The organism is Arthrobacter sp. StoSoilB19, assembly GCF_019977275.1.
Lineage (GTDB): Bacteria > Actinomycetota > Actinomycetes > Actinomycetales > Micrococcaceae > Arthrobacter.
Map to the genome: position 1 here is coordinate 4,048,814 of NZ_AP024650.1, position 57,671 is coordinate 4,106,484.

Below are 57,671 nucleotides of genomic sequence, written 5' to 3' on the forward strand. Positions count from 1 at the left end.
AGGGCCGATCAGCCCGCCCAGCTGGAAGGTGGTGGAGTTGACGCTGATGGCGTTCCGCAGATACTTGGGGCCGACGAGTTCATTGACGAACACCTGCCGTGCGGGCTGGTCAAGGACGGTCACCAGGCCCAGGACGCAGGCGATGACATAGACATGCCAGACCATGATGACGCCGGTGAGGGCCAGCAGGGCCAGTGATGCAGCCAGGATGGCGGCCACAGCCTGGCACAGGATGAGGATTTTCCGCTTGGCGAACCGGTCGGCGATCATGCCGCCCCACGGGCCAAGCAGCAGGGAGGGCATGAACTGCAGGGCCACCGTGAATCCGACGGCCGTCACCGATCCCGAGAGCTGCAGCACCAGCCAGTCCTGGGCGATGCGCTGCATCCAGATGGCAATGACGGCGATGAAGTGGCCCACGGCGAAGATCCGGAAGTTGGGCACTTTCAACGAGATGAAGGTGTGCTTCCAGGGGAGCTTTTCGGCGACGACGGCGAGCGGCTGGGTCTGGTTGTCCGGCGGCGGTGTGCCCGCGGCGTCGATGACTGGTTGGGAGACGGAGGCCGACGAAGGCGGTGGGGGTGCCACAGGAGTGTCCTCAAATTGCGGGCGGTCTGGGATGTCTTTAACGCTAGGCTGGCGGAGCAGATTATGGAGGCGTATGGTCCCTATAACTCGTATTGCGAAACGCAATAACCCATCCAGAGTGGAAGGCCCGGGAACCCACAATGTTTGAACCAGCCCAGCTGCGTTCCTTCCTCGCGGTGGCGGACACCCTGAGTTTCACCAAGGCCGCCGAGCGCCTGGGCCTGGCCCAGCCCACCATCAGCCAGCACATCCGAAAACTTGAAGCGGCCGCCAAACGCAGCCTGATTGCCCGGGATACCCGGGACGTCAGGCTCACGGACAACGGCGACGCCATGGCGGGTTTTGCCCGCAACATCCTGTCCGCGCACGACGCCGCCGCGCGCTACTTCTCCGGCTCGGCAATGCGCGGCCGCCTGAGGTTCGGCACCGCGGACGACCTCGCCATCACCGGGCTGCCCCGGATCCTGCGTGAATTCCGGCAGATCTACCCGCAGATCAACCTGGAACTGACCGTTGGGCAAAGCGACCAGCTGTACCGGAAGCTCAACGCCGGACAGCTGGACCTGGTGTTCGTGAAATGGGTTGCCGGCGCAAAGGACGGCACCGTGGTCCAGCACGATTCCTTCTCCTGGGTGGGGCTGGAGCAGACGGTGCTGGAGCCTGGGACGCCCGTGCCCTTGATCGCCTACCCTTCCCCGAGCCTCAGCCGAAAGCTGGCCATCGATGCGCTGGAAGCCCATGGCAGGACCTGGCGGATTACCTGCACCACCCGCCAGATCAGCGGCGTGCTTGCGGCAGTCCGGGCCGGCATCGGCGTGGCCGTGATGCCGACGTCGCTGGTGCCTGAGGACCTGAAAATCATCACGCGCCGGTTCGATCTTCCCGCCGTGGGGGATGTGGATTTCACGCTGATCCGCAACCCGTTGGCCAACGCCGAGGTGATCGACGCCCTCACCCAATCGATCGTCGGAAGGACCATTAACCGCCAAACTTAACTCCCTATCGGCACAAATTCCTGCATTTAGGGGAGTTAGGGGGCCCGTGTCCATTGATAGGGGAGGTGCCATCCCCTATGCTCAATTACCAAGGTCAAGCAGCAGGCCGGTTCACTAAAACAAGCGCGCATCCGCATGCCGGAAAGCCGCGCTTGGGACAGGCAGCCAATGACGACAGCCAGGAACATCCATCTCGGTTCAGCGCACGCGCGCCCGTACAACACCGCACGGCCGTCCACCCGCCAGAACACCCTCGGAACCGGACACGCCTCCGTGGACTCCGGCTACGTGGGAAAACCCACCTGCGACAAATGCCGTACCGACGAGTTCGTCTACCTCGAATCGTATATTCCGCCCACCTACCGGCGTGACGGAACCGTGGCCACTCTTGGCGAAGTGGCGTACACCTGCACCCGCTGCGAGGAATTCTCGGCCCACAGCGTCCCGGCCACCTGGACACCACCGGGCTGGTATCTGGGCTAGCGAGACCGGCTAAGCACACTGCTCTAAAGAGGCAAGGCCCTAAAGAGAAAAGGCCCTTATGAGAAAAGGCCGGGCAGCCACCGTTCGGTGGCTGCCCGGCCATTCCTTGCGCCTGGCTCCGGCGCGCGGGTTTTAAGGGATCAGAGCCTCAATGGCTCAGATCAGCGCGTCCGACAGGTGGTTCGGGGTGCCGAACCGGTGTGCCGTGATGCTGACGGCCTGCTCGTGCAGGAACGGAAGCAGTTCCACGCGCCCGGCCTCTGTGACGGCGTGGGCATAGATGGCCACGTCCGGCCGGCCGCCGGTCGCATCGGCGAGCGCGGAAGCGTCGCCGCCGATCAGGCGGATGCGCGCACCGGACAGTTTGCCCGCGGAGGCGAGGCCCGCCGCCGAAGCCAGCCAGCCGGCGTCGGACTCCACCACTACGTCGATATCAAGGGCGGTGAGCACGGAGCGCAGCTGGGCGGGAAGTTCGACGGCGGTGGACACGGTGACTGCCGAACCCGCCAGCACGCCGGCCGCCACAGTCCGGACGAGGTGCGCCAGCGGCGCGCCTTCGGAGAGCCGGATGGTGACCGGCAGGCTCCGGTAGCGGAAGATGTTGCGCTCGGCGCTGAGTCCGGAGACGTCCTTGGCGGTGCCGAACTCATCGGCCCACGCTTCGGCGTCGGAGGCCAGTGCGCGCTGGACGGATTCGAGCTCGGCGGGCTGCAGGGCGGGGCCGGCGGCGTTGACGATGCGCCGCACGCCGGGGTGGGTGACAGCGGCATTCGCCGAGGCCGTGCCCGGCGCCCAATCGCCGAGCCCGGCCAGGTAGTTGGGGCCGCCGGCCTTGGTTCCGGCGCCGACGGCGGACTTCTTCCAGCCGCCGAACGGCTGGCGCTGCACGATGGCGCCGGTGATGCCGCGGTTCACATAGAGGTTGCCGGCCTGGATGGTGTCCAGCCAGATGCCCAGCTCCTCGGAGTTCAGCGAGTGCAGGCCTGCGGTGAGGCCGTACTCGATCTGGTTCTGGATGGCGATGGCCTCTTCCAGCGTGTCAGCGGTCATCACACCCAGGACCGGGCCGAAGAACTCGGTCAGGTGGAAGTAGGAGCCGCGCTTGACGCCGTACCGCACGCCGGGGCTCCACAGCCGCCCGGTGTCATCCAGCTTCTGCGGTTCCACGGCCCAGTTCTCGCCGTCGCCCAGGGTTGTCAGGGCGTTGAGGAGTTTGCCGTTGGCGGGCTCGATGATGGGGCCCATCTGGCTGGTGGGGTCCTGCGGGTAGCCCACCTTCAGGGACGTCACGGCGTCAATCAGCTGGTTGTGGAAGCGCTTGGACTTGGCAACCGAGCCCACAAGGATCACCAGCGAGGCCGCGGAGCACTTCTGGCCGGCATGGCCGAACGCGGAGTAGGCCACGTCCTTGGCCGCCAGGTCCAGGTCTGCGCTGGGCGTGACGATGATGGCGTTCTTGCCGCTCGTTTCAGCAAGCAGCGGCAGGTCCTTGCGGAAGGAACGGAACAGCTCGGCGGTTTCGTAGCCGCCGGTGAGGATCACGCGGTCCACGGACGGGTGGCTGATCAGCTGCCGGCCCAGTTCCCGCTCCCCCAGCTGCACCATGGTCAGCACGCCCTTGGGCACGCCGGCTTCCCACAGGGCTTCGATCATCACGGCGCCGCTGCGTGCGGCCTGCTTGGCAGGCTTGATGACGACGGCGGAGCCGGCGGCGAGTGCCGCGAGGGTGGACCCTGCGGGGATGGCGACCGGGAAGTTCCAGGGCGGCGTGACAACGGTGAGCTTGGCTGGGACGAACGTGGCGCCGTCGACCGTGTCCAGCTTCCGCGCGGACTCGGCGTAGTAGTGGGCGAAGTCCACGGCTTCGCTGACTTCGGGGTCGCCCTGGTCGATCGTCTTGCCGGTCTCGCTGGCCATGACCTCCAGGAGGTCGGCCCGGCGGGCTTCCAGGATTTCCCCGGCGCGGTGCAGGATGTCCGCGCGCTCGTTGCCGGACAGGGCGCCCCAGTCCTTGCCCTTTTCCACGGCGTTGGCGATGGCCGTGTTGAGGGTTGCTTCGTCGTTGATGAACGCGGCCTTGACCGACGCGTTGCCCAGGGTGGAGGCCGGGACGCGTTCCAGGATGGCGCGGCCCCAGGTGCGGTTGGCCGGCAGCGCGGGATCGGTGTCCGGGGTGTTCCGGAAACCGGCGTGCGGCATGGGCTCCGGCGGGAGGTTGCGGTCCTGGCGCCGGTTGGGCAGCGGCACGCTGTTGTCCAGGGCGTCGAGCGAGGACAGAAAGCGCTGCTTTTCGCGCTCGAAGAGGCCTTCGTTCTCGCTGAGTTCGAAGACGGCGGACATGAAGTTTTCCTGGCTGGCGCCTTCTTCCAGGCGGCGGATCAGGTAGGCGATGGCGACGTCGAACTCGGAGGGGTGCACCACGGGGGTGTAGAGCAGCAGGGAGCCCACGTCCTTCTTGACCGCCTCTGCCTGGCCCTGCGCCATGCCCAGCAGCATCTCGAACTCGATGCCGGACTCCACGCCGCGCTGCTTGGCCAGGAGCCAGGCGAAGGCGATGTCGAACAGGTTGTGGCCGGCCACGCCGATCCGGATGTTCTGGATCCGGTCCGGGTGCAGCGCGTAGTTGATGACCCGCTTGTAGCTCGTGTCCGAGTCCTGCTTGGTGCCCCAGGTGGCCAGCGGCCAGTCATGCAGGGAGGCCTCCACCTGCTCCATGGGCAGGTTGGCACCCTTGACCACGCGGACCTTGATGCCCGCGCCGCCCTTGGCGCGGCGCTCGGCGGCCCAGTCCTGCAGGCGGATCATGGCGGAGAGTGCGTCCGGGAGGTAGGCCTGGAGCACGATGCCGGCTTCGAGGTCCTTGAACTCGGGCTTGTCCAGGATCCTGGTGAAGACCGCGATGGTCATGTCCAGGTCCTTGTACTCCTCCATGTCCAGGTTTATGAACTTGGCCTTCTTTCCCGGGCCGGCGAAGGAGTTTGCGCGCTGGAAGAGCGGGGTGAGCTTTTCGACGACGTGTTCCACGGCTTCATCGAACGCCCAGGCGGAGTGCGGGGCCACGGTGGAGGAGACCTTGATGGAAACGTAGTCGACGTCGGGACGGGCCAGCAGCGTGTGCGTGCCCTCGAGCCGGCGGGACGCCTCGTGCTCCCCCAGGACTGCCTCGCCGAGGAGGTTGACGTTGAGCTTGATGCCGTCCTTGCGGATCTTGGCGATGGCCGGGCCCAGCTTGGCGTCGGTGGCGTCAACGATCAGGTGGCCCACCATTTCACGGAGCACCCTGCGGGCGATGGGGATGACCACCTGCGGCATGACGGGGGCCATGGTGCCGCCGATGGCCACGGCACTGCGCATGTACCAGGGCAGGAAGGCCGGGACCTTGGGGGCGAGCTTGGCCAGGTTGCGGGCCGCCACGTTCAGGTCCTCGGGACGGACCACGCCATCCACGAAGCCCACAGTGAAGTCCAGGCCGTTGGGGTCCTTCAGCACGCCGGCCAGCTGCTCGGCGGAGGCGTCCACGGGGACCTTGGAGGCCTCGGTGAGCCAGCGGCGGACCAAGGCGACTGACTCATTGGCGAGGGCCTTTGCCTGGGGGACGTCGACGTCGACGGTCTGCGGTGCGGTACCGGCTGAAGTTGCTGGTTCCATTGCAACGTGGGTCATGATTTTTCCCGATCTTTCTTGCCGTGGGAGAAGGTCTTTCCACCAGTATGAGCTTCTGCTCACATAAGATAAAGCGATCTTTTCCAATCAATACAGGTTAGGAATACCGATGATTTGCCGCCCTGGTTCCGCCCCCGCACGCCGGCTCACCTTTGACGCCCGAAACCTCAACGCCCGCTCACTTCCGGCAACAAACAGCGAACCCCCGCTCACTGGGTGAGCGGGGGTTCGCTGCGGGACGCCCATAAGTGAGCGGGGGTTCCCGGAAAACCCGCCGGATGTGAGCGGGCGTCCCGGAGGAGGGTTAGGCGAGGGGGCGGTGCAGCTCCACGAGCTCCTCATGGCGCGGGCTGTTGGGGTTCATCAGCGAGTGCTTGCGGCCGTAGCCGAAGTAGATGGCCAGGCCGATGATCAGCCACACCACGAACCGCAGCCAGGTCTCCCAGTGCAGCTGCAGCATCAGGAAGGCCGAGGCAAGGACGCCGAAGGCCGGAACCAGGGGCATCAGCGGCAGGCGGAACGTGCGTGGGGCGTCGGGGCGCTTGTAGCGGAAGATGATCACGGACAGGCAGACGACGACGAACGCGGCCAGGATGCCGATGTTGGTCAGGTCAGCGACCGCCTTGATGGGGAACACGCCGGCAAGGAAAGCGGACGCGATGCCGCCGATCCAGGTGACGCGCTGCGGGGTGCCGTGGCGGTCGGTCTTGGAGAACCAGCCGGGGAGCAGGCCGTCGCGGCTCATGGAGAACCAGACGCGGGTAACGCCCAGGAGGAACGTCAGCATCACGGTGAGGATGGACAGCACGGCGAACACAGAGATGATGGTGGCGATGACCGGGAGCCCCACGGAGGTGAAGGCCGAGGCGAAGCCCGCCTTGGGGTCGATGTCCTTGTAGTTCTGCATGCCGGTGAGGACCAGGGTGGCGGCAACGTAAAGCAGCATGGCGATGATGAGCGAAAGCACGATGGCCTTGGGCATGTGCTTCTTGCCGTCCTTGGCTTCCTCTGCCGCGGTGCTCATGGCGTCGTATCCGAACACGGCGAAGAAGACTGTGGCGGAGCCTGCCACCACGGGACCGAAGCCGCTGGGCATGAACGGGTTGTAGTTGTTGGTGTCGATGTAGAAGATGCCCAGCCCGATGATGAAGAGGATCAGGATGACCTTGATGGCCACGGCCACGAGTTCGAACCGGCCGAACGCCTTGGTGCCGCGGGAGAGGATCCAGGTCACCAGCAGGCAGACCAGGATGGCGGGAATGTTGACGATGCCGCCCTTGCCCTCGTCTGCGGTGGAGGTCATCCAGGTGGGCAAATGGATGCCGATGCCGGCGAGGAAGGCGTCAAGGTAGCCGGAGATGCCGATGGCCACCACCGCCACAATGGCAATGTATTCCAGCAGCAGGTCCCAGCCGATGAACCAGCCGATCACCTCGCCGAGCGCTACGTAGCCATAGGTGTAGGCGGAGCCGGCGCGCGGGATCATGCCCGCGAACTCCGCGTAGGACAGGGCTGCGGCCGCTGAGGCCAGGCCTGCGATCAGGAAGGAAATCAGTACCGCGGGCCCCACCCCGGGTGTTCCTTCGCTGCCGGCGGCCACCAGTCCCGCGAGGGAAAAGATGCCGACGCCGATGATTCCGCCAACGCCGATGGCGGTGAGCTGCCACAGGCCAAGGGACTTGAACAGTCCGCTGTGCTTGTTTTCTTCTTCGATGTCATCAATTGGCTTGCGCCGCATGATCGATTGGCTCATATCTTTACTGCTCATCAGGAACTCCTGCTTGGGGTGCGACCCCGCCGCGGCACGCCAAGGAAACTGGCTGTGACGGGGGTAACTCGGTTTCAACAGTATGCGTGCGCGGTTGCGTTAGATAAAGTGACTACTTCTAACCTATATTCATTAGTTTCAGTTAGGAATCCATCATGCTTGACGTCCGCAGGCTTCGGCTGCTCCGCGAGTTAAGCATCCGGGGGACGCTGGCAGAGGTGGCTGAGGCACTGCAGTACAGCCCGTCGTCGGTATCCCAGCAGCTGGCCCTGCTGGAGAAGGAAGTGGGCGTGGAACTGCTCCGGAAGACCGGGCGGCGGGTGCAGCTCACACCCCAGGCGGAGGTGCTCGTGGCGCACACGGCGCAGCTGCTGGAAACCATGGAGCAGGCCGAAGCGGACCTGGCCGCGTCCCTGACCACAGTCACGGGGACGGTGCGGATCGCCGTGTTCCAGTCCGCGGCGCTGGCCCTGATGCCGGACACCCTCACCCGCATGGCCACCGCCTACCCCGAGGTCCGGATCGAGATGATCCAGCGCGAGCCCGAGACCGCGCTGCATGAGACATGGGCGCGGGACTTCGACCTGGTGATCGCCGAGCAATACCCCGGGCACGCCGCCCCGCGCTATCCGGAGCTGGACCGGGTAAAGCTGACCACCGACGCCATCCGGCTGGCGGTCCCCCCGGCGTCCGACGGCGGCCCGGCCATTCGCGGAATCGAGGACACGGCGCACCTCGCCTGGGTCATGGAACCGAGGGGTGCCGCATCGCGCCATTGGGCGGAACAGGCCTGCCGCAGCGCCGGCTTCGAGCCCGATGTCCGCTTTGAGACCGCAGACCTGCAGGCCCAGGCACGCCTGATCGAGTCCGGCAATGCCGTGGCCCTGATGCCGGACCTGGTGTGGACCGGCCGCGGCACCACGGCCCAGCTGCTGGAGCTTCCCGGCAAGCCGCACCGCACCATCTTCACCTCGGTCCGCCGCTCCAGCGCCCAGCGCCCGGCCATCCTGGCCGCCCGGGAGACCCTGGCTGCGGCCGCCGCCGCAGTGGCGAGGGACGACGCCGGGTGACCGGCCGCCGTCGTACGCACCCTTCCCTGCGCCGCCACACAGCACGTCGTTGCGCAGGTGCGCACCCTGCGCAGCGATCCCCGGCATCACTGCGCAGCAGCGTACGTGACTCTTGTGTTTCCTGCGTCACTGCGGGCAGAAGGCCGCAGGTCTAGACTGGAGCCGTTATGAATCGAACAATGTTCAAGTCCAAAATCCACCGGGCCACCGTCACGCACGCCGACCTGCACTACGTTGGGTCGGTCACCGTGGACCTTGACCTGCTCGAGGCCGCCGACATCCTCCCCGGCGAGCTGGTGTCCATTGTGGACGTCACCAACGGCGCGCGGCTTGAGACCTACACCATCGCCGGTGAGCGCGGCTCCGGCGTGATCGGCATCAATGGTGCAGCGGCGCACCTCATGCACGAGAACGACATTGTCATCCTCATCACCTACGCCCAGATGACCACCGAAGAGGCCAAGGCCTACGAGCCCCGCGTGGTCCATGTGGATGAAAACAACCGGATGATCCAGCTGGGCAACGATCCCGCAGAGGGCCTCACCCCCGGGATGATGCGCCCCCCTTTCGCGCTTAACAACGCCACCCTGTAACCGGAGCGTGCAACCCGGTCCTTTACTCCAGTGCGCCCAAAAGGCTGATCCTTGCTAGGGGTGCTGGCCGGGTTCTTCGTGGTCTGGTGCATCATCCTGGTGGGATGGTTCGTGGGCCGGCGGAGGATCCTGGGCGACAACGCCCGGCCCGTACTCAGCGGCCTCACCTTCTTCGTCGCCAGCCCGGCGCTGCTCTTCGAAACCCTCAGCAAGGCCCGGCTGCAGGAAGTATTCGCCGAACCGCTGCTGGTTACCGCGGCGGCGGCCATCACCACCGCCGGCATCTTCTTCGCCCTCGCCAGGTTCTGGCTGAAGCGGGCGCTCCCCGAATCGCTGATGTCCGCCATGTCAGCATCGCTGGCCAACTCGGCCAACCTGGGTATTCCCATCGCGGTATATGTCCTGGGCGATGCCAGCTACGTGGCCCCGCTGCTGATCTTCCAGCTGGCGTTCTTCACCCCGATGTTCCTGATGATCCTCGACTCGAGCACCAGCACGCACCGCACCACTGCCCTGGGCTTCCTCCTGATGATCCTGCGGAACCCCATGATTGTGGGCTCCGGCCTGGGGCTGCTGGTGGCCGGTACCGGATTCCAGGTTCCGGCGCTGGTGATGGAACCCATCCACCTCATTGGCGGCGCGGCGATTCCCGCCATGCTGATCGCTTTCGGGATGAGCCTGAACGGCACCCGCCCGCTGCAGGCCTCGGCCGGGCGGCGCGTGGACACCCTGCTGGCGAGCGGCTTCAAGCTGGTGGTCCAGCCGGCCCTTGCCTATGTTTTCGCGCGCTTCGCGCTGGGGATGGACGGCCATGCCTTGTTCGCGGTGGTGGTCACGTCGGCCCTGCCCACCGCGCAGAACGTGTTCGTGGCCGCCAGCCGGTACCAGACGGGGCTCACCGTGGCGAAGGACACCGTGCTGATCACCACCGTGGTGGCAGTGCCGGCGATGATCGGCGTCGCGCTTTTGTTGGCATAAGCCTGTAAATCTGTTGAACCGCACACCCAGCTTGGAGGGCTGATGAACACTGTTCTTGACACCGTGGTGATCGGCGGCGGCGCCATGGGCTCCGCCGCCGCGTGGGCGTTGTCCCGGCGCGGCCGGCAGGTAACGCTGGTGGAGCAGTTCGGTCCCGGGCACAGGATCGGCGCATCCCACGGGGCAACACGGAACCTGAACCCGGGCTACCACCGGCCCGAGTACGTGGACATGCTGGCCGAGGGGCTGGCCCTGTGGGACGAGCTGGAGCAGGAAAGCGGCACACAGCTGCTGGCGCGCACCGGGATCGTCAACCACGGCCCCGGCGGGGACCTCCAAAAGGTTTCGGCTGCCCTCACCGCTGCCGGGATCCGTGCCGAGTTCCTGGACCCTGCCGCGGCGCATGAACGGTGGCGCGGCATCCGCTTCGACCAGCAGGTCCTGCACATGCCCGACGGCGGCCAGCTCAACCCGGAAGCCGCGTTGCCCGCCTTCCAGCGGCTGGCCACCGCCCGGGGCGCCGAGATCAGGCACGACACCAAGGTGGTGGACTTTGTGGTGCTCGACGACGGCGTGCGGCTGACGCTCGAATCGGCTGCGGGCACCGAGGTGGTTACGGCAGCGCAGGCAGTGGTGACGGCAGGCGGCTGGACCGGGAAGCTGCTGGATATTCTCTCCGGCAACGCGTCAGACGCGGACGCTGGCAGGATCCGCCTACCCCGGCTCCGCGTGACGCAGGAGCAGCCTGCGCATTTCCGGGTGGCGGACGCCGGCGCCGTGTGGCCCGGCTTCAACCACTATCCGGGTCCGGACTACCGGGGCTGGTACTCCCCTGTCTATGGCATGCAGACTCCGGGCGAGGGCATCAAGGCCGGCTGGCATGGGGTGGGACCCGTGGTGGACCCGGACCACCGCGACTTCCGGCCCGAACCAACGCAGCTGGCAGCGCTGCAGGACTACGCGCGGCAGTGGCTGCCCGGCGTCGACCCCGATGACCTCGAGGCCATCAGCTGCACGTACACCACCACCCCGGACGAGGACTTCATCCTGGACCGGGTGGGGCCTGTGGTGATCGGCGCCGGCTTCTCCGGGCACGGCTTCAAGTTCACCCCCGTCATCGGACGGATCCTGGCCGACCTTGCCACCGGGGGCCGGCCCGCGCCGTCGATCTTCCGAGCCTCCCGGTAGTCATCCCCCGGCGGGCATCGCGCCAGCCGGCATTCCACTAGACGGCGCGGCCATGGCTGGAGCCGCCTTCGGGGCTGGACACGGGTTCCGGATCGACAGGTTCCTTCACAGGTTCTGCGGCAGGATCCGCTGTTTCGGCCTTGACGGCGGGCATGGCCAGCACCGCCGCGACGGTCAGCAACCCAGCCACCAGCGCGGCCAGGAACACAGCCCCGGACGCGGCCACCACGGTGGCGGGGTCCCCCTCGCCGCCGCTGCTGCGGCCGTAGATGGCGTTGGCCACGGCACCGAACACGGCCACGCCCAGCGCACTGCCGATGGAGCGGGCAAACATGTTGGTGCTGGTCACCACGCCGCGTTCATGCCAGGGGACGCTGGACTGGGCGGCGATCAGGGTTGGCGTGGCCAGCAGGCCCAGGCCGAGCCCGACGACGAAGCAGCTGACGGCGATCAGCGCAACGTTGGGGGCGCCGGCGGTCAGCGACAGGATCAGCAGGCCCGCCACGGAAATGGCGATGCCGATCAGGGCCGTGGACTTGAAGCCGATGCGCAGGTAGAACCTGCCGGCCTGCGAAGCGCTGAGGGGCCAGCCGAGGGTCAGGGCTGCCAGGGCCAGGCCGGCCACCAGGGGCGAGGAAGACAGTGCTCCCTCCAGGAAGGTGGGCACGTAGGAGGTGAGGCCGATCATCACCGTGCCAACCCCGAAGGACACCAGGGCGGTGGTGGCCAGCAGGCGCCGCGATACCACCCAGGAGGGCAGGATGGGTTCGGCCGCGCGCCGCTCCACCAGGAGGAACGCGGCCAGCAGGACTGCGCCCACCACGAAGACGCCAATGCTGATGGGCGAATTCCAGGCCCAGGCCTGGCCGCCCTGGAGGGCGCCGAGGATCAGCAGCCCCAGCGAGCCGGCCAAAAGCACGGCGCCGGCGTAGTCCACCTTGTGCTTGGCACGTTCCACGTTTTCGTGGAGCGTGCGGACCAGCATCCACCCGGCCAGCAGGCAGAGCGGAACGTTGACCAGGAAGATGCCGCGCCAGATGCCCAGCGCGGAGAAAATGCCGCCCAGGCTGGGGCCAACCACCGAAGAAACAGCCCACACGCTGGCCAGGTAGCCCTGGACCTTGGCGCGCTCCTGCAGGGTGTAGATGTCGCCCGCGATGGTGATGGACACCGGAAGCACCGCGCCGGCGCCCAGTCCCTGCAGGGCCCGGAAGGCGATCAGCGACGGCATGCTCCAGGCGACGCCGCACAGCACGGAACCCAGCAGGAACAGGCCAATGCCGGTCAGGATGATGGGCTTGCGGCCCGCCATGTCCGAAAGTTTTCCGTAGATGGGTACCGTGACTGCCTGCGCCAGCAGGTAGGCGGAGAACAGCCAGGGGAAGGACGAAAAGCCGCCCACGTCACGGACGATCGACGGCACGGCCGTGGCCACGATGGTGGAGTCGATGGCCACGAGTCCCGTGGACAGCATCAGTGCGATGAGGATGGGTCCGCGTTCGGACCGGAACCCCACTCCCTGGGCGCGGGCGGTCGTCATCAGTCTCGTTTCAGTAATGTGGGTCCCTGTTACCTCCACTCTACGTACCCACGACGGGAGCCGACTATCTCCTGCCCTGGTGTTCGTCCAGCAGCCGGGCACAGCGGATGAAACCCAGGTGCGAGTAGGCCTGCGGATGGTTGCCCAGGTGGGTCTCGGTGCCGGGGTCGTATTCCTCGGGGAGCAGCCCGGTGGGGCCGAAAAGGTTCACCAGCTGGTCAAACAGGTCCCAGGCCTCATCGATGCGGCCCACGGCCACGTACGCCTCGATCAGCCAGGTGGTGCAGATGTGGAACCCGCCCTCCAGGCCCGGCAGCCCGTCGTCGTACCTGTAGCGGAAGACCGTTGGCCCCACCCGCAGCTCCCGCTCCACGGCGGTGACGGTGTCCAGGAAACGCTGGTCCGTGACGTCCAGCAGGCCGGAGAGACCGATGTGAAGGACGGCGGCATCCAGGTCCGGGCTGTCGTAGGCAACAGTGTAGGACTTCGCGGACTCGTCCCAGCCCTCACGGAGCACTTCCGCACGGATCGTGGCTGCCGCCGGCGCCCAGGCCGGGTCCGGCTCCCGGCCGTGCCGCGCCGCGGTCCGCAGCGCGCGGTCCAGGGTCACCCAGCACATCACCTTTGAATACACGTGATGCCGTGCCGCCCGCCGGGCTTCCCAGATCCCGTGGTCCGGCTCATGCCAGCGGGCCAGGACCGCCGAGGCCATCTGGATCATCAGCTCCCAGTAGTCGTCGGCGAGCGCGCCCTCGCGTTCACTCAGCGAGTGGATGAGTTCGGCCACCGGCCCAAAGACGTCCAGCTGGACCTGGTGGTCCGCCGCGTTTCCGATCCGCACCGGACGCGAGCCCGCGTACCCGGGAAGGCTGTCGACCACGGCTTCCGTGGACAGCGGCGCGCCCGTCACCGAGTAAAGGGGGTGCAGCCATTCGGGGCCGGGTGCGTGTTCGAGGATCCGGCCCAGCCAGCCCAGGAATCCGGCTGCCTCCGCCGTGGAGCCCAGGTCCACCAGCGCATTGACGGTCATGGAGGCATCCCGCAGCCAGCAGTACCGGTAATCCCAGTTCCTGGTCCCGCCGATTCCCTCGGGCAGGGAAGTTGTGGGGGCCGCGAGTACGGCGCCCGTGGGTTCATGCACCAGGGCGCGGAGCACCAGCGCCGACCGCCGTACCAGCGAGGGCTTGACCGATGGCAGGGAAAGGTTCTGCACCCACTGCCGGCTATGGAGCGCCACCCGGGCCCGCCGTTCCGTCTCCCCGCCGGGGTCCGCGGACTGCGGTTCGGTGTCCCCGCAGCGGAGGTTGAGTACCACGGGCCCGTCCTGGAGGTTGACGGATGCCGTTGCCGTGGCATGGCGGCCGTCCGAGGTGATGCTGAACGCGGCGCCCGGCGCGAACAGGATGATGGGCTCCGAGGTGCCCAGCACATGCAGTTCCCCGCCCCGCGCCTCCATGCTGAACGGGGCGTTGGCGTAGTCCGGCCGCGGAGCAAACGTGATCCTGGCTGCGCCGTGGCCCGTCAGCACCCGGACCAGGCTGGTGATGCCTTCCGGTGCGGGCTCCAGGTAGTCGGTGACCGTGACGTCCGCCCAGCGGGTTTCGACAATCATGGTGCTGTCCACGTAGCGCTGTCCCAGCACCTGGGAGGCTTTGACCGGTTCCACCGAGAAGTGCCCGGCGGCATCGCCGCCCAAAATGTGGGCGAACAGTGAACCGGAGTCCGGCAGGGGGTGGCTCATCCAGCAGATCTTCGCGTCGGGCGTCAGCAGCGCGGTGGAGGAGCCGTTGCCGATCATCGAGTGGCGTTCAAGGCCAACCGCGTCCTCCCCGAACAGCCACGCCCGCCGCAGTTCGAAGAGGAACGCCAGGACGCGGGCGAAGGATTGGGGGTCGCGGAGGCGGTGCGGTGCTGCCGTCTCGCCCGGGCCCACGTGCAGCCCGAGGTCGGGCCCGCGCAGGGTGGCGATGGCCAGTTCGTCGCTGGCGGCGTCCCCGGCGAACATGGCCGCGCTGGCCCCCAGCCGGGACCTGAGGGTCTCCAAGGCCTCGCCCTTGGACGGTTCCACCACGGACAGGTCCAGCACGGAGCCGTCCACAATGAAGAACAGCCCGTGGGCAGCAGCGATCTGCCGGGAAATTTCCGTCACGGTCGCCACCACGTCCGGCCGGGCCGGCCGGGTGTGCACCGAAACTGCCACCGGTTTGCGTTCGATCCAGATGCCCTCGTGGAAGCCGACGGCCTCGTTGAGGGCGGCATTGACCTTTTGCAGGACGGACTCGGTGGCCAGGGTCTGCGCGTGGGCGAACCCCATGTCCGCTTCGGCGCCGTGCGAACCGATGAGGTGCACCTCCGCGGGCAGCCGTGACACCGCTGCCAGGTCACGCAGTGAGCGGCCCGAGATGATCGCCGCATGGGTATTGGGCAGCGCTGCCAGCGCACGAAGCGCAATGGCCGCGCTGCCCAGCGGGAGCGTCTCGGTGGAAATGCCTTCGGCGTCGCACAGCGTTCCGCCGTAATTGCAGGCCACCAGGAGGCTGGGGACGCGGGCCAGCACCTTGAGTTCCGTGAGCAGGGCGGGGGTCAGCCCGTTGTCCGCCGCATCGGACTGGATGAAGGCGCGCAGCATGTCCAGCGGAAGGGACCGTGTGAGCAGCGCGGAATCCGCCACGCTCTGGTTCAATGGCGTCGGCATCCAAAACCCCTTTGAGGCAGGGCCAGGCCGGGAACACAGCCGCACGGACGGTCCGCGGGCTACCGGTTGGCGCCCCGGGGTTCCGGGTGGATGACCCGGGGCACATCCCATCCTCAGCCCGGGCAGTTACCCCCGGAAGTCCCCTTCATTGCGTATGTGTAAAAGTCCGACCGGCCGAGTGGCGTTGCATGTTGCGCACCGCCGGCAAACCACAGCGGCTACACCCGGACCAGCCCGGCCGCCTCGGCCAGGAGTTCCACGGACCGCAGGCGCGCCTCCGTCCCCGGGCTCTGGTGCGCCACGATGAGTTCGTCTGCATCGGCGTGCTTTCCAAAGCTGTCCAGGTAGTCAATGACGACGTCGGGCGTCCCCACTGCGGAGTACGTCATCATTTGTGCCATGTGGCGTCCCTGCGGCGAGTCCAGGATCATGTCCGCCTCGTCGTCGGTGAATTCGCGGCCGCCGCCGAAGAACAGGGAGACGCGGGCGCGCTTGGTGGCCTGGAACATGGCCTGCGCCTCGGACGCGGAGTCGGCGGCGATGACGTTGACGCCGGCGATCACGTGCGGCGCGTCCAGCTGGGCGGACGGCTTGAACTCGCTGCGGTAGATGGCCACCGCGTCCTGCAAAGCGGCGGGGGCGAAGTGCGAGGCGAAGGCGTAGGGCAGGCCCAGCTGCGCGGCCAGGCGGGCGCCGAACAGGGACGACCCCAGGATGTACAGCGGCACGTTGGTCCCCTTGCCCGGGGTGGCCTCGACGCCCTCGATGCGGGTGGGGCCGGTCAGGTAGCCCTGCAGTTCAAGGACGTCCTGCGGGAAGCTGTCCGCGGACATCGGGTCCCGGCGCAGCGCCCGCATGGTGTTCTGGTCACTGCCCGGGGCCCGGCCCAGGCCCAGGTCGATCCGTCCGGGGTGCAGCGTTTCCAGGGTGCCGAACTGCTCTGCGATGGTCAGCGGGGAATGGTTGGGCAGCATGACGCCGCCGGCGCCCAGCCGGATGCTTTCGGTGTGCGCCGCCACGTGGGCGATCAGCACGCTGGTGGCGGAGGAGGCGATGGAGGACATGTTGTGGTGCTCGGCGTACCAGACGCGCCGGTAGCCAAGCTTCTCGGCGTCCTGCGCCATGGCCACGCTGCCTGCGAAACTCTCCGCCGCCGTCTGGCCTTTGCCGATGGTTGCCAGGTCAAGGATGGAGAGGGGAAGAGTCACGTCAGGTGCCGGCCTTTCAAAATGTTTCGTAGGGGGTGCCGGCCGGATGGCGGCGGGCACGTGATGCATAACGACGGCGGGCCCCGCCTTATTTCTGTGAGCTGGGGAATACTCAGCATACTGATGAGGTTGCCGCCCCTATGAGCCATGATTCAACGAAGCAGCTGGAACTGTCCGCAACGATCGACCTCAAGGACCTGGGAACCGTGCACCGGCTGGGTTTTGGTGCCATGCGCATTGTGGGTGACGGCGTCTGGGGTGAGCCCGCAGACCGGCAGGCCGCCGTGGCCGTGGTGCGCCGCGCCGTCGAACTCGGCGTGGATTTCATTGACACCGCCGACTCGTACGGCCCCAACATCAGCGAGGAAATCATTGCCGAGGCCCTCCACCCCTACAAGGAGGGGCTGAAGATCGCCACGAAGGTGGGCTTCACACGCACGGGGCCCAACAAATGGGTTCCCGTTGGCCGGCCGGAATACCTGCGCCAGCAGACGGAACTGAGCCTGCGCAAGCTGAAGGTGGACACACTGGACCTGCTGCAGCTGCACCGCATCGATCCCAAGGTGGACGCCGAGGAGCAGTTCGGCGTGCTGCGGGAGCTCCAGGACGAAGGCAAGGTCCGCGCCCTGGGCCTGTCCCAGGTGGGCGTGGCCGAACTCGAAGCCGCCGGAAAGCACTTCACGGTGTCCACCGTCCAGAACCGCTACAACCTGACGGACCGCAGCTCCGAGGACGTGCTGCGCTACTCCGAGGAGAACGGAATCGGATTCATCCCGTGGGCGCCGATCTCCGCCGGCGAGCTCGCCCGGCCCGGCGGACCGCTGGATGAGGCCGCCAAGCGCCTTGGCGCCACCACCTCCCAGGTGGCCCTGGCCTGGCTGCTGCGCCGCTCCCCCGTGATGATGCCCATCCCCGGCACCGGCTCCGTGCAGCACCTCGAAGAGAACATGGCCGCCGCAGGCATCACGCTCGATGACGATACGTACGCGGAGCTTGAAGCGGCCGGCAAGTAGAGCATCAGAGACAGGAGAAACACCATGGCAAACATTTTGATGGTCGTCTCGGCCGCGGATTCCCTCACCATGAAGGACGGCAGCGAGCACCCCACCGGCTACTGGGCAGAGGAACTGGTGGTGGCCCACCAGACCCTGACGCAGGCCGGCAACACCGTCCACGTCGCAACCCCCGGCGGCCGGAAGCCCACCGTGGACCAAGTCAGCCTGGCTGCCGAATCGGCCGGTGGCGAGGACCGGGCACAGGGCTTCCGGGACTACCTGGAAAAGATCGACGGCGAGCTGGCGCACCCGCTGGTGCTGGCCGACGTCGACGCCGCAGCGTATGACGCCGTGGTGATGCCCGGCGGCCACGGCCCCATGGCGGACCTGTACCAGGACGCCGACCTGGGACGCCTGCTGGTGTCAGCCAACAGGGACGGCAAGATCATTGCGCCGTTCTGCCACGGTCCGGCGGGGCTGCTGAGTGCAACGGACGACGACGGCGGGTTCGCTTTCAAGGGCCGGCGTTTGACGGTCTTCACCAACGAGGAGGAGCTGGGCGGCGGGACCGGGGAGAACACCCCGTGGCTGGTGGAGGATGCGCTGAAGGAGAAGGGCGCGGTGATCGAAAACGGTGCCGCCTGGTCCTCCAACGTGGTCCGCGACGGCAGCCTCATCACCGGGCAGAACCCGCAGTCCAGCGAGGACGTGGCCAAGGAAGTCCTGGCTGCACTGAGCTAGTTCAGCAAGCACAAACGGCCATAAAAGAGGGGACCAGTTCGCAATGAGCTGGTCCCCTCCTTGCGGCGCGCGTCATTGGGCGCCGGCCTTCAGACGACCCCCTGGTCAGACGGCGCAGCCCCCGTTCCCGATCGTGGGATCGATGGCCATGATCTGCTTCTGGATGTCCGCCAGTTGGGTTTGCAGGCTGGCTACCAGGAGTTTCTGCACCTTGATCGGATCCGCGTAGTTCCCCTTCTTGGCTTGGAGGGCCCGAAGAGTGTCCTGGGCAGCGGTAACCTGGGCGTCCACCGTGCTCAGCTGGCTTTGGAGGGCTGCGAGGTTTGCTTCCGCCGCGCTGATCTCCCCGTTGAGACTGCTGAGCTGGTCCAGTAAAGGCTTGACCCGGCCCTGCAGGTCAAGAACGTTGGCTTCGGCTTCGGCGATCTGGGCATTGAGCGACGAAATCCGGGCCACCAGGTCGTCCCCGATCTTGTTGAGCGATGCGATCTCCGCCGTTTTGGTGCCAACCGCGGTGTTTGCGGCGTCCAGGGTGGCCTGCAGTGCCGGAAGCTGAGCCTGAAGCGCTGAAATCTCAGCGTTCTTGCCGTCCACCGCGCCGTTGGCCGCCGCCAGAACATCCTTTGCCTGGGTCAAGGTGCCATTCAACCCGTCGAGGATTGCCCGCTGGTCTGTGATGGCCTGTTGGGCCTGCGCCACGTTTTCGGTGAGGGTGGGCAGGGCCGCTTCGAGGCCCGCCACCACCTGCTGCTGGGCCGTCACCGCGTCAGCAGCATCCTTCGCTGCCTGCTCCAGGGCCGGAAGCTGGCCCTGCAGGGTGGTGAGCTCCCCCTGTTTGGTGGTGACAGCCGCGTTGGCTTGGTTCACGGCATCCTGGAGTGCCGGCACCTGGGCCTTAAGGGTGGCAATGTCGTTCTGTTTTGCCGTCACCGCTGCATTCGCTGCATCCAGTGCTGCCTGCAGCGGCGCAGCGTTCTGCTGCAGGGTGCTGCTTTCCTGCTGCTTGGCCAGCAGCTGGGAGTTCAGGCTGTCCACCTGCTTTTGGAGGGTAGCCAGGTCGCCCTGAAGGCCGGAGATGGTGGCGCTCTTATCGGCGATCTGGCTGTTCACGCCATTCAACTGGACCTGGAGGCCATCGCGTTGGGCCTGGAGAGTTCGTTTCTTGATGGAATTTCCATTGATGGCGGCAATTTGACTGTCCAGGTCAGCGATCTGCCTCGTGAGATCGGCCTGCTGTGTCTGCAGTGCAGTCAGGTCGTTCTGGGCTTGGGCCAGCTCGGTCTGCTTCGAGGCGATCTGGCTGTTCACCGTGGCAATCTGGCCCTGGAGGCTGGTGATGCCGGCATTAACCGCGGCAATCTTGGCGGTGTTGTCGCTGACAGCCTTTGCTGCGGCCGCCGCATTGGTCTGGAGGGTCTGCAGGTCCGTCTGGGCTTTGGCGATCTCGGCGTTCTTGGCATCGAGGGCCGCCTTGGCAGTGGTGGCTGTGGACTGCAGGGTAGTGAGCTCGGCCTGTGCCGTCGCGATCTGGTCCTTTTTACCGGTGACGGCAGCGTTGGCGGCTGCAGCGGTTTCCTGCAGCCCGGCCAGTGTCGCCTTCGCAGTATCCACCTTGTCCTGTTGGGCCTGCAGCTCTGCTGCCGCAGTGTTTCCGGCTGCCACCAGCGCGTTCAGCTGGGTTTCGGCGTTGGCGACGGCCTGCTGCGCATCGTCCACGGCAGCGGCGGCCTGCAGCGCCTGCGCGGCCAGGGCTGTCAACTGATCTTGGGCCTGCTGGATCTGGATTTCCTTGGTGGCCAGGTCAGAGGCTGCCTGGTCCGCGGCCTGCTGCAGCGCGGAGAGCTCCGTCTGGGCGGCTGCGATGGCCTGGCTGTTGGCCACCAGGGCTGCTGCCACCTGGTCGGCCTGGGCCTGAAGGTCCGCGGAGGCGGCCTTTGCAGTTGCCAGTTCCTCCTGCAGCGGTGCCAGCTGGCTCTCCACGTCTGCCTTCTTGCCCTGAAGGTCGGTGATGGCCGTTTTCGCCGCCGCTACCTGCGTGGTGAGGCCTTCCTGCTCAGCGGTCACCTTGTCCAGTTCTGCCTGCGCTGCCGTTGCCTGGCTGTCCAGCTGCGTCTCCTGGGCAGCGAGGTCAGCCAGCGCCTTCTCCGCGTCGGCTTTCTGCGCTGCCAAGGCATCCGCCTGGGCCTGCAGTTTGGCCTTGTCGGCCTGCAAGGCAGCGATCGCGTCGGCGTTCTTCTTGGCGGCTGCTTTAAGAAGGTTCTCCTGGACGGCGCCACGGTGCGCCAGCTGGTTGACCACGCCGTTGCACATGCCGGTGCTGGAGGTTGTAGCGGCAACGGCAGGCTGGACCAGAACCATGCTGGTGGTGAGCAGCCCGGGCAGGACAACGGCGGCGGCCAGGCGCCGGGAAAGGGGGGACTTGGACGGGGAAGTGCGCATGCGAGCTCCTGTTGAGACCATTGCGGCGGCCAACTCTGGCCGCCTCATGGCCCAACCGTAGAGTCCGCCATAGGCGGAGAACACGCGTAGTCACCACCTGTCTTTTCCGGCCGGGTACTCGTTTTCTGATGGATCTGTGACGCGCCATGGGGGTAGTGGCCCGGGCTGGGCTGAAATGTGACCGCCGCGGTCCTCCGGTTAACCGCCGTTACTTCCTGTATCCCAGCGTTTCGGCGGCTTTGATTCGCTGTCGGCGGCTGCCGGATAGTTGCTGCAACGCGCACATTCCGTTGCATCTCCACCCCCTTTCCAAGGAGGAATCATGGCCATCAAGCCCAAGCCGGCCGCCGTCGTTGCCCTGGCCGTCTCAGCCCTGCTGGGACTGGCTGCCTGCTCCGATCCCGGCGCCTCGGCGGCGACGGCACCGTCGTCGTCCGCCACCAACGCCAGTGGCAAGACCTTCAACCTGTCCCCGGATCAGAACCGCATCACAGCGACCAAAGACCCGTCCGCGGCGGCCCTGGTGCCGGAGGCCATCAAAGCGGACGGCAAGCTGACCGTAGTGACCACCGGCGGGGCGGCGCCGCTCAGCCTGTTCGCCACGGACAACAAGACCCTGATTGGCAGCGAGGTGGACATCGCCTACGCGGTGGGCGAGGCGCTGGGCCTGGACGTGGAGGTCCTGCCTGTGGCGTGGGCAGACTGGCCGCTGGGCGTGGAGTCTGCCAAGTACGAGGCCGTGCTTTCCAACGTGACCGTCACCGAGGCGCGGAAGGAGAAGTTCGATTTCGCCACCTACCGCAATGACCTGCTGGGCTTCTACGCCAAGAGCGATTCCGGCATCGGTGAAATCAAGGAAGCCAAGGACGTGGCCGGCAAGAGGATCATCGTGGGCTCCGGCACCAACCAGGAAGCCATCCTGGTGCGCTGGGACGAGGAGAACAAGAAGAACGGTTTGGCGCCGGTCCAGTTCCAGTATTACGACGACGACTCCGCCTCGAGTCTGGCCCTTCAGTCAGGACGTGCGGACCTGACGTTCGGCCCCAACGCGGCTGCCGCCTACAAGGCAGCGCAGGACGGAAAGACGAAGCAGGTGGGCACATTGAACGGCGGCTGGCCGCTGACGGCACAGATCGCCTTCACCACCAAGAAGGGCAACGGCCTGGCGGTGGCCGCCCAGGCTGCGCTGAACCACCTGATCGAGGACGGCACCTACGCGAAAATCCTGGACCGCTGGGGCCTCTCCTCCGAGGCCATCCAGAAGTCCGAGCTGAACCCGGCGGGCCTGCCCAAGAAATAAGGCAGCCTGCCGACGAAGGAATCCCCGCCCTGCCTGCAGCAGGGCGGGGATTCTTCTGTTTGAGTGCGGATCCGCGAAAGTGCGCTCCCGGCCGGTTAGGCAATAGTCTGGCCAGATGGGGACCAGTGCCGTTAACTCCGGCGAACAAGTGGACAGGCAGACGCGCATACTCGAGGCGGCCATGGACCTGCTGTCCCGGCACGGCATTTCCGGAGTGAGCATGCGGTCCGTGGCGCGGGAAGCCGGCGTGGCGCTGGGCCTGGTCAACTATTACTACGACGACAAAACCACCCTGATCCGGGCAGCCCTGCGCCGGGTGGATGAGCATGACCTTCTGCTCGTCGCCCCCGATCCGTCCATGCCACCGGATGAACAGCTGCGCAAGGCCCTGCGGCGGGTTGCCGGCGCCGACCTGCTGACCACGCGCTACCTGTCCCTGCGCCTCCACCTTTGGGCCCTCGCCCAGGCCGACGAGGACTACGCCCAGATCAACGCCGCCGCCTTCGACCGCTACATCGACGGGCTCGCAGCACTGGTATCCAGCGCCAGGCCAGGGCTCTCCTGGGAGGCATGCCGGGAGCGGGCATCGGACATCGTGGTCATCCAGAACGGCATGTGGCTGACCGCACTGCTCGGGGTGGACAAGGCTGCCATCCAGCGAAGTATCCAGCGCACGGAACAGATTGCCTTCGCGCCGGTCCAGGATGAAGGGGCCGGCGGGCAGGAGCCCAGCCCGCGCTAACCCGCCTGCTCCCGGGCGCAGACGGCCCGAAAGTAACATTGAACGAGTGTTCAAAAAAAGTATTGAACACTCGTTCAACGTGCATTACTGTCCTTCCTATGACTTACGCCACACCAACCCTGGACGCCGTCGAGAGCACCACAACGGACGCAGCGTCCTCCCTGTTCATCAACGGCGCGTGGGAGCCGGCGGCATCCGGCGCCGTGCGCCAGATGCGCAACCCGGCAGACGGCGAGCTGGTGGCCACGGTCTCCGAGGCCGGCCGGGAAGACGCCGAACGCGCCATTGCCGCGGCCCGCGCAGCCTTCGACTCCGGCGCCTGGTCCTCCGTCCCGGCACCCGAGCGCGGGGCCTTCCTCCTCAAGGTCGCTGCCGGCCTGCGGGAACGGCGGGAAGAGTTCGCCCGGGCCGAGTCCCTTGACACCGGAAAGCGCATGGTCGAGAGCCGCATCGACATGGACGACATCGCCGCCTGCTTTGAATACTTCGGCAGGCTGGCCGGGCAGCAGGCCGGCCGGGTGGTGGACGCCGGGGACCCCGGCGTCGTGAGCAGGATCGTCTACGAACCCGTTGGCGTCTGCGGCCTGATCACACCATGGAACTACCCCCTGCTCCAGGCGGCGTGGAAGATCGCCCCCGCGCTGGCCGCCGGCTGCACCTTTGTCCTTAAGCCGTCCGAGCTGACCCCTTCCACCAGCATCATGGCCATGCAGCTGTTGAAGGACCTTGGCCTGCCGGCCGGCGTGGCCAACCTCGTCACCGGACCCGGCGCCGAGGCGGGCGCGCCGCTCTCGGAACACCCCGCCGTCGACCTCGTTTCCTTCACCGGCGGCCTGGAAACCGGCAAGCGGATCGCCGCAGCTGCCGCCGCCACCGTCAAGAAGGTGGCGCTGGAGCTGGGCGGTAAGAACCCCAACGTGATCTTTGCCGACGCGGACTTCGACGCCGCCGTGGACAACGCCCTCAACGGTGCCTTCGTCCACTCGGGGCAGGTGTGCTCGGCAGGCGCCCGGCTGCTGGTGGAGGAATCCATCGCCGAACGCTTCGTGGACGAGCTGGTCCGCCGCGCCCGGGGCATCCGGCTCGGCGGCCCCTTTGACGACGCCGCCGAGACCGGCCCGCTGATCTCCGCAGCCCACCGGGACAAGGTGCACGCGTACGTCCAGCGCGGAATCCAGGAGGGCGCGCGGCTCCGCACCGGCGGCGCGGCACCTTCCGGGGAGAAGTACGACGGCGGGTTCTACTACCAGCCGACCATCCTGGACCAGGTGCAGCGCGGCATGTCCGTGGTCACCGACGAGGCGTTCGGCCCCGTGGTGACAGTGGAAACCTTCCGCACCGAGGACGAAGCCGTGGCCACCGCCAACGACACCATCTACGGCCTGGCCGGCGCCGTCTGGACCCAGGACGCCGGCAAGGCGCAGCGCGTGGCGTCACGGCTGCGGCACGGCACCATCTGGATCAACGACTACCACCCCTACCTCCCCCAGGCCGAGTGGGGCGGCTTCGGCCAGTCCGGCGTCGGCCGCGAGCTGGGCCCCACGGGCCTGGCGGAGTACCAGGAAGCCAAGCACATCTACCAGAACACAAGCCCGCAGGTCACCGGCTGGTTCGCTGACCACGGCAAGGAGAACTAGATGCACTTCGACAACATCGAGGACCTCAGCGAGCGCTCGTTCGATTACATCGTCATCGGCGGCGGATCCGCCGGCGCCGCGGTTGCCGCCCGCCTGAGCGAGGACCCGGACGTGACCGTGGCCCTGGTGGAGGCCGGTCCGGACGACCGCAACATCCCCGAGATCCTGCAGCTGGACCGCTGGATGGAGCTGCTGGAATCCGGCTACGACTGGGACTACCCGGTGGAACCGCAGGAAAACGGCAACTCCTTCATGCGCCACGCCCGTGCCAAGGTGATGGGCGGCTGTTCCAGCCACAACTCGTGCATCGCCTTCTGGGCGCCACGGGAGGACCTGGACGAATGGGAGTCCAAGTACGGCGCCGCCGGCTGGAATGCCGACGCGGCCTGGCCGCTGTACAAGCGGCTGGAAACCAACGAGGACGCCGGCCCGGACGCACCCCACCACGGGGACTCCGGCCCCGTGCACCTGATGAACGTGCCCCCGGCGGATCCTGCCGGCGTCGCTCTTCTGGACGCCTGCGAGCAGGCGGGAATTCCCCGTGCGAAGTTCAACACCGGCACCACCGTGGTTAACGGCGCCAACTTCTTCCAGATCAACCGCCGGGCGGACGGCACGCGCGCCTCCAGTTCCGTCTCCTACATCCACCCCATCATCGACCGGCCCAACTTCACCCTGCTGACCGGCCTCCGCGCCCGCCAGCTGGTGTTCGATGCGGCCAAGCGCTGCACCGGCGTGGACGTGGTGGACTCGGCCTTCGGCCGCACCCACCGGCTCTCCGCACACCGCGAGGTGGTCCTGTCCACCGGCGCCATCGACTCCCCCAAACTGCTCATGCTCTCCGGCATCGGACCGGCAGCACACCTTGAACAGCACGGCATCGACGTCCTGGTGGACTCCCCCGGCGTGGGCGAGCACCTGCAGGACCACCCCGAGGGCGTGGTCCAGTTCGAGGCAAAACAGCCCATGGTGCAGACCTCAACGCAGTGGTGGGAGATCGGAATCTTCACCCCCACCGAGGACGGCCTGGACCGCCCCGACCTGATGATGCACTACGGTTCCGTCCCGTTCGACATGAACACGCTGCGGCACGGCTACCCCACCACGGAGAACGGCTTCAGCCTCACCCCCAACGTTACGCACGCCCGCTCCCGCGGCACCGTCCGGCTGCGCAGCCGCGACTTCCGCGACAAGCCGATGGTGGACCCCCGCTACTTCACGGACCCCGACGGCCACGACATGCGCGTCATGGTGGCCGGCATCCGCAAGGCCCGTGAAATCGCCGGCCAGCCCGCCATGGCGGAATGGACCGGCCGGGAACTGTCGCCCGGCATCGAGGCGCAGACGGATGAAGAGCTGCAGGACTACATCCGCAAGACCCACAACACCGTTTACCACCCGGTGGGCACCGTCCGCATGGGCCCGGCCGACGACGACATGTCGCCGCTGGATCCCGGGCTGCGGGTCAAGGGCGTCACCGGCCTCCGCGTCGCCGATGCGTCCGTCATGCCCGAACACGTCACCGTCAACCCCAACATCACCGTCATGATGATCGGCGAGCGCTGTGCCGATCTGATCCGCGCGGACCGCACGGTCGAAGACGCCATGGAAGAAAAGGAGCTCACCACGTCCCTCGCCTGAGCGGCAGGTCTTAGGGGGCCGCACTTCCCCAACAGCGGCGGCCCCCACCCTCGTTATTCCGCCGCACCCCAGGGCGGCCGGTCCCATCGTGCTTTTCTGATCTAGGAGTCCATATTGGAACCCAGCAAGAGTATTGATTCAAGCGGCATGGATGAATTCGGCTACACCCAGACCCTTGACCGGAGCATCGGCAAGTTTGCCAGCTTCGCCGCAGGTGTCAGCTATATCTCCATCCTCACCGGTGTTTTCCAACTGTTCTACTTTGGCTTTTCCATGGCCGGCCCGGCGTACGCCTGGTCCTGGCCCATCGTGTTCGTCGGCCAGCTGATGGTGGCCCTGTGTTTTGCCGAACTGGCCGGCCGCTACCCCGTGGCGGGTTCGGTCTACAACTGGGCCAAGCGCCTGGCGTCCGGGACCTCGTCCTGGCTGGCCGGCTGGCTGCTGCTGTTGTCCTCCATCATGGCGCTGGGCTCCGTGGCACTGGCCCTGCAGATCACCCTGCCCCAGCTCTGGTCCGGCTTCCAGTTCGTGGGTGACGGCACAGGCCCCTACGACTTCGCCATGAACGGCGTGGTGCTGGCCACCATCATGATCACCATCTCCACCCTCATCAACGCGTTCGGCGTGAAGCTGATGACCAGGATCAACAGCATCGGTGTCTTCGTGGAGCTGATCGCGGCCGTGCTGCTGATCCTCGCGCTGGGCTGGCATGTGGTGCGCGGCCCGGAGGTCTTCTTCCAGACCAACGGCTTCGGCGAAGGCCACGACCTGGGCTTCTTCGGCGTCTTCCTGATCGGCGCCATGGCCTCCGGCTACGTCATGTACGGCTTCGACACTGCCAGTTCGCTGGGCGAGGAAACCAAGGATCCCAAGAAGACCGCTCCCAAGGCCATCCTGCGCGCCGTTACGGCATCGTTCCTGCTGGGCGGGGGAATCCTGCTCTTCGGCATCCTGGCCGCGCCGGACCTCGGCGACCCCCAGGTGGGAGCGGCCGACGGCGGGCTGCAGCACATCGTGCTCTCCGTCCTGGGCGGCCCGTTCGGCAAGGCCTTCCTGGCCTGCATCGTGGTGGCCGTGGTGGTCTGCACCCTGGCCGTCCACGCCGCCGCCATCCGCATGATGTTCGCCATGGCCCGCGACAACAACCTGCCCTTCAGCCGGCAGCTCAGCAAGGTGGATCCGGTCCGCCGGACCCCCACTGTCGCCGCCATCGTCATCGGAATCATGGCCGTCATCCCGCTGCTGGTCAACGTGATGCAACCGGCCATCTTCACCATCCTGTCCAGCATCAGCATCGTGCTGATCTACTTGTCCTACCTCCTGGTCACGGTTCCGCTGCTGCGCAAGCGGTTCCTGAGGAAATGGCCGCTGGCCGATGACGTTTCCGAGCCGGGGTTCTGCATGGGCAAGTGGGGCGTTCCCGTGAACATCCTGGCCGTCCTGTGGGGCGCTGCCATGACGGTGAACCTGGTGTGGCCCCGCCCGGAAATCTACAACTCGGTGCCGCCGTTCGAGTGGTACCTGCAGTGGGGCGGCGTGATGTTCGTGGCCGCCGTCATCATTGGCGGGACCCTCCTCTACCGCCTGAAGATCCGCCACCAGACAGGGGTACTGGCCGAGCACGCCGCAGCCGTGGCTGCCCACCCGTCGTCGAGCGCCACACGCGCCGCTTCCGGGGAGCACCACCTGGTGGACGTGCAGGTGCCATAGGGCTGCTGCTGCAGCAGGGTCCGCTGCAGCAGCGCATACAAAGGAAGGGGCCGACGGCGGCACTCACGTGAGTGCCGTCGTCGGCCTTTTCTGCGCCTCCGGCCACCGCCATGTTGAGGCCCGTCGTCACACAAGGAAGCGGCCTCCTGATCCGGAGCGGCAACGCCCTACCCTTGACAGGTGACTTTGACTAAGATTCGTACCGCCGCCGCGGGCTCCCTCGCCGCCGCCGGTCTCCTGTTGACCCTCGCCGGCTGTTCCACCCCGGCCGCCACCCAGCCAAGCGCCTCTGCGCCCGCTTCCCCAGCTTCTGCCAGCGCCGCGTCCACCACAGCCGGCCCCTGCGCCGGGGTTAAGGTCATCGTCGATTCCGGCGCCCTGAAGCAGGCCGCTGCGGACACCTCCACCTGCGTGTCCGTGGACGGACCCACCGTGGCGTCCAAGGTGCTCGACGAGGCAAAGGTCAAGACCGAGGGCACCACCCAGTACCCCAACGAAATCGTGTGCCGCGTGAACGGCGTGCCCGCCGCCGACTTCGACATCAAGCACAAGGACGGCACCTACCGCGAAGAGTGCAAGGGCATGCCCGCCGCTTTCGCCTACTGGGGTCTCTGGGTCAAGCCCGCCTCCGGTGAATGGGCCTACGCACAGGAAGGCCTCGCCACCTTGAAGGTGAGCCCCGGTGAGAGCCTGGAACTGCTCTTCACGGTCGACGGCGAGCCGGCCGCGCCCGCGGCATGACCTTCCGGCCCGCGCCGTTGCGCGCAGCGGCAGTCCTCGCCGCTGTGTTCATCGCGGCGCGGGTCATTTACCGCGTCCTCTTCAACGGGGCGGGCACCGGCAGCCCGGTCCTGCTCGACCTGCCGCCGCTGCGGCTTCCCGCCCCGTATGCCCATGTAGTCTTCCTCGGTCCGGTCACCGCGCCGGGCCTCTGGCAGGCGGTGCTGTCCGCCCTGCCCATTGCCGCAACCATCCTCGGCTTCGGCCTGCTCAACGCGTGGGTTGATGTGTCCCGCGGCTTCGTGCGGCTGGCCCGCGGCGGCCCGCTGCAGGGCGTGGCCCGGATGCTGGTGGTGGCATGGGCGGCCCTCCCCGCCCTGTCCGACGCCGTCGCCTCCGTGCGCCTGGCGTTCCGGCTGCGGGGCGAACGCTTCGGCCCCCGCGCCCTGGTCCCCATACTGGAGCGCACCCTGGAGCACGCCGGGCGGGTTGCCGCAGCTTTGGAGCTGCGCGGTTTCGGAAGCCGGGCAGCACACTCAGGAAATCACGACGGCGGCCCGCCGCTTATCGTCCGGAACGCACAGTTCCGGATTGGGGACACCTGCGTAACGGTTGACGGGTTCGCGCCGATGCCCGGCTCCGTCATTGTGATCACCGGGCCCACGGGCTCCGGAAAGTCCACCATCCTGCGGGGCATCGCCGGCCTGCTCTCCCATGTTGACGGCGGAGCGGTTTCCGGCACCGTTCTCGCCGGCGGACTGGACCGCGCCGCCACACCGCCGCGGGACACCGCCCGCCTCATCGGCACCGTGCTCCAAAATCCCCGGGCGGCCTTCGCCACCACCCGGGTCCGGGATGAACTCGCCCTGGCCCTTGAGCTGCGCGGCGTGCCTGCCGCCGCTGCGCAGGCGCGGGTGCTGGAGGTGGCCGGGCGGATCGGAATCCCGGCACTGCTGGACCGGAATGTCAGCACCCTCTCGGCCGGTGAGGCGACGCTGGTGGCCATCGCCGCCGCCGTCGTGGACCATCCAAAGCTTCTCCTGGCGGACGAGCCCCTGGCGGATCTTGATACGGCAGCCCGCGCACGCGTCATCGCAGTGCTCAACGCACTCGCCGGCGACGGCGTCTGCGTCATCGTGGCGGAGCACCGGGCGTCAGCACTCGCCCCCGTCGCCGATGCATGGTGGACCATTGATGGTGGCGCGCTGGTGCAGGGTTCTGCGCCGCCCACGGCGCCGGTGCCTTCCGGTGACAGTCCGGCGCGGGAGGTGGCCGACTCCGCGCCGGTGCTGACGGCGGCCCACCTCGCCGTGCACCACAAAGGTACGCCGCTGGTGCGCGACGCGTCCCTGGCCCTCCACCCCGGTGAAGTGGTGGCACTGGTGGGGCCGAACGGAGCCGGCAAGTCCTCCCTCCTGGTGGCGCTGGCCTTGGGTGAGGGCGCTGCTGACAAAGGAGTGCTCGACGGCGGCCGGGTGGCCCTAGTGCCGGACGCGTCGGACGACCTCTTCACCAGCGACACCGTGTCCGGAGAGCTCCGTGCGGCCGAGCGGCGCCTGGCCCGTGGGAAGAAGGATGCCCGTGGGAAGAAGGGCGGCCAGCGCGCCCCCGGCTTTGCGGCGGCACGCCTGGCCCGGCTGCGGGGAGGCGTGCAGATTCCCATTGGCCACGAGCATCCCCGGGACCTCTCTGCCGGTGAGCGCAGGATCCTCGCCATCGCGCTGCAGACCATGGACAGCCCGCAGGTCCTCCTGATCGATGAGCCCACGCGCGGCCTGGATCCCGCGGCGCGGACGGCTGTCTCGGCGGCTTTGCGGGCGGCGGCGGATGACGGCGCCGCAGTCCTGATTGCCACCCACGACCTTGAGTTTGCCCGCGGCCTGGGCGCCCGGATCCTGCCGATGCGGGACGGCGTGGCGCCTGCAGCCAAAGCAGCCATCAGCCCCGAACCGCTTGTCCTCCCATCGCGGCCGGCAGCAACGAGGCCACAGCCAGCGACCCTCAACGAGCAGGCTGGCCCACGGGACGCTGCAAAGCCCCGGCGCCCCCGGATGCCGCGGGCGCTCGAACTGGCAGTCCTCGCGGCCGCAAACCTGCTGGCCTTGGCGGCCTTCTGCTGGCCGCTGCTCGCCGCCGCCGTGCCGCAGGATGCCACGGCTGCCCTCCCCTACGCTGCGCTGGCCATCGCACCACTGGCGGCCGTCGCCGTCGTGGTGTCCCTGGACGGGTCGGTCCGCTCGGCACACACGGTGGCACTGCTGGGCGTGCTGGCCGCGGTCGGTTCCGCTGTCCGGGTGGCGAGCACCGGCGTCGGCGGCGTGGAGGCGGTCTTCATCCTGCTGATCCTGGCCGGACGGGCGTTCGGCGCCCGGTTTGGCCTGCTCCTCGGCGCCGCCACCATCGCCGTCTCCAGTGTGCTGTGGGGTGGCGTTGGGCCGTGGACGCCCTTCCAGATCTTCGCCTGCGCCTGGGTGGGCGCCGGGGCCGGGCTGCTCCCCCGCCGGGTGCGGGGCAGGGCCGAGCTGTGGATGCTGGCAGGCTACGGCGTGGTGGCGTCCTATGTGTTCGGCCTGCTGACCAACCTGTGGTTCTGGCCCTTCGCGGTGGGCACCGGCACCGGCATCTCCTACGTGCCCGGCGCGCCGTTGGCCACCAACCTCAGCAGCTTCCTGCTCTACTCGCTGTTGACGTCGACGGCGGGCTGGGACACCCTGCGTGCCGTCACCACGGTGATCGGGATCGCCGTGGTGGGCCGCGCCATCCTCGCCGCGCTGCGGCGGGTAAAGCCGGTCTCCGGCGCGGGTGGGCAGGCCGCGCGGCCCCAGCCCACCCACGTCGTGGACCCGCTACAACTCAGGGCCTGAGGACCCGCCGAAAGATAGTTGCGTTGGCATGAGCTGTGGATGAATCATGCATCTATTCCGCATGGTTATCTTCAATCTCGCGCTTTTGTTGCAGCTCCTGTGACCCTGATCTCATCACTACAAGCTCTTCGATCATGAGAGGCATGAAGAGCTGTCCCATGCCAGTGACTGCACAGGCCATCCGGCACCAGCCTTAGGCGCTGAGCCCTAAGCCCCGGATCAGGTTCCTATTCCCAGGTGGGCTCCGCCTGCCACATCGAGGGATACGCCCGTGATGTAGCGGTTGTCCGGGTCGGCAAGGAAAAGGATGGCGCGGGCGACTTCCTCTGGTTCGGCGAACCGGCGCATTGGAAGCTGGGCGGCGCGCTTGGCGCGGTTTGCGGCTGCATCAGGGCCAGAGTCTTTGGCGAATTGTGCCCACATGGGAGTGTTTACCGGGCCGGGCGCGATGGCGTTGACCGAGATGCCGTTGGGGCCGAGCAGCTCGGCGAAGGACCACATGATGTGCAGTACTGCGAGTTTGCTTGCGTTGTAGGGCAAGTAGTTGAGGCGGGCTTCTTTGGCTGCAACGGAGGACAGGATCACGATGGCGCCGGCAGTGCCGGTCCCAATCATTGATTGTGCGGTTTCGCGGACCATGGTGAAGGTTCCGGAACCGTTGATCCGCATGATGGAGTCGAATTCTTCGGTCGTTGTGTTCATGATGTCCGGCGTGGCACCCAGGACTCCAGCTGCGTGGACGAGAGCGTCGATGCGCCCGTGCGTGGTTGTGACATCACGGACGACTGTGGCGCATTGTTCTTCGGAGGTGATGTCCAGCGGGAAGAAGCCGGCGAGTTCCTGGCCATCCTTCGGGCCGCGGTCGGCACCTATGACGAGTGCCCCTTCGGCTGTGAGTGCCTCGACGACTGCATTACCGATTCCGCCGCTTGATCCGGTCACCAGAACGACTTGGTCTTTGAGGCTCATCTGATTTCTCCGCTTATCTGTTGCTGCCCTGCGGCTGGCTGGTGGGCTGCTCGTTTCATCTTTCCAGCTCCTTACTTGAGGTTTCATTGGGGTGAGCCGTCACTCCGGGCGCGGACCAGGGTGGTGCACCTGCCCGTGCTGCCTAGCTGTTGCCGCTAACGGCGTGGCTTGCCCATTGCCGGCCTTCTTGTTCTTGTATGGGCAGTCCGGAGGCGGCGAGGACCTGGTCAAGCAGCCGCTGGGTATGGACGGCTTCGCGACCGGAGGTCAGTGGCTGTTCCCTGTCGGCCACCCGGTCCAGGAAGTGGTGGACGGCGGCGGAGAATCCGAGTGTGTCGGTCGCCGTTGCCCAGCCATACGCCTCAGAGCTGAGCTCCCGTGAGGTTGTGACTCCCTTGACGGTGGTCGAGACGGTCTCCGGCGCCCTGACTTCCACGGTCTTGCCATCGCCGTAGGCGTCGAGTTTCTCATTCCAGGCACCTGCTGTCCGGGCAGCCATCAGCACTCCAGTGTTGCCGGTGCTGAAGCGGATCATGGCTGCGACGCCGTCTTCTTCCCAGGGGTCGTCACCGGCTGCGTGTGCGGCAACGTCCACGGGCTCGCCGCCGCAGTACCAGCGGAGCAGGTCAACCATGTGAATGGCGTTCTCGAACGTTGCACGGTATTCGGATCCGGGGCGGTTCTTCTGCGCGACGCAGAAGGTAGCGCCTTTTGCGCCGAACAGCTCACGGCCGGCGGCATAGACGGGTGCGTAGCGGCGGTTGAAATCCACCATGAGGATGCGGCCGCGCTCGTCGGCCAGGTCCGCCAAACGTTCTGCTTCCTCGGTTGCCGGGGCAAGAGGTTTTTCGCAGAACACATCGACGTCGTTGTTGAGGCACAACTGGACCGCGTGCGCGTGTTCGGATCGGGGTGTGAGGACGCAGACGGCATCCAGGTCCTGCGCGTCCAGCATGTCCTCCACTGACCGGTAGGCGGCGCCGAATCCCCAGCGCCGAACCAGGTTGCCCGGGTCCTCGCGGCGGGATACCAGGGCTGCCAGCTCCACATCATCGCGCTGGACGAGTGTGGGTAGTTGGGCGATGGTGGCGATATTGCCTGCGCCGATGACGCCGACGCGGAGGCGCTGCCCGGTCATCGGGCGTTCTCCATTTCAGCCAGATCAGTGAGCATTCCGCGCAGTGCGGTCACGGATTCCCGGAATCCGTCCTCAGGGGTGGGGAGGTCTTGCGGGTGCCAGCGGTACTCATACTCGATACTCAGCAGGTCATTGTAGCCGTGGCGCAGCAGCGCAGCGAGGATCTGGGGCCAGGGAAGAACACCGGTACCGATGACCCTTGATCGGACGGCGCGCTCGGACGCGTCGACGCGCGCTGTTTCCGTGGCACGGAAAGCTGCGTTCGGATCGGTGAACACGAGGTCCTTCACGTGCACGTGACCGATCAGGTCGCCCTGGACGGCAAAGGCTTCCTCGAACGTCTCGTCATGGGTGAAGGTGAGGTTGGCCTGGTCGTAAAGAACACGAACGGCCGGGTGGGCAACCTCCCGGACGAGCGCAGCGGTTTCTGCCGCGGTCTGGGTCATGGTGCCGAAGTGGTTCTCCACACACAGCCGCACGCCGGCCTGTTCAGCCTCGGGTGCCAGGGTCTGCAGGGCCTCCCGCAGTTTCGCCCATCGCCGGTCACGATCGGTGTCACCGGGATGCCACGCTCCCGCGTATACACGCACCCGGTCGGCGCCAAGCAGGTGGGCGGTCTCAATTGCGCCGCGGAATTCGTCAACTCCCCCGCGCCACTGACTCTCGTCAAGGGAGTTGATGGCCGTGGTGTAGGGCGTGAGGCCAAGGATCGGAAGGCCCTCGCCGTCTGCCGCCGTCAGTGCCTCCATGGCGGCGCGGCGGTCCCCCAGCGGCAACCCTGAGGTGTAGCCGTTTTGGTAGATGACTTCCGCGGCATCAAGCCCTGCGTCCCGGAAGAGCTTTAGCGCTTGGGGGACCGTATGGTGCGGAGTGCCTAGTGTGTGACCTGCAAACCTCATTGTTGATTGTCCTTCCTGGAAGTGTGTTGTGTTGCCGTCCAGTCCGCTGGACCGACGAGCCTGGGTGGGGACGCGACCCGGGATCGGTCGACGATCTCCATCAGCAGGCCCCAAGGGGTGATGAAGTAGGTCCAGCGGTTGCCGGCCACGCGCGGGCTGTCGCCGGCGACTTCTTTGCGCTCCCCGAGCACGCGGACTCCCGGGGTTTCGTGCAGTACGGCGATCGCTTCGTCAACGTCGTCCACGACAAAGCACAGGTGGTGTCCGCCCGCGTCGCAATGCCGTGGCGGGGTCTCGCGCCGCTCGGCGCTGCTCCATTCGAACAGCTCAATGTTCAGATTCGGGGGCAGGCGAAGCATGGCGAGCGTGAGTTTCGCATCGGCCGGGACGTCGAAGTTTGTGGGCATGAATTCTTCGTCAGGCCCACGTTCGGAGCGGTACAGTTCCTCGGCCCCGAGCACGTCGACGAAGAACCGGACGCCCTCCTCGAGGTTGGGAACGGTCAGGCCGATGTGGTCCGCATGCTGGAGCCCCGGCAAACGCCGCAGTGAGCCCGCTGTGGCATCGTACCTTTGCGCGGTCATTTGCGCGGTCCTGCGGTGGAGGCACGGACAAGAAGCTCAGGTTCGAGCACGATGTGGTCCACGGAACCGTCCGCGTTCTGCTTCTCGGCCAGTTCGATGGCGAGGTGTCCCATGTCGGAGATAGGCTGCCGGATGGTGGTCAGGGCCGGGTTGAACCGGGCCCCCAAAGCCAGACCGTCGAAACCGATGACCGACACGTCCTCCGGTACACGCACGCCGCTTCTACCGAGGGCCGAGATGACCGCAAAGGCCACCATGTCATTCGCGGCGATGATGGCCGTCGGCGGATTCTCCATCTCGAGGAAATGCTCTGCCCCACGCGTACCCGCATCCAGATCCGACCCGCTGTCCAGCACAACAGGTGCACTGCCGCTCTCGGCGGACAGCTCCAGATACGCGTCCATCCGGTCCTGGGCAGTGTGCGTACCGGCGATGCCGGAAACATAGCCAATGGAAGTGTGCCCCAGTGAGTGCAGGTGGTCCAGCGCAAGCTTAATTCCGCGGCGGCTGTCGACGGTGACAGTGGGAACCGTATCATCGCCTTCCACCCGGTCGATCACCACCACCTTGTGGCCGAAATCGAAGCGCTTCAACGCCTCGGTATCGACCTTCGTGGAGGGCGCGACGATACCAAAGGGGGCATACATGGCCTGCATGGCGACGAAGTATCCCTCAGTTTTAGCGGGGTCCCCATTGGTGACGCAGAGCAGCAGCTGGTAGCCGCGCTCATCCGCCGCCTGCGTCATCGTCTTGGCCAGTTCTGCAAAGAACGGGTTGGTGATGTCAGGGACGATCAGCGGGATGAAGGTGCTGGTCTTTCGGCGGAGTGCCTGGGCGAGTGGACTCATTGTGTAGCCAAGGCCCTCGGCAACCCGGAGGATGTGCTCGCGGGTTTCGCTCTTCACCGCTTCCGGCCGGGAGAATGCCCGGGAAACCGTTGAGCGGTGGACACCGGCCGCCTTCGCGACAACGTCAATACTTAGGTCAGCCATCTTCTTTTCCTCCGCGCTGGTCGTCATACGCCTGCCAGATCGGGCGCATCACATCTTCGAGCTGGGCCAATGTTGGCAGCCCCTTGAATCCATCTTCCAGTGTCTGGGCGACACGGCGCACGAACGGATCATAGAGAGGGTCACTGTCCACGTCGATCACGGCAGACTCCGTTGTCCCGTCCAACGCGGTGAACGTGGCAGAACCATCCGAGTTGACGGAGGCGAATCCTGCCCCGCCCGCCGACGTGTAGCTGCAGTACCGCTTCAACGGCGAACCCGGGAAGGCGTACCCCACCTCCACAATGGCTTCACACCCGCTCGGGGTGGTGATGATGAGACTGGCATGGTCCTCAACAGCCCCGCCATGCAGCGCCGCCGACAGCCGCGACTCGACACTCGCCGCTGACTCGTCACAGGCCTGCAGGAACAGGTCCACGAAATGCGGTCCCAGGTTTGCCAGGCACCCTCCCCCGGCGGTGGAAGGGTCCAGCATCCAAGGGTTGCCGTTAGCCAGGTAACGCGAAGGCGGACCGGCAATAAAGGAGATCCTCTGGTACGTAGGCCGGCCAGCCTTGGCCAGCCAACGGTCCGTCGGACCACCCCGCTGGACCAGCGGGACGGTGACCGGGACGCCGGCTGCCTCAGCCGCCTTGCGCACCTGCGAAAGTTCCGTCAAGGACGTTCCCAGCGGCTTCTCCACCACAATCGGAATGCCACGCTCGATCAGGTCAAGACACTTTTCGGCCATTCCATCGTGCGGGCCGAAAACATACGCGAGCCCCACCTCGGGCAGATCGAGCAGGCTCCGCCAGTCCGCCTCAACGGGAGCGGCCCAAGTCTTTGCCAGTCCCTGAACGAGTGACACGTCCTCGTCACTGATGCCGACGACCTGGTGTTCTTCGCCGATTGCCCGGGCATACAACGGAACGTGCCAGTGTGAAGCACCAAGAATGATCGTGCGTGTTTTGCTCACACTCACAGCTCCTTTGCTAAGTATGGGTCTTGCTGTCCACTCAACATGAGATCGGTTGCTGAGATCGGTTGCAATAACAGTATGGATGGTGGGAAAGTTTGTCAACGACACTTCAACAGTGGCCCAGGCAACAAGGATCGTCCGAAGCCTCGGCCCCAAGAAAGGCCACCATGTACAAGAAACTCCGCACCCTGCAGACCATCGACGAATCAGGCGCCGTCCTCATCGTCCGCCTCGAGAACGCCGACGTCGCAGAACGTGTTGCCGAAGCTGCCATCGCCGGAGGCTTCCGCGCCCTTGAAATCACACTTTCGATCCCAGGCGCCGTCGAGGTAATCCGCCGCCTCGCCGCCAAACATGCTGCCAATGGAGTCGCGATCGGCGCCGGAACGGTGCTGGACGAGCACGCAGCCTATGAGTGCATCCGGGCTGGGGCTGAATTCCTGGTCAGTCCCCAGCTCAACCCGGCGATGATCCGGACAGCAAACCGGTACCAGGTGCCCACCGTTAGCGGAGCCTACACGCCGACCGAGCTTGTTAACTCCGCCGAGGCAGGCGCTGACATCCTCAAGCTCTTCCCCACCGAAGCCGGCGGTATCCCCTACGCAAAATCCGTTCTCGCTCCACTCGCCCACCTGCCGATCATGCCGGCCGGCGGCGTCACCCTGGAGAACGTAGGCGAATGGTTCGCCGCGGGCGTGGCTGGCGTCGGCGTCGGCAGTTACGTCACCAAAGCATGGCAGCCCGACGGCGACTTCAACCGCGTCACCAAAGCCGCCAAGGAGTTCCTGTCAGCAGTGGCAGAGGCCCGCCGATGACGACCCCTAGCGTCTTTGTCGTGATCGGACCGGCCGGCTCGGGGAAAACAACGGTCGCACAGAAAACAGCAAGAGAAAACAACGCGGCCTACCTGGACAAGGACCGGGTATGCGGACGCTTTGTCGAGTTCGCACTGAAGGCAACCGGACACGACCCCACCGACCGGGAGTCCAACGAGTACTACCGCGAAAACCTGCTTCCCCTCGAGTACGAGACCCTCATGGACGTGGCCGGGGCTAACCTGCGCCTGGGCCGGTCCGTTGTGCTCGACGCCCCCTTCGGAGCCTACTTCGAAGACCCGGATTTTCTGACCAACGCTGCGAAGAAGTTTGATTGGCCACCTTCCCAAACCACGGTGGTACGGGTGAGGGTCCCGCAGGACCTTCTACGCGAACGGCTCACCCTCCGCGGCCTGGAACGGGACCAATGGAAGCTCTCCCACTGGAATGAGTATTGGTCTGTCTACGGAGACCTGGAATGCGCGTGGTCCGGCGTGCAGTACCTGGACTTCAACAACGAGACACCCCTTCCGGCAGAGGGGTAATGGCCCCACCGCTGCACCCACTGCCGCAAAGCGGTTGCCCCTCCTAGAGGGACGACACCAGAATCTGCGACGAGGCTCACAAAAAACGTTGACAAGTCTGTTCTCTCGTCCGTAATCTGATTGCAACCGATCTCAGCAACCGATCTCAGCAACCGATCTTATTGGTTTTGCTGATCCGCCAAGGCGGTAACGGCAGCTGCAGCCGGAGCATTGACCGCCCCGGCTCAACCCCTAACCCCTCCTCAGCAAACGTGGAAGTATGGAGAGTTCAATGAAGACCTCAAAAGATGCGCTCGACGGCTCGGGCCCTTCGGGATTTCCGGAAGTGCCGGAGCCACGCAGGCGCTCCGTCAACATGGTGGCAGGCACGATCGGCCACTTCGTGGAGTGGTACGACTGGTACATCTACGGGCTGCTGGCAGCAGTATTCTCATCGCAGATTTTCCCCGGCGACTCCCCGTTTGCGTCCCTGGTCGCAGCACTGCTGACCTACGCAATCGGGTTTGTCGTCCGCCCGCTCAGCGGAATCATCATTTCACCACTGGCCGACCGTTTCGGCCGCAGGCTCGTCCTGACGCTCTCCATCTCCGGAATGGCGCTCGGCGCTTTGATCATCGGTCTCACGCCGTCATTTGCGACAATCGGGTACGCAGCGCCAGTTCTTTTCCTGGTTGCACGCATTCTTCAAGGCATCTCGGCCGGCAGCGAGCAGCAGAGCGCTATCGCTTTCATGGTCGAACACGCTCCCGCGAACCGGAGGGGCCTGTTTGGCTCGTTCTCCAATATGGCCAGCGGCCTGGCGACCCTCGCCGCGACCGGTGCCGCCGCGATCGTGACCTCCTCTTTTGCTCCCGACGACCTCGCCGCCTGGGGCTGGCGCATCCCGTTCCTCATAGGCGGTGTCCTTGGCGTAGTCGGGCTTATCCTGCGGGCTCGCTCTGATGAGACCCCTGAGTTTGAGGCGACTGCCCTTGTCGACCAAAAGTCCGCGGCGGCGCGCCTGATGGACCTGCTGCGCGAACACCCGAAGGCTCTGCTGCAGGCAGCTGCGCTGTCTGCTCCGGCCGTGGCCTACTACACCTGGGCCACCTTCCTTCCCACCTATGCCAAGCTGACCACCGGCCGCGACCTGTCCTCCACTCTTGCCGGAAGCGTTATCGGCCTTGCCTTGCTGGTGGTCATCGTGCCGGTCTGCGGATACCTTTCCGACCGCCTCGGCCGACGAAAGATCTTCCCCATCATCGGTGCCATCGGCATGATCGTGCTCTTCTACCCACTGCTTCTGCTGCTGAACCAGCCAGGCTTCGGCGTGTACGTTCTGGTCTCAGCGTCGGGATGGGTGGTTCTTGGAATCTGGCAGTCGGTCTATCCGACAATCCAGGCCGAGCTGTTCCCGGCTTCTGTCCGGGTCTCCGGAATCGGCTTTGCACACCAGATCGTGATCGCCGTCTTCGGAGGCACTGCACCACTGATTGCCGCTGCATTCGTCGGCGCCGGACAGCCCATGTTCGTCGCGTACTACATGATCGCCATTGTCGCCCTCTCCCTCATCGCCTACTTCACGCTTCCGGAAACTGGCAGCAAGGGCCCGCGTGCCACCGTCGCCCCGGCAGACCGCGAAGTGCTGGAGGGAGAGCACCTGCTCTTCGAGACTCCACACGGCGGGATCCAGGCGCACAATTCCAAGCCATAGGCGTCCTTCTGGTGCCCTCGTAACCATGTAACGCCCCGCACTTCGGGGATCGCCCTCGACCGAGACCTGGTCGAGGGCGATCCCATGCCCGGCCAACGACCGGCTTCACCTCACACCTTGAAGTACTTCGCCTCCGGGTGGTGGAACACGAACGCGTCGGTGGACTGCTCGGGGTGCAGCATCAGCTCATCACTGAGGACCACGCCCATCCGTTCGGGCTTCAGCAGCTCGGTGACCTTGCGGCGGTCCTCCATGTCAGGGCAGGCGGGGTAGCCCAGCGAGAACCGCGCACCGCGGTAATCGAGCTTGAAGTACCCTGCCGTGTCCTTGGGCTCCTCAGCCGCGAAGCCCAGCTCCTTGCGGATCCGGGCATGCCAGAACTCGGCAAGCGCCTCGGTGAGCTGCATGACCAGGCCATTGAGTTCGTAGTAGTCGCGGTACTGGTTGGCCGCGAACATCTTGGACGTGAACTCCTCGATCTTCGATCCGGCGGTGACCAGCTGCACCGGCAGGACGTCGATCTGTCCGGATTCGCGGGACTTCACAAAGTCGGCCAGGCACAGGTGGCGGTCGCGGCGCTGCCGTGGGAAATCGAACCGCAGGCGGTCGGTGCCGATCGGGCCGCCTGAACCACCGTCGGGGGCGAGCAGGCCCGCGGTGCCCAGGACGCCGTCGGGATCCTCGCCGTGGTGAAGCACCACCACCTGCTCCCCTTCGGAAACCACCGGGAAGTAGCCGTAGGCGACGGACGCGTCCAGCATGCCCTCGCCCAGGATGCGGTCCAGCCAGTAGCGCAGCCGCGGCCGGCCCTCGCGTTCCACCAGTTCCTCGTAGGAGGCGCCGTCCTCGCCGCGGCCGGGCTTGAGGCCCCACTGCCCCATGAAGGTGGCACGCTCGTCGAGGAACGCGGCGTACTCGTGGAGCGAGACGCCGCGGACAATGCGGGTGCCCCAGAACGGCGGCACGGGAACGGGGTTGTCGGTGGCGACGTCGGACCGGCCGGGCATGGCCTCGGGCTCGGTCACCGTGAATTTCGCGCCGCCCTTGTGGATGCGCTTCTTCAACGGCGGCAGGCCGACGTCGTCCGGCGACTCGCCACGGGCCACGCGGACCAGCGGCTCCATGAGGGAGAGGCCCTCGAAGGCGTCCTTGGCGTAGCGGACCACGCCGTCGAACTGCTCCGCCAGGTCCTGCTCCACGTAGGCGCGGGTGAGGGCTGCGCCGCCCAGGACGACCGGCCATTTCTTGGCCAGGCCGCGGGACTGCAGCTCGGCGAGGTTTTCCTTCATCACCACGGTGGACTTCACCAGCAGGCCGGACATGCCGATCACGTCGGCGTTGTGCTGCTCGGCTGCGGCGATGATCTCGGCGATGCCCTGCTTGATGCCGATGTTGATGACCTTGTAGCCGTTGTTGGTGAGGATGATGTCCACCAGGTTCTTGCCGATGTCGTGCACGTCGCCGCGGACGGTGGCGATCACCATGGTGCCCTTGCCGGACGAATCCGACTTCTCCATGTGCGGCTCCAGCAGGGCGACGGCATTCTTCATCACCTCGGCGGACTGCAGCACGAACGGCAACTGCATCTCGCCGGCGCCGAAGCGTTCGCCCACCACCTTCATGCCCTCGAGCAGGTGGTCGTTGATGATGCCCAGGGGGGTCATGCCCTCGCTGCGTGCCAAGTCCAGGTCCTCTTCGAGGCCCTTGCCTTCGCCGTCGATGATGCGCCGCTCCAGGCGCGCGCCGGTGGGCAGCGCGGCGAGTTCGGCGGCGCGCTGGTCCTTGAGCGCTGCGGTGTCGACGCCGGCGAAGAGGTCCAGCATGCTGGCCAGGGGGTCGTACGTGACGTTGCCGTCGGCGTCGTATTCGCGGCGGTCCCAGACCAGGTCCAGGGCCACCTTGCGCTGCTCTTCCGGGAGGGAGGCGAGCGGGACGATCTTGGCGGCGTCGATGATGCCGCTGGTCAGGCCGGCCTGGACGGCTTCGTGCAGGAACACGGAGTTCAGGACGATGCGCGCTGCGGGGTTCAGGCCGAAGGAGACGTTGGAGACGCCGAGGGTGGTGTTGATGCCGGGGTACTTGGCGGTGATCTGGCGGATGGCCTCGATGGTTTCGATGCCGTCCCGGCGGGTTTCCTCCTGGCCGGTGGCCACGGGGAAGGTGAGGCAGTCGACGATGATGTCCTCGACGCGCATGCCCCATTCGCCCACCAGGGCGTCCACCAGGCGGGAGGCGATGGCCACCTTGCCTTCGGTGGTGCGGGCCTGGCCCTCTTCGTTGATGGTCAGGGCGATGACGGCGGTGCCGTGTTCCTTGACCAGAGGCATGATGCGGGCGAAGCGGCTGTTGGGTCCGTCGCCGTCCTCGTAGTTGACGGAGTTGACCACGGGGCGGCCGCCGATGAGTTCCAGGCCGGCCTGCAGGACGGGCGGCTCCGTGGAGTCGATGACCAGCGGGAGGGTGGAGGCGGAGGCGAAGCGGCTGACGACCTCTTTGATGTCCGCGACGCCGTCGCGGCCCACGTAGTCGACGCAGACGTCCAGCAGGTGGGCGCCGACGCGGATCTGTTCGCGGGCGATATCCACGCAGTCGTCCCAGCGTTCCTCGAGCATGGCCTGGCGGAAGGCCTTGGAGCCGTTCGCGTTGGTACGTTCGCCGATGGCCAGATACGCGGACTCCTGGTCGAAGTTGACGTGCTGGTAGAGGGAGGCGACGCCGGCCTCGCGCTCGGTGGGGATTCGTGCCGGCGCGTTGCTTGCCTTGGCATCCACGGCTTTGGTGCGGAAGGGCGCAAGGCGTTCGACGACGGCGGCCATGTGCTCCGGCGTCGTACCGCAGCAGCCGCCCACGAGGCCCAGGCCGAATTCGCGCACGAACTGTTCGTGCGCGGTGGCGAGTTCGGTGGGGGTGAGCGGGTAGTGCGCGCCGTTGGCGCCGAGGATGGGCAGGCCGGCGTTGGGCATGCAGGCGATGGCGACGGAGGACTGCTTGGAGAGGTGGCGGAGGTGCTCGCTCATCTCGTCCGGGCCGGTGGCGCAGTTCAGGCCGATGGCGTCGACGCCGAGCGGTTCGAGGGCAGTGAGCGCGGCGCCGATTTCGGAGCCCATGAGCATGGTTCCGGTGGTTTCCACCGTCACCTCAACGAAGATGGGGAGCCGGACGCCGCGGGAGACGATGGCCTGCTTGCAGCCGTTGACGGCGGCTTTGGTCTGCAGGAGGTCCTGGCTGGTTTCGATGAGGAAGGCGTCCGCGCCGCCGTCGATGAGGCCCTCTGCCTGGAGGGCGAAGGTCTGCTTGAGGTAGTCGTAGCTGGTGTGGCCCAGGCTGGGGAGCTTCGTGCCGGGTCCCATCGAGCCGAGGACCCAGCGCATCCTGCCGTCGGTTTCTTCTGCCGCTTCGGCGCGTTCACGGGCGATGCGGGCGCCTTTTCTCGCCAGTTCCTCGATGCGGTCATCGATGCCGTAGTCGGAGAGGTTGGACCAGTTGGCGCCGAAGGTGTTGGTTTCCACGGCGTCGATGCCGGTGGCGAAGTAGGCGTCGTGGATGTCCGCGATGACGTCCGGGCGGGTGTCGTTGAGGATCTCGTTGCAGCCCTCGAGGTTCTGGAAGTCCGTGTCCAGCTGCAGGTCACGGCCCTGCAGCATGGTGCCCATGGCGCCGTCCGCAATGACCACCCTGTGGTTCACGGCGTCCAGGAGCTCCTGCGAACGGGCAGGGCGGGGCACGGACTCAATATCAAGCGCAAAACGAGGCATCTAAACAGGTTACGTGCGGGGGCCGGAACGTTGCGCTGTGTGTCCGGATGCTACGAGGGTGGCCTCCTAGGGATGTTAGCCTGCACCTCCCGATTCAAGCTCTACAGAGACAGGCACAGACGACGGGGGCTGCCGCCCCAAGTCTTCCCGCTGCAGCGCTGACGGCCCGAAGGAACATCAGGCTATTCACTCCGGTGGGATGCTAGGCGTCGAATACACGGGGAGGAGCGCTTACCTTGGTAACACCCTTAAACGCCCGAGGCTTTGACTCCTTCGGCAATGCCCGTTTCTCAGGGCGCCCAGCCATCGGTTTGTCTGAAAGAGCATTGCTGAGTCCAGTATTCCGCTGGTCGGCGGGTGCTGGTGCAGTCAGGGATGATCAGTGCTCATAGCTAAAGCTCGTGTAAAAGAAACCGACGTTCATAAGAGTCGCTTGAGAGGTAGTACCGGGGCTTTTCGAAGAAGCCCAATCAGTTGCAACGAAGTTCCACCACGCTGGGGAGCAACGCCACTTCGCGTTTGTTTGCTGACAAAGTGACCGTCTTCAAAATCGAGGACAGTGATTCGTTGCTTAAGCCGCGATCCGGAAAACTGGCTCAGATCCAACATGTAAGCCTCAAAGCGAGAACCCGCCTGATGGGCATCTGAGACACCTGAATCTACAAGGTGAATCATCCTAACATCCATTAGATCCGTCAGGAGACTGTACAACTTGGGCGCCTGCTCCTTGTCTCGGTATCCAACCAGAAAGTACGTGTAGGATTCCTCGTCGAGGCAAAAACTCCTGACCTGCTTGAGCGTCAAAAGAGTGCGCTCGGCCACCCCACTATTCGCGGCCATATCCTCTTCAAGCTCCTGTATTTTTGAGCTCGCCGCATCCCCTGCGGCCTGATTGACGTCTTGCACACCAGTAGCCCGAGCATTCACCCGTCGCCGCGTCCGGTTAATGGCACTAACGGCGAGCACCATGTAGTCCCGCGGGACTGCACCGGACGCCAGGACTAGCCGGTCAAGTGCTGACCTGGTGAATATGCGTGAAAGCGCCGAGATACCCACGCGGCGCGCATATTCCGCCAGTATTCCTTCGAGAAAATTACTGGCCTTTTCTGGATCTTGTAGTGTCACATCCAAGTCAATCAAGTCGGCGTCCTGCCCGCTCTGCAGCCCCATAGGCGGCGACGCCTGCCACCAATTTGTAAGGTGTCGGATTGAAGCAATTTTCAACCAAATATTTGAGTCCCGGACGGCGCCGTGAATCATGTCCAAGAGTAGCGGCTGAGTATCCCTGGGTACGTAGTAAAAATCATCGATAAACGCGAAGACTCGCACACCCTCAACATCTAGGTATTGGGCAAGCGCGCGCTGAGCACGAGGGACAAGTCGCTGAGCCTCATCAATGGAGGTGACATCCTTGGCCAATATCGAGCGTATCTGTTCGTGCATTTCGGTGAGAGTAAGCGCCAAGGATGAGCGCACAGACACCATCTGCCGCTGCGCAATTACCGAACTGAAAATATCGTCAAGGATGAATAGGAAAATTCGTTGAGGTGTTTCATGCCGCAGGGTTTGGACATTAGTCCAAGAGATCACCGCATCTTCACGCACGAGCTGCCTCCTCGCCTCCATCATCAAAGCGGATTTTCCAGCTCCACGACGGCCGAACACGAGATGATGCCGGCTTGCCGTAATCGTAGAAAGGCTTGCTCTTGCATCCGGAACGTATACGAGACTTGGCTCCACGCTTGAGACGCGCGACTTTGCGCTAATCAAGCGTATAAGATCATCCACGCGAGGGTCATTCATCCCCGTAAGCTGACTGGCCTTAGAAACTGGGCCAGTCTCAGCAACTTTTCGAATCACTAGGAACACTGGCAGAGAGCCTTCGTCCTGCAATTCGCTTTCCACACTGCTGGAAAAATCCACGGCTCGAGGAAAGTCAGATGCAGCGACATATACAACAACGTTGATCTCGTCTGGGTATGGCTTTAGTTCAATTGAAGATAGCTCGATCCCCTCACGGGCGAAGACGGTACGGAGAGCTTCATCAATTGCAATGGCAGTTTTTCTCATGAGTAGGGATTGCCCTTCGAAGTCACATAATGTCTAGAACTTTGGACAAATGCCAGCGCGACCGGACGTAGATCCTTTGCTGCAGCTTTGAAGTAAGAACTTGCTTTTGGGTATTGCTCATAATCGGCTTCGTTGCGTAGCAAGCGGGCATTCTTAAGTTCGTTGCTTGCAAGACTTGGATTCGGATAATCATTTGGGACACCCTTTTGGGACAGTACCGTGTGCTGCTCGTGATCATCCCCACCAAGGCTTTGAAATGATGCAGCCCGCATTGAGTGGTACATTGCGTAGTAGTACCTAGCTATAGCAGGGCGCGACATATCGAATCTCGACCGCATAAGACGTTCGGCCATGGCGATGAAATCATCAGCAAGATCGAGACGGTCGGCGACAGTTTGTGCCATAACGTCGTCCAGAGGCCGCGACAGTGCCGCCTCGATTGTCACGCCTTCCTTCCAGAGCTCCAACGTTCTTGAGGGAGCTTTGCTGACTCTTTGAAGACGTGTCTCCAAGGCCGTTAGCGCCACGTCGTTCCTCCTGCATAGGTCGTCCTTTAGGTTGATCGTACTGTGTCTTCATCAGTGCCTCGCATGCAGTCGCTATGACTACCTGGACCAGGCCGATCATCAGCTTGCGCTACGTGTACAAGCACGGATATGGACTAACTGCTGCTAGGAATACGGGCGAAGATTTACTGACGATGGTCTGCAAGACCCTGTACGGGTCTACGGATTCATCGCGGCTTCACGCCACACCTACGGTTCCACCTCACTTTGCTGCGAACAGTGGCTACAGGGAGAACCGCGGATACCCGTTTTTCCTATCAATTCCGCCACAGATGCAGAGAAGTTGGCCTCGTGTACAGCCACAGGTAAACACCGCCCGTAGCCAGCAATGACGCATGGGTCCCGGCTCCACGATCTGGCCCGCCTCCATCACCAGGATGACCGACGCCGCGGTTCGTGGAGAGGCGGTGCACGATCACGGAACTCCTCCAGTCAGGACCGAGAGCACATATGGCTTTTCTGCACCAACACCTCCGTGCGGGTATCCACGGAAGAAGTGCCCTCGTCGAAAACCAAGACCGAAGGCGGGGCCAGGAAAGCCCGCGCAATCGTCGACAGCTCGTTCTGACCCGCCACCACATTGGCGACCTAGTCGTCCAGCACTTCAGGATCTCCCCTCCTCAGAAGCCGATAGCCGAGACATTCGGACACCCGCCGCCCCGCCCGCGCTCGGAGGAGAGCCCAGGCCATACAGATTCCTCGTCCTCGTCCAACAACGAGAGCTCCCGCTCCGCGCCTAGCCACCCCGTCGACTGCAGCACGTTCGCCCTGGACCCCAGCTGCACCAGCGGCATGGTGAACTGGCGTGAGTACTGGATGAACGCCTGCACATCGCCCAATTGCATGTACCGGACGGCCACCTGCAGCGACCTCAGTCTGCAGGAGATCCTGGCTGGTTTCGAGAGGTGCCTCGATGAGAGACCGCACCGTATCCGGCGGATCGCAGAGCACTCTTTATCGAGATTTCTGCAACAGAGTTCCGCTGGACTCTTGGCCCCTGCTGAGACATCACCTACAGCCAGACTTCTATCGGACCCTCCTTACGAGCATGTGTCCCCCTGGTGCAAACCTAAATTTGCACGAAGATTCACGAAGTGAGAAAGGGCCCGCCGCTCCGATACTCTATCTGTATGTCCCAACTCCACGTGGTTCGCATTCTTATTGCCAGTCCGGGTGACTGTGAGGAGGAACGCTTTGGACTTACAGATGCCCTCCAGTTGTGGAACGTCGCGCATGCCGACGAAATGGGCATTTACCTCTGGCCCTGGCTATGGGAAACGTGTTCCGTGGCTTCCTATGGCCAGGACGGGCAAGCCGAACTGAACGACCAACTTGTCGAAAAAGCTGATGCTTGTGTGGCATTCTTCCGGCGGCGACTTGGCTCAGGAACGCCACGGGCTGAAAGTGGCACGGTCGAGGAGATAGAAGGAGCCGCGGACCGAGGATTGAAACCAGGGGTGCACTTTCTCAATGACGGAAAGGAAGCTGAGGGCAAAGAGGCGGCCCGGCTTTCCGACTATAAGAAAAAACTTCAAGACACAAACCGCTATTACTACGTGCCATACTCCAGTGTGACTAATGGCGTGAACAAGGCTCTCGCGTCAGCAGTTAAGCAAGCCCGAGCAGCGATCGTCGCCCGCGAAGGGGCCGGGAGCGTCAACATCGAGAAGCTGGACGAGTGGACTCAGAATGCCGAATCGTCCCCCGTTACCGAGACAACGACGAACTCGATCAAGCTTTCGACTTATGACTTCTTGGGGAAGCTGTATGGAGAACTCGTCTCAAAGCGCGAGGAAGCAGCGAACCGCGACTGGACGTTTGAGGTTAATGATATGGAAACAGGCTGGGACCTCACCAACTCCGCAAATATTCCTCTTTCTATAGACGGTTACCGGGTCGTTTTGGAGGACGAAGGCACGGGCTACGACCGCGTGCTGTGGGAGATGGAACAGGACAATCTCATTCAGCCGAATCAGACGATCGAGATCCTGCCCGACTACTTGGACGACAGGGAAGCCTACGGGGCGCGACTTGAGGTCTCGTACAGCGTTGGGAACCACTCGGTTGATGCCACGATCAGGTGCTCCAGCGAGATGCCGGAGCGGATGGAATACTACTGAGACCAGCGTCAAAGTGCAGCTCGTAACTTCACTCAGTTCAAGTCCGGAATACAAGCGGGATAAACGCGCTGTTTGAATTACAGTCGCCTCCACCGTTTGCGCTGCATCATCTGGCTTTCTTTCCCCGGCGCTGTTTCTATTCCGGCAGTTGGCGCCGACTTGATCTTCCCCGCAAATGGAAGCCTGAGAATCTTAAGCGACTCTGCATTCCAGCGATTTCCAACACTAATTGAGAGTGCACACTAGTCTTGCTCCGCCGCCGGTGCCGCGAACTGGGCCTCGTACAGCCGCGCGTAGGCCCCGCCCGCGGCCAGCAGGGACGCGTGCGTCCCCTGTTCCACGATCTGGCCGGCCTCCATCACCAGTGTGAGGTCGGCGTCGCGGATGGTGGACAGGCGGTGCGCGATCACAAAGGACGTCCGGTCGGACCGCAAAGCGCGCATCGCTTTCTGCACCAGCACCTCGGTCCGGGTATCAACGGACGACGTGGCCTCATCCAGAATCAAAACAGAAGGCTGCGCCAGGAACGCCCGGGCAAACGTCAGCAGCTGCTTCTCCCCGCCGGATACGTTGGCGCCCTCGTCGTCCAGCACGGTGTCGTACCCCTCGGGCAGGGACTTCACGAACCGGTCCACATACGTCGCCCGGGCAGCCTCCAGAATCTCATCCGAAGTAGCAGACGGTCGCCCGTACGCGATGTTGTCCCGGATGGTCCCGCCGAACAGCCATGCGTCCTGCAGCACCATCCCCAGCCGCGAGCGCAGCTCGCGCCGCGGCACCGAGGTGACGTCCACGCCGTCGAGCGTTATCCGCCCCGCGTCCAGCTCGTAGAACCGCATCATCAGGTTCACCAGCGTGGTCTTCCCCGCCCCGGTGGGCCCCACAATCGCCACCGTCTGCCCCGGCTCCGCCACCAAAGACAGCCCGGAAATCAGCGGCTTGTCCGGCGAATACGAGAACGACACATCCTCGAACACCAGTCGCCCCCGCCCAAAGACGGGCGAAGCAGAAGCAGCAGGCTCAACAGATTCCTCCTCCTCGTCCAGCAACGAGAACACCCGCTCCGCCGACGCCACCCCGGACTGCAGCACATTCGCCATCGACCCCAGCTGCGCCAGCGGCATGGTGAACTGCCGCGAGTACTGGATGAACGCCTGCACGTCACCCAACTGCGTGGCCCCGGACGCCACCTGAAGCCCGCCCACCACCGCTTTCCCCAGATACTACGGTGCCAACTGCTCGCCTCCGGTGGGGGCCCAGCCCAAAGCTGGCCCCAGCTTCCCTGCCATATCCGTCAAGATCTGGACGTAATCCTCGTGGTCGAAGCTGAAGGGTAGTGCGAACGCCACCTCATCCACCTCCTGGAACCCGGCGTGCGCGTAAAGCTGCTCAGCGATCTCCTCGCTGCTACCGATGAGATCAGCAGCGAACATCATGCCCCGCGGCCCCTGCGGCGCAGCAGTCCGTGGAGTGCGCTCGTCCACGTACTGCTGGTACTTCTCCCGCTGGGCCGCAGTCGCCGAGTCAGTCGGGATCACCACCAGGCCCTGCGAAACCCGAGCTCCGGCGTGGCCGGCAGCAGTAGCAGCTTCGCGGAACGCCCGGATCTGCGACTGCTGGACCAAGGCGAAATCAGGTTTCTGGTCCTTGTCCGGAAAAATCACGCTGCTGGAGAGCAGATTGAACCCATTCGAACCCGCCCATACCGCTGACTTCGTACTCCCGGCCCCGTACCAAAGCCGGTCCCGCAGGCCGGGCGAATGCGGCTCCACCCGGTTGGAGAACTCCTCCACCACACCCTGCTTACCGGAAAACTCCCGCACCGGTTCCCCGGCAACCAAGCGCGCAAACCGCTCCACCCGGGCGTAGCTGAAGTCCTCCACGTCCCCGGTGTCCGGGTACAGCTCATGCTTCACGGTGTCGTACTGCATCGGCTCCCCAACGCTTACGCCTGGGTTGATGCGTCCACCTGCCAGCAGGTCCACGGTGGCCAGGTCCTCGGCCAGGCGCAGCGGGTTTTCCCAGCCCAGCGGCGTCACGGCAGTGCCAAGCTCAATGTGCGAGGTCCGTTGGCTCGCCGCCGCCATCACCGCCACAGGGGAAGAAATCCCGAACTGCAGGTGGCGGTGGCGCAGCCAGGCACTGTCGAACCCCAGCCGCTCCCCCAGCTCGATGATCTGCAACGTGGACTCGTGGCCCGCGGCCGGGTTCGCCGGATCGAACAAACCAATGGTGAGGAAACCCAGCTTGCGCAGGGGACGTTCGGGGTGCGGCATCGGGTTCCTTCAAAGCGGCGGACGGGGCTGGTTTCAGACTAGGCGGAAGCCCCTTGAATGAACCAGCAATCATTGACGCACATGACGGCCTTGTGGTTAGGCTCACCACAAGCCAGCGACGGCGCCGCCACAGGAGGAATACATGTCATTGCAGGAAATCGAGTTCACGTCCGCCAACGGCCGGGACACTATCCAGGCGTGGGTCTACGAGCCCATCGGCCAACCCAAGGCCATCGTGCAGCTGATCCACGGGCTCGGCGAGCACTCCCGCCGCTACCTCCACCTCATCTCCACCCTGGTGGACGCGGGCTTCATCGTGGTGGCAGGCGACCATTCCGGGCACGGGCGCACCGCGATGCAGCAGGGCACGTGGGGCGATGCCGGGGAGGACGCAGCCAGCGTGGTGGTGGCGGACGAGGTCACCCTCCAGGCCAAAGCCAGGGAGGCACTCCCCCAGCTTCCGTACGTGGTGTTCGGCCACAGCTGGGGCTCCATGATCGCCCGCGGCATGGCCGTCAATCCAGGTGCGCAGCTTTCCGGCCTGATCCTCTGCGGAATCGCCGCCCAAATGCGTGGCATCGAGAAAAGGATCAACCGGCCGGAACTGTCACGGCTTGCCTCCGGCGAGAGTGCAGCGGAACCCGCGCCTGAGGAACTGGTGGGCCAGTTGTTCGACGGTTTCCTGGGCCGCCTGGGAGAAGACGCCGGCCCCACCGCCTGGGTGGCGCTGGACGCCGACGTCGTCACCGACCACGGGAGGGACCCCTTCAACAACTTCGGCGCACCCCTGAGCGCACGGTTCCTGCAGGGCTTCGTGGACCTCTACGACCAGGTCACCTCGGACGACTGGTACAAACAGCTCCCCGCGGACCTCCCCGTGCTGATCCTCGCCGGCGACCAGGACCCCGTGACCAACTACGGCGAAGGCGCCTACCACGTGGCAAACCGCCTAGCGGATTCGGGCCACGCGGACGTCCGCACCCGCGTCTTCCCCGGCGTCCGGCATGAGGTGCACAACGAACCCACCACCCGCGCAGAGACAGAGCGCGAGACGGTCGAGTTCATCCAGCGTGTCACCCAGCGGCAGGACTCCCCCACACCGTCAGCTGCAGGCTGACCGTCCCCGAGGAAAGCACCCCGCTGGAAGGTTCGACGGCGGCACTCACCCGCCGCCGTCGTCGTACCTTCCAGCAAGGGGAGGCTCAGTCCGCTGCTGATTGCTCCAGCAGCCGTCGGATGCGTTCGACGGTTGGGTCGATGCCCCCTGTTGACTCGACCATCAGGCCGGATTCGTCGGTCTGCAGCTCCTCCAGGGTTTCCAGCTGGGACGTGAGCAGCGAGGCCGGCATGAAATGCCCGGGGCGTTGGGTGAGGCGGTCCTGCAGTGCCAGCCTGTCGGCTTTCAGCAGGATGAACGTGGTGGCAGGCGCGGCCGTCCGGATGGCGTCCCGGTAGCTTCGCTTCAGTGCTGAGCAGGCAACAATGGTTGCTTTTTCGGTGCTGGCGGACAGCTTGGTACCCACCAGGTGCAGCCACGGCCATCGGTCCTCATCCGTGAGGGGAACGCCCGAAGCCATTTTCTTGACGTTTGCTTCCGGATGCAGGGTGTCGCCATCGACGAAACTGGCGCCGAGCCGGGTGGCAAGCGCCTGGCCCACGGAGGATTTCCCTGCACCGGAGACCCCCATCACCACGATGCTCTGGGGCATTACAGGGCGCCCTGCCGGGCAGTGCCGGCGGGAATGGGCGTCAGGCGGGTGACCTCGACGGGTTCGGCCAGGAGTCCTTCGAGGGAGGCGTTGAGCCGCTTGACGGCGTCCCCCACTCCGTGGGCGTCGAGCAGCTCGGCGCTCTCCCATTTCTCAATCATGACGATCTGGCCGTTGGGCGCATCGTGGATGGCGTACAGGAGGCATCCGGGTTCTTCGTGGACCTCGGCGATGGCGGGCTTGAGGGCCGCGACAACCTGGTCGCGGGCGCCGTCGTTGGGCGTGAAGACTGCAGTGACGACGATGGTCATGATGATTCCTTTACTCGATTGCTGGTGATGCTCAGATAAATGCCTGTGTGGTCAAGGTCCCCGAGACCCTCGGTGACCATTGTTTGGAATGCCGAGGTCAGGGTGTTGGCGACGGGCAGTGCGAGTCCGGCATCCGCGGCCGCCTCCGTGACAAAGCGCAGGTCTTTGAGCTGGTTTTTGGCCGAACCGCCGCCGTGGAAGTCCCCCGTGATCCAGCGGCCGCCTTTTTGCTGGAGGACTTCGGAGTTGGCCAGCCCGCCTTTGAGGATGGCCTGGACCTTTTCCAGGTCCAGGCCGGACGCCTTCGCCAGCGCCATGGATTCGGACAGGGCGGTGACCGTGGCGGCCACCACAATCTGGTTGCAGGCTTTCACGATGGCCCCGGCGCCGGCCTCCCCGAACCACATGACCGTGGAGCTGTAGAGCTTGAAAAGCGGAGTGAGCCACTCGACCGAACTCCGGGGGCCGCCGGTCATGATGCTCAGCCGCCCCTGCTCCGCCCCGATGGTCCCGCCGCTGAGCGGTGCGTCGATGACCACCACCCCGTAACGGGACTTGCAGTGGGCTGCGAAGGCGGCGACGGCGGTGGGGGACACGGTGCCGTGGATGACCAGGACAGGTTCAACCGCACCTGTCCGCGCCCACCCCGCGAGCAGGCCGTCCTCGCCTTCCAGGAGTGCTTCGACCTGGGGCAGGTCCGGCAGGACGGTGAGGACAACATCCGCCGCGGCCTCCGCTGGCCGGAGCGCTACTGTCCCCTCTTCGATGGCTTTGGCTTTCTGGATCGTGCGGTTCCAGAGCGTCAGGGGTACCCCGGCGTTGATGATGTTCCGGGCGATGGGGGCTCCCATGGGACCGGTGCCGAGCAGCGAGACGGAGACACCGGGATCGAGCGGCGAGGGAGGTTTGGTTTCTGTCATCGGTTAGAAGGGGATCAGGCCGGCGAGGGCGGGAAGGAAGGTGCTGAACCAGGGCACGGCGGCGAGGACGAGGAGGCCGACGAACACCGCCACCAGGTAGGGCCAGAAGTGTTTGAGGCTGTTTTCCACGGTTTCGCGGGCGGTGGCGCAGGCGACGTAGAAGCCAACCCCTGCCGGCGGGGCGAAGGATCCGATGCCCATGGAGATGATGAGGACCATGGCGTACTGCACGGGGTTGACGCCGAAGTCGGTGGCGATCGGCAGCAGCAGGGGCGCGAAGATGAGCACCGCTGGCAGGCCTTCGAGGAGCTGGCCCATGATGATCAGCAGCACCACCGTGAAGAGCATGAACAGGATGGGGGAATCGCCCAGCCCGGACATCAGGTCGTGGATCTGCTGCGAAACGCCGGCCAGGGCGAGAGTCTGCGCCAGGGGCGACGCCGCGGCGATGATGAACAGCACCATGCCCGCCGTCGTGGTTGTTTCACGCAAGGTGTCCCCCAGAAGGCGCCTGCTGCCGCGGCGGTAGGCTGCCGCGAGCACGAAGGCGTAGGCGACGGCGACCGAGGAAACTTCCGTGGGGGTGGCGAATCCGCTGAGGATCCCCACCACCATGCCTACGGGCAGCAGGAGCGTCGGCAGGGCGAAGAACGTGGCGGAGCCCCGGGCCCGCCACGTGGCCTTGGCGCTTGGCACGCCTCCCTGCTTGCGCGCCCTCAGGAACACCAGTGCCATGACCACCAGGGCGAGGAAGGCTGCCGGCACGAAGCCTGCAAGGAACAGGGTGGTGGTTGAGATGGTGGTGATGGAGCCCAGGATGAGCAGGACGATGCTGGGCGGGATGGTTTCGCCCATGATGGCCGACGCCGACAGCACGGCGACCACTTCGCCGCGCGGGTACTTACGCTCTTCGAGCATGCCTCGCATGGTGGTGCCCACTGCTGCGACATCGGCGACCTTGGAGCCGGAGATACCGGAGAAGATGTACATGGTGACCACCACCACCTGCAGCAGGCCGCCGCGGAGATGCCCGATCAGCGCATCGACGAGCTTGGCCAGCGGCAGGGTAAGGCCGGCCGAGTTCATGACGGTGCCGGCCAGGATGAAGAACGGGATGGCCAGCAGGACGAATCCCTTGGCTCCGGACGCCATGCCGATGGGGATGGCGCTTACGTCGGAAATGCCGCCGAGGTACAGGTAGATGCCGGAGGCGAGGGCCAGGACAAACGCAATGGGCAGTCCCAGGAACAGCAGGCCGAACAGGGCCACGAGGACCACCACGAGCAGGACGTTCGGTGAGGCGTAGTAGAACAGCGGCGGGGAAATCAGGACGACGGCGACGAGGGCGGCTGCGATTCCGGCACCGACGACGGCGGGACGCCAGGCCTGGCGCCGAAGTTTGACCAGGGCAAACCAGGCGATGAGGACCATGCCCACCGAGAAGGGCAGGTTGACCCAAAACACGGGGAGTTGAAGGATCGGTGTCTTTTCCTCGACCTGCTGGACCAGGGTGGGCACGAACAGGGCAAGCGCGCCGGCGCTCATGACAAAGACGAGCCAGTCGACCAGCGCGGCGAGGTACGGCTTCCAGGTTGCGGGCAGGCGCATGATGAGCGCCTGGACGGACATGTGTGCGCCTTTCGGGTAGGCGATGGCGCCGCCGATGAAGGCAATGGTCAGCAGGGCAATCTCGGACACTTCCTGTGTCCAAAGCACGGAATCACCGGTAATGAGGCGGACGGTGATGTTCAGGAGGATGACCACGAGTTCCGCGAGAATCGCCGCTCCCACAATCCCTTCGAGCGTCTTGTCGAGCCAAGCTGCGCCGCTCCAGCGCTCTGGCACGTGGTCGTGGTGAAGGATTTCCTCCGCTTCGAGGGGAAGGACTTCCTCGTAGTCCTGGGGAGCAACGGTGGGTTTCATGGTTTTCCAGACTGTCGACATTGATAGCGGGATGTGTGTGGGGAGTGGGGTGTTGGTACGGGTGGGAGCCGACTTGTGGGCTCCCACCCGTCCTTGCTACTTCTTGCCGGCGAAGGCGATGGCCTGGTCGAAGAATTCCTTGCCGATGAGCTTGGAGAACTCCGGGTAGAGGCTTTGGGAGGTGGCCTTGAACTCGGCGAGCCCGGACGCGCTGAGCTCGTTGGCCTTCATGCCCTTGGCTGCCAGTTCATCCAGCTGCTTCTTGGACTGTTCCTCGTCATAGCCGGTTTTGAAGGTTGCCGTTTCCTCTGAAGCGGCGGTGAGTGCCTTCTTCTGGTCATCCGTGAGGGAATCCCACTTCTTCGATGACAGTGCCAGCACCCAGGCGTCGTTGATGTGGTTGGTCATTGAGACGTATTTCTGCACCTCGGAGAACTTGTTCGTCCAAGGGACCTCAATCGGGTTTTCCTGGCCGTCGATCGTTCCGGTCTGCAGGCCGGTAAAGACCTCGGAGAAGGCCATGGTCGTGGGGCTTGCGCCCAGCTTGCCGAAGAAGTCGGTCCACAGGGTGTTGCCCGGCACCCGGATCTTCAGCCCCTTCAGGTCGGAAGGCTGTTCAATCGGGCGCACGGAGTTGGTGATCTCGCGGCCGGTCCGGGTCAGGAAGGCGAGTGCCACGGTGTCCTTTGCCGCCAGCTTGTCTTTCAGGACCTTTCCAGGTTCTCCAGCCAGGAACTTTGCCTCTTCCTTGGTGTCCGAGAAGAGGTAGGGGATGCTGATGCCGTTCATTTCCGGCACCACCGAGGCGTAGACGGAGGTGGACAGGATGAGTCCGTCGAGTGATCCGCCCTGCAGCCGGGTCACGGCCGCGTTCTGGTCCCCGCTGAAGCTCGTGCCGTTGGGTACCACGGTGACCTGGACGGAACCGTTGGAGGTCTTCTTGACCTGGTCGGCGAAGTGCTGGGCGGTGACGCCGACCGAGGACGTCAGCGGATCGGGGATGGAGAGCTGGATCTTGGCCACCGGGGCGCTTTGGCCGGCGGGGGTTCCGCCTGCACAGCCGGACAGCAGGGCGGCGGCCAGGCTGGTTGCCAGTACCCCGGTCATGGCGCGGGTCTTGAAGTTCATTCGATGCCTTTCTTCATTGGAAGGATGCGGTGGTACTGGTTCAGGAGACGGTGACGGGGGCGGAAATCAGCGCTTCGGTTTCGCGGCGGAGTTCCAGCGCTTGGGACAGGGAGTCATCAATGATGACATCGTCCCAACCAACGATCGCTCCCTTGGGCACATCGTTACGCAGCTCCACGTGGTGGGCCAGGGCGACGGGGAGGGCGCCGGTGGAGACCGAGTGCTTGGCGGAAACCAGCTTGCCCCACACCGTGAAGCCGCCTTCGCCGTCGAGGAATTCACCGGCCTTGAGGTCTTTCTTGGCGGTAGCGACCACATCGCCATAGAAGCCGACGGGCCCGCCGGTGGGGATGCCGCGGAGGGCTGCGTTGGCGATGGACATGTTCAGTTCGAGGCCTACGTAGTGGTAGGGGCGGTACAGGGCGGCGTACTGGCCGGTGGGGTCCGGGTGCCAGGGGTATTCGTTGAAGCAGCCGGAAACGTAATTGTTGGTTGCCTTGACGACGACGAAGACGCCCTCCTGGGTGTTGTGGCTGATCCAGCTGCCGTCGCGGTTGACGCTGGACATGACGTCAACGCTTCCTTCGTGGGCGAGGGAACCGCCGACGGCGGCCGGGCGGCAGATGGTGGCGATCTCTTCAACGTTGCCCGGTGTGAAGCTCAGGCCGGAATCGGAGGGGGCCAGCCCCGCGCCGTTGGCCACCGCCGCCATTTCGATGGCGGC

Annotated in this window: 43 protein-coding genes and 2 pseudogenes (2 of these 45 running past the window's edge); 20 read left to right on the forward strand and 25 right to left on the reverse strand. The window is 65.3% G+C overall.

Annotation, left to right across the window (positions count from 1 at the left end):
* On the reverse strand, window positions 1–588 hold the beginning of the coding sequence (locus tag LDO86_RS18740; RefSeq protein WP_018769962.1) for an MFS transporter. It extends 792 nt beyond the left edge of the window; 588 of the gene's 1,380 nt are visible here — the first part of the coding sequence; it begins with the start codon at window positions 586–588; the stop codon falls past the left edge of the window.
* A 140-nt stretch (window positions 589–728) separates the two neighbouring features.
* Here LDO86_RS18740 and LDO86_RS18745 point away from each other — a divergent pair, with 140 nt between their 5' ends.
* Window positions 729–1,583: a LysR substrate-binding domain-containing protein gene (locus LDO86_RS18745; RefSeq protein ID WP_018769961.1), complete on the forward strand. Its 855-nt coding sequence runs from the start codon at window positions 729–731 to the stop codon at window positions 1,581–1,583.
* Between the two features lie 168 nt (window positions 1,584–1,751).
* On the forward strand, window positions 1,752–2,066 hold the full coding sequence (locus tag LDO86_RS18750; RefSeq protein WP_018769960.1) for a hypothetical protein: 315 nt from the start codon (window positions 1,752–1,754) through the stop codon (window positions 2,064–2,066).
* Window positions 2,067–2,222: 156 nt separating this feature from the next.
* Here the strand turns inward: LDO86_RS18750 and LDO86_RS18755 are convergent, their stop codons facing one another.
* Together LDO86_RS18755 and LDO86_RS18760 are read right to left on the reverse strand one after the other, a co-directional pair.
* On the reverse strand, window positions 2,223–5,729 hold the full coding sequence (locus LDO86_RS18755; protein WP_018769959.1) for a bifunctional proline dehydrogenase/L-glutamate gamma-semialdehyde dehydrogenase: 3,507 nt from the start codon (window positions 5,727–5,729) through the stop codon (window positions 2,223–2,225).
* A gap of 304 nt (window positions 5,730–6,033) precedes the next feature.
* Window positions 6,034–7,497 (reverse strand): amino acid permease, encoded by a 1,464-nt coding sequence (locus LDO86_RS18760; RefSeq protein WP_026265879.1) that lies wholly within the window; start codon window positions 7,495–7,497, stop codon window positions 6,034–6,036.
* Window positions 7,498–7,652: 155 nt separating this feature from the next.
* Here LDO86_RS18760 and LDO86_RS18765 point away from each other — a divergent pair, with 155 nt between their 5' ends.
* From LDO86_RS18765 to LDO86_RS18780, 4 genes are all read left to right on the forward strand, one after another.
* On the forward strand, window positions 7,653–8,567 hold the full coding sequence (locus LDO86_RS18765) for a LysR substrate-binding domain-containing protein (RefSeq protein ID WP_018769957.1): 915 nt from the start codon (window positions 7,653–7,655) through the stop codon (window positions 8,565–8,567).
* Between the two features lie 167 nt (window positions 8,568–8,734).
* On the forward strand, window positions 8,735–9,160 hold the full coding sequence (gene panD / locus LDO86_RS18770; RefSeq protein WP_026265878.1) for an aspartate 1-decarboxylase: 426 nt from the start codon (window positions 8,735–8,737) through the stop codon (window positions 9,158–9,160).
* Window positions 9,161–9,211: 51 nt separating this feature from the next.
* Window positions 9,212–10,138, forward strand: coding sequence for an AEC family transporter (locus LDO86_RS18775; RefSeq protein WP_026265877.1), 927 nt, complete (start codon window positions 9,212–9,214; stop codon window positions 10,136–10,138).
* A gap of 42 nt (window positions 10,139–10,180) precedes the next feature.
* A complete protein-coding gene (locus LDO86_RS18780; protein ID WP_224084150.1) occupies window positions 10,181–11,326 on the forward strand; it encodes an FAD-dependent oxidoreductase in 1,146 nt (381 codons plus the stop codon).
* Between the two features lie 37 nt (window positions 11,327–11,363).
* Here the strand turns inward: LDO86_RS18780 and LDO86_RS18785 are convergent, their stop codons facing one another.
* The 3 genes from LDO86_RS18785 to LDO86_RS18795 form a co-directional block, all read right to left on the reverse strand.
* Window positions 11,364–12,866 (reverse strand): MFS transporter, encoded by a 1,503-nt coding sequence (locus LDO86_RS18785; RefSeq protein ID WP_018769953.1) that lies wholly within the window; start codon window positions 12,864–12,866, stop codon window positions 11,364–11,366.
* A 64-nt stretch (window positions 12,867–12,930) separates the two neighbouring features.
* Window positions 12,931–15,561: a trehalase-like domain-containing protein gene (locus LDO86_RS18790; RefSeq protein WP_026265876.1), complete on the reverse strand. Its 2,631-nt coding sequence runs from the start codon at window positions 15,559–15,561 to the stop codon at window positions 12,931–12,933.
* A 218-nt stretch (window positions 15,562–15,779) separates the two neighbouring features.
* Complete coding sequence (locus tag LDO86_RS18795; RefSeq protein ID WP_018769951.1) at window positions 15,780–16,769, reverse strand: LLM class flavin-dependent oxidoreductase; 990 nt, start codon at window positions 16,767–16,769, stop codon at window positions 15,780–15,782.
* Window positions 16,770–16,909: 140 nt separating this feature from the next.
* Between LDO86_RS18795 and LDO86_RS18800 the strand changes: the two genes are divergently transcribed.
* The gene (locus LDO86_RS18800; RefSeq protein ID WP_018769950.1) at window positions 16,910–17,782 is read left to right on the forward strand and encodes an aldo/keto reductase; all 873 of its coding nucleotides are present in this window, start codon (window positions 16,910–16,912) and stop codon (window positions 17,780–17,782) included.
* A gap of 24 nt (window positions 17,783–17,806) precedes the next feature.
* Window positions 17,807–18,505, forward strand: a complete 699-nt coding sequence (locus tag LDO86_RS18805; RefSeq protein WP_018769949.1) for a type 1 glutamine amidotransferase domain-containing protein — start codon at window positions 17,807–17,809, stop codon at window positions 18,503–18,505.
* Between the two features lie 105 nt (window positions 18,506–18,610).
* On the opposite strand, the gene LDO86_RS18810 is transcribed toward LDO86_RS18805, so the two are convergent.
* Window positions 18,611–20,944, reverse strand: a complete 2,334-nt coding sequence (locus LDO86_RS18810) for a hypothetical protein (RefSeq protein WP_020608497.1) — start codon at window positions 20,942–20,944, stop codon at window positions 18,611–18,613.
* A 322-nt stretch (window positions 20,945–21,266) separates the two neighbouring features.
* On the opposite strand from LDO86_RS18810, the gene LDO86_RS18815 reads away from it, so the two are divergent.
* The 7 genes from LDO86_RS18815 (at window position 21,267) to LDO86_RS18845 (ending at window position 31,558) form a co-directional block, all read left to right on the forward strand.
* Window positions 21,267–22,244 carry an ABC transporter substrate-binding protein gene (locus LDO86_RS18815; RefSeq protein WP_018769948.1) on the forward strand — a complete coding sequence of 326 codons (978 nt, stop codon included), beginning with the start codon at window positions 21,267–21,269 and terminating at the stop codon, window positions 22,242–22,244.
* Between the two features lie 115 nt (window positions 22,245–22,359).
* Window positions 22,360–22,986, forward strand: coding sequence for a TetR/AcrR family transcriptional regulator (locus LDO86_RS18820; protein WP_018769947.1), 627 nt, complete (start codon window positions 22,360–22,362; stop codon window positions 22,984–22,986).
* Between the two features lie 98 nt (window positions 22,987–23,084).
* On the forward strand, window positions 23,085–24,623 hold the full coding sequence (locus LDO86_RS18825; protein ID WP_018769946.1) for an aldehyde dehydrogenase family protein: 1,539 nt from the start codon (window positions 23,085–23,087) through the stop codon (window positions 24,621–24,623).
* On the forward strand, window positions 24,624–26,264 hold the full coding sequence (locus tag LDO86_RS18830; RefSeq protein ID WP_018769945.1) for a GMC oxidoreductase: 1,641 nt from the start codon (window positions 24,624–24,626) through the stop codon (window positions 26,262–26,264).
* 147 nt (window positions 26,265–26,411) lie between these two features.
* On the forward strand, window positions 26,412–27,974 hold the full coding sequence (locus LDO86_RS18835) for an APC family permease (protein ID WP_018769944.1): 1,563 nt from the start codon (window positions 26,412–26,414) through the stop codon (window positions 27,972–27,974).
* 180 nt (window positions 27,975–28,154) lie between these two features.
* Window positions 28,155–28,715: a hypothetical protein gene (locus LDO86_RS18840; protein ID WP_051081384.1), complete on the forward strand. Its 561-nt coding sequence runs from the start codon at window positions 28,155–28,157 to the stop codon at window positions 28,713–28,715.
* Entirely contained in the window at window positions 28,712–31,558 is a 2,847-nt protein-coding gene (locus LDO86_RS18845; RefSeq protein WP_018769942.1) for an ATP-binding cassette domain-containing protein, read from the forward strand. Before LDO86_RS18840 ends, LDO86_RS18845 begins: the two co-directional genes overlap by 4 nt.
* A 219-nt stretch (window positions 31,559–31,777) precedes the next feature.
* Here LDO86_RS18845 and LDO86_RS18850 read toward each other — a convergent pair whose 3' ends face one another.
* From LDO86_RS18850 to LDO86_RS18875, 6 genes are all read right to left on the reverse strand, one after another.
* Complete coding sequence (locus LDO86_RS18850) at window positions 31,778–32,500, reverse strand: SDR family oxidoreductase (RefSeq protein WP_231377431.1); 723 nt, start codon at window positions 32,498–32,500, stop codon at window positions 31,778–31,780.
* 169 nt (window positions 32,501–32,669) lie between these two features.
* Window positions 32,670–33,665: a Gfo/Idh/MocA family oxidoreductase gene (locus tag LDO86_RS18855; RefSeq protein WP_224084151.1), complete on the reverse strand. Its 996-nt coding sequence runs from the start codon at window positions 33,663–33,665 to the stop codon at window positions 32,670–32,672.
* On the reverse strand, window positions 33,662–34,564 hold the full coding sequence (locus LDO86_RS18860) for a sugar phosphate isomerase/epimerase family protein (RefSeq protein WP_018769938.1): 903 nt from the start codon (window positions 34,562–34,564) through the stop codon (window positions 33,662–33,664). The genes LDO86_RS18855 and LDO86_RS18860 overlap by 4 nt, the downstream gene beginning before the upstream one ends.
* A complete protein-coding gene (locus LDO86_RS18865; RefSeq protein WP_018769937.1) occupies window positions 34,561–35,148 on the reverse strand; it encodes a VOC family protein in 588 nt (195 codons plus the stop codon). The genes LDO86_RS18860 and LDO86_RS18865 overlap by 4 nt, the downstream gene beginning before the upstream one ends.
* The gene (locus tag LDO86_RS18870; RefSeq protein WP_018769936.1) at window positions 35,145–36,140 is read right to left on the reverse strand and encodes a LacI family DNA-binding transcriptional regulator; all 996 of its coding nucleotides are present in this window, start codon (window positions 36,138–36,140) and stop codon (window positions 35,145–35,147) included. The genes LDO86_RS18865 and LDO86_RS18870 overlap by 4 nt, the downstream gene beginning before the upstream one ends.
* On the reverse strand, window positions 36,133–37,113 hold the full coding sequence (locus LDO86_RS18875; RefSeq protein ID WP_018769935.1) for a Gfo/Idh/MocA family oxidoreductase: 981 nt from the start codon (window positions 37,111–37,113) through the stop codon (window positions 36,133–36,135). Before LDO86_RS18875 ends, LDO86_RS18870 begins: the two co-directional genes overlap by 8 nt.
* Before the next feature lie 170 nt (window positions 37,114–37,283).
* On the opposite strand from LDO86_RS18875, the gene eda reads away from it, so the two are divergent.
* From eda to LDO86_RS18890, 3 genes are all read left to right on the forward strand, one after another.
* Entirely contained in the window at window positions 37,284–37,931 is a 648-nt protein-coding gene (gene eda / locus LDO86_RS18880) for a bifunctional 4-hydroxy-2-oxoglutarate aldolase/2-dehydro-3-deoxy-phosphogluconate aldolase (protein WP_018769934.1), read from the forward strand.
* Window positions 37,928–38,476, forward strand: coding sequence for an AAA family ATPase (locus tag LDO86_RS18885; RefSeq protein ID WP_018769933.1), 549 nt, complete (start codon window positions 37,928–37,930; stop codon window positions 38,474–38,476). The genes eda and LDO86_RS18885 overlap by 4 nt, the downstream gene beginning before the upstream one ends.
* 271 nt (window positions 38,477–38,747) lie before the next feature.
* Window positions 38,748–40,169, forward strand: coding sequence for an MFS transporter (locus LDO86_RS18890; protein WP_018769932.1), 1,422 nt, complete (start codon window positions 38,748–38,750; stop codon window positions 40,167–40,169).
* Window positions 40,170–40,279: 110 nt separating this feature from the next.
* On the opposite strand, the gene metH is transcribed toward LDO86_RS18890, so the two are convergent.
* From metH to LDO86_RS18910, 4 genes and pseudogenes are all read right to left on the reverse strand, one after another.
* On the reverse strand, window positions 40,280–43,924 hold the full coding sequence (gene metH, locus LDO86_RS18895) for a methionine synthase (protein ID WP_026265873.1): 3,645 nt from the start codon (window positions 43,922–43,924) through the stop codon (window positions 40,280–40,282).
* Window positions 43,925–44,344: 420 nt separating this feature from the next.
* Window positions 44,345–45,994 carry an ATP-binding protein gene (locus LDO86_RS18900; RefSeq protein WP_155845575.1) on the reverse strand — a complete coding sequence of 550 codons (1,650 nt, stop codon included), beginning with the start codon at window positions 45,992–45,994 and terminating at the stop codon, window positions 44,345–44,347.
* Entirely contained in the window at window positions 45,991–46,440 is a 450-nt protein-coding gene (locus LDO86_RS18905) for a HEPN domain-containing protein (protein ID WP_155845574.1), read from the reverse strand. Before LDO86_RS18905 ends, LDO86_RS18900 begins: the two co-directional genes overlap by 4 nt.
* 309 nt (window positions 46,441–46,749) lie before the next feature.
* Window positions 46,750–47,426 (reverse strand): annotated as a pseudogene (locus LDO86_RS18910) (hypothetical protein); the annotation flags it as partial.
* 264 nt (window positions 47,427–47,690) lie between these two features.
* On the opposite strand from LDO86_RS18910, the gene LDO86_RS18915 reads away from it, so the two are divergent.
* Window positions 47,691–48,680: a hypothetical protein gene (locus LDO86_RS18915; RefSeq protein WP_155845572.1), complete on the forward strand. Its 990-nt coding sequence runs from the start codon at window positions 47,691–47,693 to the stop codon at window positions 48,678–48,680.
* A gap of 242 nt (window positions 48,681–48,922) precedes the next feature.
* Here the strand turns inward: LDO86_RS18915 and LDO86_RS18920 are convergent.
* Window positions 48,923–49,903: pseudogene (locus tag LDO86_RS18920) on the reverse strand (ABC transporter ATP-binding protein); the annotation flags it as partial.
* Entirely contained in the window at window positions 49,904–50,956 is a 1,053-nt protein-coding gene (locus LDO86_RS18925) for an LLM class flavin-dependent oxidoreductase (protein ID WP_224084152.1), read from the reverse strand.
* 142 nt (window positions 50,957–51,098) lie between these two features.
* Between LDO86_RS18925 and LDO86_RS18930 the strand changes: the two genes are divergently transcribed.
* Window positions 51,099–52,073: an alpha/beta fold hydrolase gene (locus tag LDO86_RS18930; RefSeq protein ID WP_223992965.1), complete on the forward strand. Its 975-nt coding sequence runs from the start codon at window positions 51,099–51,101 to the stop codon at window positions 52,071–52,073.
* An 85-nt stretch (window positions 52,074–52,158) separates the two neighbouring features.
* Here the strand turns inward: LDO86_RS18930 and LDO86_RS18935 are convergent, their stop codons facing one another.
* From LDO86_RS18935 to LDO86_RS18960, 6 genes are all read right to left on the reverse strand, one after another.
* Complete coding sequence (locus LDO86_RS18935; RefSeq protein ID WP_224084153.1) at window positions 52,159–52,665, reverse strand: gluconokinase; 507 nt, start codon at window positions 52,663–52,665, stop codon at window positions 52,159–52,161.
* Entirely contained in the window at window positions 52,665–52,976 is a 312-nt protein-coding gene (locus LDO86_RS18940; RefSeq protein WP_056392011.1) for a putative quinol monooxygenase, read from the reverse strand. The genes LDO86_RS18935 and LDO86_RS18940 overlap by 1 nt, the downstream gene beginning before the upstream one ends.
* Window positions 52,973–53,896: an NAD(P)-dependent oxidoreductase gene (locus LDO86_RS18945; RefSeq protein ID WP_223992967.1), complete on the reverse strand. Its 924-nt coding sequence runs from the start codon at window positions 53,894–53,896 to the stop codon at window positions 52,973–52,975. Before LDO86_RS18945 ends, LDO86_RS18940 begins: the two co-directional genes overlap by 4 nt.
* A 3-nt stretch (window positions 53,897–53,899) precedes the next feature.
* Entirely contained in the window at window positions 53,900–55,819 is a 1,920-nt protein-coding gene (locus LDO86_RS18950; RefSeq protein WP_223992969.1) for a TRAP transporter large permease subunit, read from the reverse strand.
* Between the two features lie 96 nt (window positions 55,820–55,915).
* Complete coding sequence (locus LDO86_RS18955; protein WP_144600083.1) at window positions 55,916–56,947, reverse strand: DctP family TRAP transporter solute-binding subunit; 1,032 nt, start codon at window positions 56,945–56,947, stop codon at window positions 55,916–55,918.
* Window positions 56,948–56,987: 40 nt separating this feature from the next.
* A protein-coding gene (locus LDO86_RS18960) for a Gfo/Idh/MocA family oxidoreductase (RefSeq protein WP_018769920.1) crosses the window boundary here: on the reverse strand, window positions 56,988–57,671 show its 3' portion. It continues 669 nt past the right edge of the window; only the last 684 of its 1,353 coding nucleotides appear in the window; its start codon lies beyond the right edge, outside the window — the gene reads right to left on this strand; the stop codon is at window positions 56,988–56,990.

Excerpts from the sequence above, each read along its gene's own strand:
- LDO86_RS18825 (WP_018769946.1), top strand. The coding sequence starts at position 23,085 with ATGACTTACGCCACACCAACCCTGGACGCCGTCGAGAGCACCACAACG.
- LDO86_RS18790 (WP_026265876.1), bottom strand. The coding sequence starts at position 15,561 with ATGCCGACGCCATTGAACCAGAGCGTGGCGGATTCCGCGCTGCTCACA.
- LDO86_RS18925 (WP_224084152.1), bottom strand. The coding sequence starts at position 50,956 with ATGCCGCACCCCGAACGTCCCCTGCGCAAGCTGGGTTTCCTCACCATT.
- LDO86_RS18785 (WP_018769953.1), bottom strand. The coding sequence starts at position 12,866 with ATGACGACCGCCCGCGCCCAGGGAGTGGGGTTCCGGTCCGAACGCGGA.
- eda (WP_018769934.1), top strand. The coding sequence starts at position 37,284 with ATGTACAAGAAACTCCGCACCCTGCAGACCATCGACGAATCAGGCGCC.
- LDO86_RS18945 (WP_223992967.1), bottom strand. The coding sequence starts at position 53,896 with ATGACAGAAACCAAACCTCCCTCGCCGCTCGATCCCGGTGTCTCCGTC.
- LDO86_RS18855 (WP_224084151.1), bottom strand. The coding sequence starts at position 33,665 with ATGACCGGGCAGCGCCTCCGCGTCGGCGTCATCGGCGCAGGCAATATC.
- LDO86_RS18930 (WP_223992965.1), top strand. The coding sequence starts at position 51,099 with ATGTCATTGCAGGAAATCGAGTTCACGTCCGCCAACGGCCGGGACACT.
- LDO86_RS18865 (WP_018769937.1), bottom strand. The coding sequence starts at position 35,148 with ATGACCGCGCAAAGGTACGATGCCACAGCGGGCTCACTGCGGCGTTTG.
- LDO86_RS18890 (WP_018769932.1), top strand. The coding sequence starts at position 38,748 with ATGAAGACCTCAAAAGATGCGCTCGACGGCTCGGGCCCTTCGGGATTT.
- LDO86_RS18950 (WP_223992969.1), bottom strand. The coding sequence starts at position 55,819 with ATGAAACCCACCGTTGCTCCCCAGGACTACGAGGAAGTCCTTCCCCTC.
- LDO86_RS18755 (WP_018769959.1), bottom strand. The coding sequence starts at position 5,729 with ATGACCCACGTTGCAATGGAACCAGCAACTTCAGCCGGTACCGCACCG.
- LDO86_RS18750 (WP_018769960.1), top strand. The coding sequence starts at position 1,752 with ATGACGACAGCCAGGAACATCCATCTCGGTTCAGCGCACGCGCGCCCG.
- LDO86_RS18820 (WP_018769947.1), top strand. The coding sequence starts at position 22,360 with ATGGGGACCAGTGCCGTTAACTCCGGCGAACAAGTGGACAGGCAGACG.
- LDO86_RS18745 (WP_018769961.1), top strand. The coding sequence starts at position 729 with ATGTTTGAACCAGCCCAGCTGCGTTCCTTCCTCGCGGTGGCGGACACC.
- LDO86_RS18800 (WP_018769950.1), top strand. The coding sequence starts at position 16,910 with ATGAGCCATGATTCAACGAAGCAGCTGGAACTGTCCGCAACGATCGAC.
- LDO86_RS18805 (WP_018769949.1), top strand. The coding sequence starts at position 17,807 with ATGGCAAACATTTTGATGGTCGTCTCGGCCGCGGATTCCCTCACCATG.
- LDO86_RS18885 (WP_018769933.1), top strand. The coding sequence starts at position 37,928 with ATGACGACCCCTAGCGTCTTTGTCGTGATCGGACCGGCCGGCTCGGGG.
- LDO86_RS18815 (WP_018769948.1), top strand. The coding sequence starts at position 21,267 with ATGGCCATCAAGCCCAAGCCGGCCGCCGTCGTTGCCCTGGCCGTCTCA.
- metH (WP_026265873.1), bottom strand. The coding sequence starts at position 43,924 with ATGCCTCGTTTTGCGCTTGATATTGAGTCCGTGCCCCGCCCTGCCCGT.
- LDO86_RS18900 (WP_155845575.1), bottom strand. The coding sequence starts at position 45,994 with ATGAGAAAAACTGCCATTGCAATTGATGAAGCTCTCCGTACCGTCTTC.
- LDO86_RS18940 (WP_056392011.1), bottom strand. The coding sequence starts at position 52,976 with ATGACCATCGTCGTCACTGCAGTCTTCACGCCCAACGACGGCGCCCGC.
- LDO86_RS18835 (WP_018769944.1), top strand. The coding sequence starts at position 26,412 with ATGGATGAATTCGGCTACACCCAGACCCTTGACCGGAGCATCGGCAAG.
- LDO86_RS18935 (WP_224084153.1), bottom strand. The coding sequence starts at position 52,665 with ATGCCCCAGAGCATCGTGGTGATGGGGGTCTCCGGTGCAGGGAAATCC.
- LDO86_RS18860 (WP_018769938.1), bottom strand. The coding sequence starts at position 34,564 with ATGAGGTTTGCAGGTCACACACTAGGCACTCCGCACCATACGGTCCCC.
- LDO86_RS18765 (WP_018769957.1), top strand. The coding sequence starts at position 7,653 with ATGCTTGACGTCCGCAGGCTTCGGCTGCTCCGCGAGTTAAGCATCCGG.
- LDO86_RS18955 (WP_144600083.1), bottom strand. The coding sequence starts at position 56,947 with ATGAACTTCAAGACCCGCGCCATGACCGGGGTACTGGCAACCAGCCTG.
- LDO86_RS18760 (WP_026265879.1), bottom strand. The coding sequence starts at position 7,497 with ATGAGCAGTAAAGATATGAGCCAATCGATCATGCGGCGCAAGCCAATT.
- LDO86_RS18780 (WP_224084150.1), top strand. The coding sequence starts at position 10,181 with ATGAACACTGTTCTTGACACCGTGGTGATCGGCGGCGGCGCCATGGGC.
- LDO86_RS18915 (WP_155845572.1), top strand. The coding sequence starts at position 47,691 with ATGTCCCAACTCCACGTGGTTCGCATTCTTATTGCCAGTCCGGGTGAC.
- LDO86_RS18845 (WP_018769942.1), top strand. The coding sequence starts at position 28,712 with ATGACCTTCCGGCCCGCGCCGTTGCGCGCAGCGGCAGTCCTCGCCGCT.
- LDO86_RS18810 (WP_020608497.1), bottom strand. The coding sequence starts at position 20,944 with ATGCGCACTTCCCCGTCCAAGTCCCCCCTTTCCCGGCGCCTGGCCGCC.
- panD (WP_026265878.1), top strand. The coding sequence starts at position 8,735 with ATGAATCGAACAATGTTCAAGTCCAAAATCCACCGGGCCACCGTCACG.
- LDO86_RS18830 (WP_018769945.1), top strand. The coding sequence starts at position 24,624 with ATGCACTTCGACAACATCGAGGACCTCAGCGAGCGCTCGTTCGATTAC.
- LDO86_RS18870 (WP_018769936.1), bottom strand. The coding sequence starts at position 36,140 with ATGGCTGACCTAAGTATTGACGTTGTCGCGAAGGCGGCCGGTGTCCAC.